Below are 56,328 nucleotides of genomic sequence, written 5' to 3'. Positions count from 1 at the left end.
TGCATGCCAATTTTGCAGCCTCGGGACACGTTCTTCGAGACAGACATGTTTATGAATCTGCAGATCGGAGTAATAGCGGCAAAGCTCCTTCAAATAAGAGCGGATGCTTTCATAATGCCTGCAGCCCCTCAGCATCCCCCGGCAGGCGCCGGCCAATTCTGCGAGATACCCGCCGTCCTCTTTCTCCTGCCGCTCCCGGTAGTAATCACCTGCTCCCGGCTCAAGGGAAAGGGCATCATCCATTGCCTCATGAAGAGCGGAGAAATCAGCAGGGTCCTGGGAAGTGCTTCGGTCACAAAGATTATCCAGATAATCGCTGACCGTCTGATAGGCGACAATGAAACGGACTGCCTCCTTGTACCGGTCCTTGGCCAAAAGGGCCATGATGGCGCCTCCCTCGCAGTGGAAGGCTTTATGGCCGATGCTTGCCAGCGCCTGCTTTCTAAGCTCCGGATCAGGGATGTTTTCTGCTCTTTCCCTCCAGTACGCCAGCTCGCGGTGGACTTCAGGGATTATTTTTTTATATACCTTTGTCATTAAAGGAATCGGCATGGAAGGTACAGTCATTTTAACACCTCTTACACAAGGTAGCCGAGCGTTTTCAGCTGGCTGTCGACAAAGTCCTTGGCATATTCGAAAATTTCTTCCCGTTCCGGTTCATTGAAGATTTCATGATAGCATTTAGGCCATTCCTTGAATCTTTTTTCAGACAAGGGCGCCTGATTGAACCAGTTTTTGACCGTCGCTTTATTGACAATCTTGTCCTCCCCTCCCTGCATGACAAGCATGGGGATATCCTGTGTCTTTTCCTGATTTTCAAAAGCGAGCTTTATGGCATGGACCAGCTCCCTGTACCATCTGACAGACACCTTTGTCACATAAAGGCTGTCATTCAGATCTGCCTCCTGGACATCCTTGTTTCTTGTGGCCATGTCAATCGTCAGCCCGGAACTCATCCTGAGGCTCGGCGCCACTCTATTAAGCCCGTAAGATAAAAGATTCAGCATACCGGATGGCTTTTGGATCAGCCCAAGGCATGGCGAGGATAAGATGATCCCCGCCAGATTCATCCGCTCTTCCTGAAGCAGCCTGATCGAGGCAAGGCCCCCCATGCTGTGCCCGAGCAGAAATACCGGCAGTTCAAACTGATAGGCAGCCTGGATCCAGTCCTTAATTTCAAATATGTATTCATCAAAGGAGTCAATATGGCCTCTTCTTGATCTGGTTGTCATGCCCTGGCCGGGAAGATCGCCCATAATTACATGAAAACCGGATAAGCGCCACATTTCGATAAGCCAGCCGTATCGGCGATGATGCTCCATGGCGCCATGGACCATAACGATAACCGCTTTAGCCTCACCTTCAGCTTCCCATTTCCACATAGTCTTCCTCCTGTTAGTACACAAATTTTCTACTTGCATTATCCTATAACCTGAAGCTATTTGCCAAATGGCAGCTTCGGCTGAAAAAAACAATCTTCTAAAAAAAATGGCGGCCTGCTCTGACAAAAGATGATAAAATCTAACTATTACAACTAGGGAGTGTATAAAATGATATACCCATATAAAGGGAAGACGCCCCGCATTTCGCCGACAGCGTACATCGCTGATTATGCGACCATCACCGGGGATGTTGAAATAGGGGACGAATCCAGCATCTGGTTCAATACGGTTATCCGCGGCGATGTAGCTCCGACAATCATCGGCAAAAAAGTAAATGTGCAGGACAATTCCGTCCTTCACCAAAGCCCTGGCAGCCCGCTTATCATTGAAGATGAAGCGACCATCGGCCACCAGGTCATCCTTCACAGCTGCACCATCCGCAAAAAAGCGCTGGTCGGCATGGGCTCCATCATCCTCGACAACGCCGAAATCGGGGAAGGCGCCTTTATCGGGGCCGGCAGCCTTGTAGCTCAGGGCAAGAAGATCCCGCCCAATACGCTGGCATTCGGAAGGCCAGCCAAGGTAATCAGGGAACTGACAGAAGAGGATATTAAGGATATGGAGCGGATCAGCCGCGAATATGCCGAAAAGGGCCAGTATTATAAGTCGCTCAAAGACTAGAAGGCGGCTGCAGTACGGACAGGCTAGTTACTTTATAGTTACCCTATTGGAAAAAACTTATGCTTATCAGCAAAAAGCGGCTGAATGGGCTGGAACAAGACAACACAGGGTGGTGCAAATGAATTATCTCTTAATTGTTATTCTATTGCTGCTGATCTTTTTTCTTTCTCTTCTTTTTAAAGCGAAGAAAGGGAAACGGCTCGTCAGCCCTTTTATTCTATTTATCTTCATTGCTGTTCTTCTTGCAGGAGCCATGGCCATTGACCATAATCAGCCAGGTTCACCAGGGGGAATTGCGGACCGGGTAAAGTCATGGATCAGGTCTCCTTTGACCTCAGCAAGTTCCTTTTTAGACAAGACGCTTGACCGGCCCATCATAAAAATTAAGGATGAGGTGCTGCTTGACGCCCCTGCCCTGCATCAGCTCCCGGAGCTTCCGCGGGGCTGCGAGGTCACAAGTCTCGGCATGCTGCTGCAGCATGCCGGGGTTCAGGCAGATAAAATGACGCTCGCAAAGGAAATAGAAAAAGAACCGACTCCCTACAAAAAGGAGAATGGCAAAGTATATTACGGCCATCCGAACGACGGCTTCATCGGGGACATGTATTCACTTGATGGGCCCGGTCTTGGTGTGTACCACAAGCCGGTCAAGGATCTGGCCGAAAAGTACCTGCCTGGCGATATAATCGATTTGACCGGTTCTGACTTTACAGAGCTGAAAACGCATCTATCAGATGGACAGCCTGTCTGGGTGATTACGAATACGGCCTATCAGAAACTGTCTCCCGACTATTTCCAGACATGGGAGACGCCAAGCGGGCCGGTTGAGATCACTTATAAAGAACATTCAGTCCTGATCACCGGATATGATTCCGAATATGTATATTTCAACGATCCGCTCACAGGAGAGAAAAATAAAAAAGCACCCATTGATGGCTTTGAAGAAGCCTGGGTGCAGATGGGAAGACAGGCAATTACCTATCTTTCCCGCTAGCCTTTCATTGGCTGAAAGGATGGTTCGCTGATCAGTTCCTTTTCAAATGAGTATTTCTTTTCGACATACACATCATGCCAGAGCATAAACATGAGCACAGTCCATATTTTCCGGCTGTTGTCTGCTTTATCCTGGCAGTGGTCTTCAAGAAGCTTCAGAACATAATCTTTGTTGAGCAAATGATCCGTGCTGCTTTCGCGGATTATTTTTTTTGCCCACCCGTTCATCTCGTCCTTCAGCCAGTGGCGGATCGGGACAGGGAAGCCAAGCTTCTTCCGGGTAAGCACATGATCAGGCACAACGCCTTCCGCTGCTTTTCTCAGGATATATTTTGTCGTTCCATTGGCCGTCTTCAGGCTTGTAGGAATCCTTGATGCCACATTGAATACCTCTTTATCAAGGAATGGCACGCGAAGCTCAAGGGAATGGGCCATGGTCATTTTATCAGCCTTCAGTAAAATATCGCCGCGCATCCAGGTGTGGATGTCGATATACTGCATGCGGTCCACCGGATCATAGCCGCGGCTTTCAGCATATAAAGGCCTCGTGATATCTTTATAATCGATACCGTTCTGATAGACGCCAAGGAGGCTGCGCTTTTCTTCTTCAGTGAACATCTTGGCATTTCCGATATACCTTTCTTCCATCGGCGTCACGCCGCGTTCAATGAAGCTTTTGCCTTTCATGCCCTCCGGCATCATCTTAGCAATCAGCCTCAGGAAGGCTTTCCCAACCTGCGGTATTTTATTGAACATTTCAAGCGACTGAGGCTCGCGGTAAATATTATATCCGCCGAAAAGCTCATCCGCACCTTCGCCTGATAGGACGACCGTTACATGCTTCCTTGCTTCACGGGCAACGAAGTACAAAGGCACACAGGCCGGATCTGCGAGCGGATCGTCCATATGCCACATGATCCTGGGCAATTCGTCCATATACTCCTGCGGTGTGATCACATAGCTGATATTTTCAACACCAAGCTTATCCGCTGTTTCTTTGGCTACATCAATTTCGCTGAACCCGTTCCGCTCAAAACCGACGGAAAAAGTCTTGATATTTGGATGGTACTGTTTTGCAATGGATGCAATGATGGAAGAATCAATGCCTCCGGACAGGAAAGAACCGACCGGTACATCGCTTCGCATATGCATTTTAACAGAATCGAACAGGACGTCTTTAATTTCTTTCACAAATTCAGGCTCAGACTTTTGGACAGGCTGGAAAGATGCTTTCCAATAGCGTTTGATGTCCATCGGAGAACCGATTTTCTTTGTGAAATAATGGCCTGGTTCAAGCTTATGGATGCCCGCGGACATTGTTTCCGGCTCCGGGACAAACTGGTAGGTCAAATAGTGCTGAAGAGACTCATAGTTAAGGACGTCGTTTTCCAGCGCCATCAGGATACTTTTCTTTTCAGAAGCAAAGAATGTTTTCCCATCATTCTCGAGGTAGAAGAAAGGCTTGATCCCGAAATGATCCCTTGCTCCGTACAAGGACTGCTCCTGTTTATCCCAGATGACAAATGAGAACATCCCGCGGAGTTTTTCGACCGATTTTTCCTTCAGGTGGCTGTAAAGCGCAATAATTACTTCTGTATCTGAATTCGTCTCAAACGTAAGGCCTTCTTTTAAAAGTTCTTCCCGAAGCTCCACATAGTTGTAGACTTCGCCGTTGAAAATGATCCAGTATCTTTCATTTTCATAGGTCAGCGGCTGGTGGCCGCATTCGATGTCAATGATGCTCAGGCGGCGGAAGCCGAACTGAATATGCTCATCATTATAATAGCCTGCATCATCAGGCCCCCTGTGGGTAATAATATTATTCATATTTTCAAACTGCTGCTTTTGCGCATCGTTCAGAACTTGCGCATCTTCATGGACACAGCCGATAAAACCGCACATTATGTAGTTCACCTTCTTCAATTTAGTCAAAATCCCATTCCGTCTGAAAAAAAACAGCGGAAGGCACTCATGCCGGTGCAGTGTCTGCCCGGCCAGCCATAATCTGCAATATCACACATTGTTTCCCCAAAAAACATACTCTCTAATACTACCATTAAACCTGAAAAAATGGCACTATCAACATAAAAAACGGGCAGGGGAAAAATTAGGCATTTACATGAATTATGCACAGATTATCAGGCCGGTAAACACTCCTATCCTCTTAGACGAAATATAAAAGCGGGAGTTGCATATTTCAGCACTCCCGCTTTTTCTGTACATTTAAGGATTATTTTCCAGCCTGCTGACGCAGGGCATCTGCTTTGTCAGTGCGCTCCCAAGGAAGATCAACATCTGTACGGCCGAAATGTCCGTAAGCTGCAGTCTGCTTGTAGATAGGGCGGCGCAGGTTCAGCATATTGATGATGCCTGCCGGGCGAAGATCAAAGTTATCGCGGACAAGATCGACAAGCGTATCTTCGCTTACAGTTCCTGTTCCGAATGTATCTACTGAAATGGAAACCGGCTGCGCTACACCGATGGCATAGGCAAGCTGCACTTCAACCTTATCAGCAAGGCCTGCAGCGACGATATTCTTCGCTACATAGCGGGCTGCATAAGCTGCTGAACGGTCAACCTTTGTAGGATCCTTGCCGGAGAAAGCGCCTCCGCCGTGGCGCGCGTATCCGCCGTAGGTATCAACAATGATTTTGCGGCCAGTCAAACCTGCATCCCCTTGAGGTCCGCCAATAACAAAACGGCCAGTAGGGTTGATGAAGTATTTTGTATTTTCATCGATCAGTTCTTTTGGAACGACCGGATTGATGACATGTTCTTTCAGGTTTCGCTGGATTTGCTCCAGGCTGATTTCAGGATGATGCTGTGTAGAGATGACAATAGTATCGATTCGTACCGGCTTGTCGTTCTCATCATACTCAACAGTCACCTGTGTCTTACCATCCGGACGCAGATACGGAAGAATCTCTTCTTTGCGCACTTCTGTCAGGCGGCGTGATAATTTGTGTGCCAGGGAAATCGGAAGAGGCATAAGCTCTTTCGTTTCATTGCAGGCAAAGCCGAACATAAGACCCTGGTCCCCTGCGCCGATCGCTTCGATTTCTTCATCTGACATTTGGCCTTCACGCGCTTCAAGCGCCTGATCGACACCCATTGCAATGTCAGCTGACTGCTCATCAATGGAAGTCAATACGGCACATGTTTCGGAATCAAAGCCGTATTTAGCACGGGTATAGCCGATTTCCTTGATTGTTTCGCGGACAAGCTTTGGAATATCAACATATGTAGATGTTGTAATTTCACCTGCAACAAGGACTAATCCTGTTGTAACAGATGTTTCAGCAGCAACGCGGGCATTTGCGTCTTTTGCTAAGATAGCGTCTAAAATAGCATCAGAAATCTGGTCACAGATTTTATCCGGATGACCTTCAGTAACTGATTCAGAAGTAAACAAACGGCGTTTATTTGACATCTGATTTCCTCCTTATTTATAAGAATAGAGTGAGGTTCTTATCCGGCGCTACACCTTATTCTTCCCCTCGGATTGATACGGTACTCATTCCCTAAGTAGTATTGAATAAACATGGAGTTTTTATCCCGCTCTCGCGTATGCATTGCTTCACAATCTGCATAACCGGCTGGTTCCATTCACAGGGGCCTCCCGTCTCAGGCAAGTGCTGAACAGGCAGGTGCACGCTGATTCAGATAACCGGTCAAAGGCATTATATATAAGCCAGGCTCAATAAGATTGTATGATGTTATCCTGTTAAATGCATAGCCATTGTAAATCAGCTTTATGCAAAAACTACCATAATATGCAATTAAAAGACTTCCCTCAAAATGCAAAATAAAAAACCTTCCCAAAGTGAAAAGGTTGAAAGCAAAATGATTCGCGCCTTTCACTCTTATCGTTCAAGGAATCTTCCTTGCATCAGGTTAGCACCTTTGCTAAAAACAGACCATTGCTGGCTGGTAATTTGAACCGTTATGCTCTTTTCAGCATATATCCGTTTTCAAAAAGCATCATTAGCAGGTTGCTGGGTTTCATCGGGCCTGTCCCTCCACCAGCTCGGGATAAGAGAGTATCCGTTCAAGGTAAAATCATAACGTAATGATGTAGTGGCGTCAATCATTTTCTCCGCTATAAAGAGAAGAAATTCACCCTGGATCAGCTTTATATCTGATATGGGAATTAATCACAGGGAACAGCTGCCATCCTTGCATTTCTTCCTAATCAATTTATGTCTGTTCCGTGCAATCCACCGGTATACCGGAACCCCGGCTGCAGATGCAAAAGGAAGGTGCATAAAGAGCCCGAAAACGGAGGTAAGGGGAAACAGCAGCAGCAGCTTTCTTACCGCATAAAAACCCTTCAGAACCTTCTTTTCAGGAGTAATAATATGAAGCTCTTTCCTCAGCTCCCTGCTGCTGAACTGTGTTTCTCCATGCTCCTGTTCATATTTTTGGAGTGAAACCCAGTCTACCCTGTGAAACAGGTCAAGCTTTTGGAAAGATTTCTTTGTCATCTGGCAAAGCTGGCAAGTATTGTCGTAAAGGGCCATCGTTTTCACATTACCATCTCCCGCCTGTGATATCGCGCATTTTATTAAATTTTACCATACCTTTCAATCATTTTAGAAGCAGTGTAAACTTATATCTATATAATATATGTTTCATTAGAAAAGTGCCCCGCCTGCTTAGCTGCAGAAGTTTTCCCCGCCCTTGGCAAGCCCCTCTAATTTGTGTTGTGCAAATAATATGCCGCAAAGTTCGGAAAGAATTTCTATCTTCTTGAACAATTTGTGACACCTTTCACATTCTATTGAATTACCCTTTAAAATTGCTTATGATGATAACAGATTGTGAACTATGTAACATATACACTATTATTATGTTATTAAACTTTCAGCCATTGAGAAAGGGGCTTATCCATGAAAAAGAAATATTCTTTGCTTTTAGGAATATTTACAATCATTACTATTCTATCAGGCTGTGAGCCGCTGATGGTTCTGGATCCCAAAGGGCCTCAGGCCGCCATCCAGGCAAAGGACATCATCCTGTCAACAGCAATCATGTCTGTCATCGTTCTTGTGGTTTTTGCCATGCTTGCTTACATGCTTTATAAATACCGCTCTTCGAAGCAAAGCAAGGATTATGAACCGCCGCATATTAAAGGAAACCTTCTCGTCGAAGCGGTCTGTGTCGGAATTCCTGTCCTGATCGTTATTTTCCTTTCGGTCGTATCCACACAAAGCAACTATAAAGTGGAATCAGCCCCGACAGGATACGGCGACAAAGAGCCTTTAGTCGTATATGCATCATCTTCTAACTGGAAATGGCATTTCAGCTACCCAGAAGAAGATATCGAAACAGTCAACTATCTATATGTCCCGACTGACCGCCCGCTTGAATTTAAGCTGTATTCATACGGACCAATTACAAGCTTCTGGATTCCGCAGCTTGGCGGACAAAAGTATGCCATGGCCGACATGGTCAATACGCTGCATCTGGCCGCAGATGAACCTGGCGAGTATATGGGGCGCAATGCCAACTTCAATGGAAAAGGGTTTGCTGAAAATACCTTTAATGTAACAGCCATGCCGCAGGAAGAATTTGACCAATGGGTTGATGACGTCAAAGAGACGGCTGAGCCTCTCACAGAAGAAAAATTCGATGAACTGCTTGAACCAGGGCATCTTGGACAATCGACTTATACCGGGACACATCTTGATTTCATGCCTGCTCCTGAAGGCGAGCATGGCGGCCATAACCATGGTTCCAGCTCTGACAGTGATGACGCTGAATCAGATCATGAACATCATGAGAATATGGATATGGAAGAGGACGGGTCTGGCGACAATGGCCACTCAGAACATGAAGGCCATTAATAAGAACAGACCCGCTACCCTAGAAAGGAGTTTTAAATCCTATGGAATTCTTTGAACGTTTTGCCATTCCGCATCCAAGCCCTGTTATCTATGCGTCAATGGTTGCTATAGGTTTAACGGTTATTGCCATTATTGCAGGCTTGACCTATTTCAAAAAATGGGGCTATCTGTGGAGAGAATGGCTGACAACAGTCGACCATAAACGGATTGGGATCATGTATCTGATTTCCGCCCTGCTCATGCTTTTCCGAGGCGGCGCAGATGCCATCATGATGCGCGCCCAGCTGGCTGTGCCGGACAATACACTTCTTGACGCACAGCACTATAATGAAATCTTTACAACACACGGAACAGTAATGATCCTGTTCATGGCAATGCCATTCATCATGGCATTCATGAACTTTGTCGTGCCGCTTCAGATCGGGGCACGGGACGTTGCTTTCCCTAAGCTTAATGCACTCAGCTTCTGGCTCTTCTTCATGGGTGCCATGCTGCTGAACATCTCATTCGTTATCGGCGGTTCGCCTGATGCCGGCTGGACTTCCTATTTCCCGCTTGCAGGCACTGAGTTCAGTGAATCAGTCGGAACGAACTATTATATGTTCTCACTGCAGATCGCAGGTTTGGGTACTTTGATGACAGGTATCAATATGGTAACTACCATCCTCAGGATGCGCGCGCCTGGCATGACATTGATGAAGATGCCAATGTTCACATGGTCTTCTCTTGTTGCCAGCATTATTATCGTATTTGCTTTCCCTGTACTGACTGTTGCTCTTGCAATGGGATCTCTTGACAGATTATTTGCCACTAACTTCTTTACAACCAGCAATGGCGGTATGGATATGCTGTGGGCAAACTTCTTCTGGGTATGGGGACACCCTGAGGTATACATTCTGATACTTCCTGCTTTCGGTATATACAGCGAGATTATCTCAACGTTTGCACGCAGGAATCTATATGGCTATAAATCAATGGTAGGATCCATGGTGATCATTTCACTCTTGTCCTTCCTTGTCTGGACCCACCACTTCTTTACAATGGGCCAGGGAGCTTTGACAAACAGTATTTTCTCTATTACAACCATGGCGATTGCTGTGCCGACCGGAGTTAAGATCTTCAACTGGCTTCTTACGCTCTGGAAAGGGAAAATCACGATTACGACGCCAATGCTGTATTCCCTTCTTTTCATCCCGATTTTCACAATCGGCGGGGTAACAGGCGTCATGCTTGGGATGTCAGCGGCGGATTACCAGTATCATAATACCATGTTCCTGGTTGCCCACTTCCACATGGTTATCATCCCGGGTGTTGTATTCGCGATGCTTGCCGGATTCCATTTCTATTGGCCAAAAATGTTCGGCTATATTCTGAACGAAAAGATCGGAAAGCTGACTGCATGGATCATTTCCATGAGTACACTCCTTGCTTTCATGCCGATGTTCTTCTCAGGCTTGGACGGACAGGCACGCCGTGCGTACACTTATTCCGAAGCTACAGGATACGGCATCTGGAATATGCTTTCCTTTATAGGAGCTGCAGGCCTTGCTGTCGGATTTGCCTTGATTGTTTACAATGTGTACTACAGCACACGCTACGCTTCAAGAGATATCGGTTCAGATCCTTGGGATGCACGTTCTCTTGAGTGGGCGACAAACACACCGGTGCCGGTTTATAACTTCGCCGTGCTGCCTGAGGTGAAGACTTCTGAAGGTCTCTGGGATGCGAAAAAGCACGGGCATAACCTGTTCCCTGGCAAGTACGAAGAAATTCATATGCCGAATAACAGCGGTTTGCCATTTATCTTAAGCTGCATCTTCTTTGTATGGGGCTTCTCCTTCATCTTTGCTATGTGGATCCCAGTCATCATTGCAACGATCGGCATCTTTGCCTGCATGGCAGTATGGTCGTTCCAAAAAGATTATGGCTACCATATACCGGTTAAGGAAATCGAAAAAACTGAAAATGAAACTAATATGCGGGGTGCTAACTAATGAAAATAGATCACTCGCTGCCGCTTGAATTCAGTACTGAAGAAAATAAAACGAAGATATTAGGATTCTGGATTTTCCTTGGTGCGGAAATCATGCTTTTCGCAACACTCTTTGCCGGATATTTTACCTTGGTGGACAGGACCGGAAACGGTCCGTCTGCTGGTGAAATCTTTGAGATCTCACCAGTATTGATTGAGACATTTGTTCTATTAACGAGCAGCTTTACGATCGGGCTGGCCATTCACGCCATGAGGCTCGGCAATAAAAAAGCGATGCTTGCATTCTTTGGTATTACCATCCTTCTTGGACTTGGATTCCTGAGTGTAGAAATTTACGAGTTCATACACTATGTCCATATCGGTGCAGGACTTCAGACAAGCGCCTTTACAGCAATCCTGCTTACAACGCTGGGGACTCACGGACTCCACGTCACGTTCGGGATTTTCTGGGGACTGGCAATCATGCTGCAGGTGAAAAAACGCGGATTAAATCCCCACACTGCCAATAAGTCATTCATCTTTTCACTGTATTGGCACTTCCTTGATGTTGTGTGGATCTTCATCTTCAGCTTCATTTACCTGAAAGGACTGATGTAAACAATGAGCGAATTATTTCCCCGCAAACAAGTGATGGGCTTTGTATTCTCACTAATCCTGACTGCAGTGGCCCTCATGGTTTACTTCTTTGACATGTCCTATGCGGTCGGGCTGACGATTCTTGTCATTACGGCATTCATCCAGGCTGCACTGCAGCTGGTCGTATTCATGCACGCAGGCGAATCGGAGGATAAAGGAACGATTTTTACCAATATTTATTATTCGATCTTTATTGCCCTGGTGACTGTGTTTGGTACATTGCTCACTATGATTTGGGGTTATATGTAGGATTAAAAGGGGGAGCGCCTTGGTTAGCCCCGACAAGCTTAGACCTCGAGGGCTAGGCGTTGCAGCAAGAGTAATAGGAGTGCCTTTTGTGGCGCTCCTATTTTTTTTGGCTTATAAATGTGGGCTGCTGATTTGCGTTCCCGGCACTTCGCTTTCCGCGGGGCGACGCTGAGCCTCCTCGGAGCAAGCTTCTGTGGGGTCTCAGCATTGCCGCTGAAATCCCGCAGGACGTTGAATCCTCTTCCTCGATGTTTCTTCGCACGAGAAAAATGCGCATGCATTTTATGAGGAGTCTACGTGCCTTGCACTCCAATCAACAGACTTTCTAAATTTTTTGCGTTTTGGGTTCCGGCATTTTATTAGTCATCCCTGTATCTAAGAGAGATAAGAAAACATTAAACTAATTACTACACAAGATCTGAAGTCACATCCAGAAATCAAAAAGATACTGAAAAGCTTTTTCGGTACCCTTTTTCCTGCAAAACAAAAGGAGCGTCATCCGACGCTCCTATTTTTTATGTTGTACTGTCAGTCTGCCGCCTTCTGTTTTTTCGAGCATTTCTTCGGTTGCTTTAAAGAAGATGCCCATGAGGAAGATGAAAACTGCTCCGATGACCATACCGATTCCGACAGGAGTCAGTAAGCTGGAACCGTTTGCAAAAAATCCAGCCAGAAAAGTGAGAATTCCTGCTGCCAGGATGGCTCCGCCGATATTTTTGGTGAAGATAATGATCTTTTGATTGCTGTTCATGCTTATCGCTCCCCTTTTTTCCTTATTATCCCTCTTCGTTCACCATATTGTCAATATCTTTTCACATAATATCCCTTGACTTTATTATTTCTTACCCTTAGGAATAGGTAATCATGCAGTTTTTCTTTGGAAATAGGTGAAATGTTACAATTTCTTGTGAACACAAGGAAAAAAGTTAAATAGTATAGATTAATAATTTAAATGTGTTATACTATTTTTGAGATGTAATCACTTTCAAAAACAAATTGGCAAAGGAAGGTATTCATCAGATGAATTCTGTAAGCATCCCAAACGAACTCAGCACCCTATTGCAAGGCCAGAATATTCAAATGCAATTGTCTGTACCCCAGCTTGTGGAAAAAGTACTGAATAAACAGGAAGGCATCCTGACGGCAACGGGTGCAGTCTGCGCAACAACCGGAAAGTATACCGGCCGGTCGCCAAAGGATAAATATATTGTTGAAGAAGCATCCGTGAAGGATAAGATTGACTGGGGCCCAGTGAACCAGTCTATTTCCGAAGAGATTTTCTCAAGCCTTTATTCTAAAGTAATCGATCATTTAAAAGATAAAGAAGAAGTTTATGTGTTTAAAGGTTTTGCAGGAGCGGACACAAAGCACAGGCTTCCTATTCAAGTAATCAATGAATATGCATGGCACAATCTTTTTGCCCATCAGCTTTTCATACGCCCTTCTGAGGAGGAGCTGCTCGACCATGAAGCTGCCTTCACAGTCATTTCAGCCCCTGATTTTAAAGCAGATCCGGCTATTGACGGGACACAGTCCGAAACGTTCATCATTGTCTCCTTCGAGCGCAGGACTATATTGATTGGCGGTACAGAATATGCCGGGGAAATCAAGAAGTCGATATTCTCTATCATGAATTATGTCCTTCCGGAAAACGGCATCCTGTCTATGCACTGTTCCGCAAATGTCGGCACAGAAGGAGATGTGGCCCTTTTCTTCGGTCTGTCCGGAACAGGAAAAACCACACTCTCTGCTGATCCAAACCGCCGCCTGATCGGAGATGATGAGCACGGCTGGTCATCAACAGGAGTTTTCAATGTCGAGGGTGGATGCTATGCAAAATGCATCGGCCTGACACGCGAGAAGGAGCCGCAGATTTTTGACGCCATCCGCTTCGGATCTGTCCTGGAAAATGTCATCGTCAACCAGGAGTCACGCCTTCCGGATTATGACGATAATACATTGACTGAAAATACCCGTGCGGCCTATCCGCTCCAGGCTGTCGACAATATCGTCGATCCGAGCGTCGCCGGCCATCCGAATACGATTATTTTCCTGACGGCGGATGCGTTTGGGGTACTGCCTCCAATCTCCAAGCTTTCTAAAGAGCAGGCTATGTACCATTTCTTAAGCGGCTATACGTCAAAGCTTGCCGGAACTGAGCGCGGCATCACTTCCCCGCAGGCTACATTCTCAACCTGCTTCGGGTCACCGTTCCTGCCTTTGCCGGCAATGAGGTATGCCCAAATGCTCGGCGAGAAAATCAGCGAGCATAATGCCAACGTCTTCCTTGTCAATACAGGCTGGACAGGCGGGGAGTACGGAACAGGCAGCCGCATGAAGCTTGCCTACACACGCGCAATGGTTCAATCTGCTTTGATCGGTGAACTGAATCATGCTGAGACAGCAAAGGATGAAATCTTTGGCCTTGAGATTCCGCTTCACGTGCCTGGTGTTCCTGATGATGTCCTTCAGCCAGTAAAAACATGGGCAGATCCGGAAGCATATGCCGAAAAAGCAAAAGAGCTTGCCGCCCAATTCAGGGCCAATTTCAAAAAATTCACAGACGTACCGGCTGAAATCGAGGAAAAAGGCGGTCCTTCAGAGGCCTGACTATTGATTAAAGCTGAGATTCTTTTAACAGTGAATAGGTAAAAGCAGCAAGCCGTGCCCGGAATCCTGGCACGGCTTGCTGTTCTATCCATATTTCTTTTGATGGGCTTTTTTTAGTTCCAGGTACTCCTGGTCCTCTCTGATCAGGTTCCATTTTTCCTTAAAAATACGGGCCGACTCCGCTTTTTCATGATCAATGGTCCTTTCCTTTACATCTCCATCTTCATCATACTTGCGGCCGCCTTTATAATTCGCATACCGCCTTGCACGCGTATATCCCATCTGAATGAATTTCCGGCTCATATCCATGCCGGGAAAATCTCCTTTTTTCTTATAATCCAAATACAGCTGATAAATCTTTTCCGATGACTCCTTTGCAATCTCCGGCGTCCGGAACCGCCAGTGGGGAAGAATTTCACTTTTATACGGCTCGACCAGCAGCACCCCCTGCTCCCCTCTCCCAACCCTGTATTTCTCCGGATTTTTGCGGAAATCGATCTGTTCAAAGTCCATTTTATAATCAAATGCCACTGTTATCATCTCCCTGCTTATCCATTCCTTTTCAGGCAGGCTTCAAAACAACATGCAGCAGTTTGCTCTCTTTTAGATTCTGTAATTGGATAGAAAGCTTAAAAATTCCCGCTGCTTTGAATGGCTGTACCGCATGATTGCATAGGCAGCTGCTTCGGGCAGCTGTATATTCCTGCACTCTACCTCCAAAAGCCGTCCTTCCAGAAGCTCCCGCCTCACAGTCGACTCAGGCAGGAAAGATACACCAAGGCCTTCGGCTATAAAGCGCTTGGTTATATGCGTCTGCGACACCCGCATCATTTTCACGCGGGGATAACGAATCTTTACCGCCCTGCAAAGCTCGTCCCAATAGCCTGGGTGGTTATGTGTCAGAAGATAGGCAGACAAAAGAACCTCTTCTTCATCAAGTGGCGGGGCACTTTCCGAATCTCTCCCGTCATGTCCGGCGACAAGCATAACCCTGTCATTGTATAGTAGCTCTGATATCATTTGCGGTCCAGCAGCCGGAAGACATGACAGGCCGATATCCACTTCCCCCTTGCTGACAGCTCCTTCTATATCGGAAGAATCAGCTATCATGACTGAAATCTCGACTTGAGGATGCTGTTTTATATAGCTTTTCAGTACATATGGAAGGATAGTATCAGCTATCAGCGGGGAAATGGCAATATTCAATGATAAAGTGAATCCCTGTGAAAAGGACTGCAAATCCTCAAGGCTTTCCTGGTGGACAGCCAGCAGCTTCCGGCAGTGTTCCAGATATCTTCTGCCTTCTTCGGTCAGTTCCACCTTTCTGCCTCCCCGTTCAAAAAGAGATGCCCCCGTCTCTTTTTCCAGCTGCCTTATATGAACTGTAACTGTAGGCTGCGAGATATAAAGCAGGTCTGCCGCTCTCCGGAAGCTCCCAGTCTCTGCCGCTGCAATAAATGTTGTCACCCAGCTTAAATCCATAGCTCCACCTTTCCTGATTAGTTTTCTTAATCGTTTTGATTAAAAATAATTAATTTTCTTAATAATTAATATTTTATACAATGAAAGCAGATAAGGAAAGGAGAATGAGAATGATTGCTAAAGGATTAAAAGGAATCATTGCTGCTGAAACTTCCGTCGGCCATGTGGATGGATTAAAGGGTAAGCTGATTTACCGGGGCTATGAAATCGGGGATCTGACCAGGAAGTGCTCCTTTGAAGAAGCAGCTTTCCTGCTTTGGAATGGCCGCCTGCCCGCCCGCGGGGAACTGGACGACTTGAAGACTGAACTCCTCTCCTTCAGGGCGCTTCCTCCGCATGTGGCCAGCATCATAACAGCCATGCCCGTGTCTTTCGACGTGATGGACGTTTTAAGAACCGCTGTATCCTCTCTTGGAGGAAGCCTCGAAAAGCCTGCGGTAAGGCAGGCTGTTCAGCTGACCGCCCTCATTCCAGTGATGATTGCCTTCAGGACCCGGCTGCTGGAAGGAAAGCAGCCGGTAGATCCTGAACCTTCTTTGGGCCATGCCGCGAATTATCTTTATATGCTGAAGGGAGAAATCCCTGAAAAAGCCCATTCAGAGGCTTTAGAAACGTATCTGCTTCTTACAATGGAACATGGGATGAATGCCTCTACTTTTTCAGCAAGAGTGACTGCATCCACGGAATCAGACCTTATTTCAGCCATTACTTCAGCAATCGGCACAATGAAAGGCCCGCTTCACGGAGGGGCTCCATCAGGGGTGATAGAGCTGCTGGATGAAATAATGGAGCGGGGAGATGCAGAAGATGTCATCAGGGAGAAATTGGAGCGGGGAGAAAAGCTGATGGGGTTTGGTCATCGCATCTATAAAACGCTGGATCCGCGGGCAGCGGCATTAAAGGAGAAGCTTCAGCAGTTTGCCGGCCATGATACATGGCTTGATATGGCGATGGAGACAGAAAGAACAGCATTGAGGCTGCTGGCCGAATATAAGCCGGGCCGATCATTATACACAAATGTGGAATATTACGCAGCAGCCATCATGAAAGCCCTCCAGATGGACCCTTCCCTCTTTACCCCCACATTCACTGCTGCCCGGATAGCAGGCTGGACAGCCCACGTCATCGAACAGGCTGACGACAATGCGATCTTTCGTCCAGAGTCGCTGTATATCGGTCCGCTTCACTAATAATGATCTGTTCTCTTCCATGTTAACAAAAAATGAACAGGCCCCCTTCACAGGGGCCTGCGTTTTTAGTTAGTCGAATTCAATGCTACCAGCTGATAGGTGATGCGTGTTTTTCCCTCTTCCATTTCAAGCTTCCTGATCAGGGCGGTTCCGCTTAGATCAGCCTCTTTTGTTTTGCGGACTTCTACGGGGATGTCCAGCGGATAGATCCTGTAGCCTTCTTTTTCAAGTGTAAAATAATTGTCTTCAAGCCTGGTTTCCCTGCCTTTTGTCACAATCATCGTATTTAATTCCAAAGGCATGCCCATAGGATATCTCTCCTTCATTCTCTAATCTACTCTTATAGTACCGTATTCAGCCTGTTTTTTCATCCATGCTGTTAAATCGTAAACCACCCTGCGGTTGACTGCCGGCGGGAAGTAATGGGTATATTCATTGAAATACCAGCTTTCGACCGGCTTTCCTAATGCCTTCAGCCTCTTTTCAAGCCTGTAGGCGTGCTCGACAGAAACATTTTGGTCCTTAACTCCATGAATGATCAGGACAGGTGGCCCCATGTCCTCAAGCTGGTAGAGGGGGGTCCTGCTTTCATACCGTTCAGGATATTTAACCGGTGTTCCCCCGATGACCCGCTTCATCATTCTCCGCAAGTCATTCCTCTCTACATACGTTAATGCCATATCGCTGACTCCGCCCCATGTAACGACAGATGCCGCTTCAGGAAAATGGATGGCTGCAAGGAGCGCCATGACTCCTCCCCTGGAAAAGCCAAAAATATGGACTTTGTCTACACGGGGATGCTCTTGAAGCAGGCGGAAGCCTGAAAATGCATCTTCCCTGTCTTCGCCTGCAAAGTCTTCATTGCCTTCTCCTCCCTGGTTTCCCCGGTAAAATGGCGCGAATACAATGAAACCTTCTGATGCAAATTGGACAATCCGCCCTGGCCTGACTTTCCCCACATTTTTGATTCCGCCCCTCAGATAAAGGAAACCGTCATATATCTTTCCATCCTTCGGCTCTGCCAGCAGGCCTTTTACCTTCAATCCCCCGGCTGTATAAGTGATAAGGCTTAATTCAATGGCAGGGTTTGGGGAAGGATAGCGCTGCCTGTCTATAATCATTTCTTCCATCAATTCTCATCTCCTTGGACCCTGCAGAATAATAGGCACAAAGCCTTCCATTAAGTTTCCGTTCCTGGGCATTCACACATTTTTTGCCCAAATCATACGATAGCTTAGATAAGAACACACACCTTTACACACAGGAGGCAATAGCATGAAAAGAGCTTTAAAAATAAGTTTTTCTTTGCTGGCTGTATTTGTATTGCTGGTGCCGCTGGCGGCTTGCGGCAAAGATGAAGTCCAGACCGTCCGGATTGCGGAAGTTACCCGTTCCATCTTCTATGCTCCCCAATATGTTGCCATTGAAAAGGGATTTTTTAAAGAAGAAGGCCTTGATGTCAAACTGACAACCACCCCTGGCGGAGATAAAACGATGACAGCCCTTCTTTCGGATGGAGCTGATGTGGCGCTTGTCGGATCTGAAACCTCCATCTATGTATACGGCCAGGGTACAAATGATCCTGTCATCAATTTTGCGCAGCTGACACAGACAGATGGAACCTTCCTCGTATCCCGGGAAAAGATCGACGACTTTTCCTGGGATCAGCTGAAGGGTAAAACTTTCCTTGGCCAGCGCAAAGGCGGAATGCCGCAGATGGTAGGGGAGTTTGTATTAAAGAAGCATGGAATCGATCCCCAGGAAGATTTAAACCTTATCCAGAATGTGGATTATGCCAATATTGCTCCAGCCTTTGCTTCTGGCACCGGTGAATTCGTCCAGCTTTTCGAACCGACTGCCAGCGTGTTTGAAAAAGAAGGCAAAGGGCATATTGTTGCCTCCTTTGGCACAGAATCCGGTCATGTACCTTATACCACTTTTATGGCAAAAGAAAGCTATATGAAAGAAAACAGTGAAACGGTTGAGAAATTTGCCCGAGCAGTCTATAAAGCTCAGCAGTGGGTTGACTCTCATGAACCAAAAGAAACAGCTGAAACAATCCAAAAATATTTCGAGGATACTGACCTTGATATCATTGAAATGGTAGTGGACCGCTACAGAAGCCAAGGCTCGTTTGCAGCTGATCCAATATTGGATGAAGAGGAATGGAAAAACCTCCAGGATATTATGGATGAGGCCGGCGAGCTTCCAAAACGGATTGATCATAAAACATTAGTAAATACAGAGATTGCCGAAAAAGTGATGAAGTAGGCAAGGCTCTGAGCTTAAAGAAACGGAGGGTGAAAAATGGACTTTCTCGAGATTGAACAGATCAATCATACTTATTTCACTAAAAATACTGCAAATACGGCCCTCTCTGATATTACCTTAAGCATCAGGGAAGGAGAGTTTGTCTCCTTCCTTGGCCCAAGCGGCTGCGGAAAGACTACGCTTTTGTCCATTATCGCCGGCCTTATAGAGCCCTCAGAGGGCAAGGTTTCCCTTGAGGGGCGTCCAGTCAATATTTCTGAACGGAATATCGGTTATATGCTCCAGCAGGACTATCTATTCCCCTGGAAAACAATCGAGGAGAACATCTTGATCGGCTTAAAGCTTGCAGGAGAAGACACTGGCAGCAAAAGGGATTATGCCTTCAGCCTGCTTGCTGAGATGGGGCTCTCCGGCGTGGAAAAACAGTTTCCAAAAGAGCTGTCGGGAGGCATGCGCCAGCGGGTGGCCCTGGTGCGCACCCTTGCCGCTGAGCCAAAGCTGCTGATGCTCGACGAGCCCTTTTCCGCCCTTGATTATCAGACTAAACTGAAGCTTGAAGACCTTGTCTCAGGCACGCTTAAGGCATTCGGAAAAACGGCCATCCTTGTGACGCATGATATCGGCGAGGCCATCGCCATGAGCGATAGGATATTCATGTTTTCCCCTCGCCCCGGAAGGCTGCACAAAACCTTCCACATCCCGGATGAGCTGCGGAATCTGAACCCTTTTCAGGCCAGAAGCCATTCTTTATATTCTACATTGTTCCAGACTGTATGGAAGGAGATGGAGTCCCTTGAGTCAGAATAACAGGATTGAAGCCCTGCATCTTGAATACAAGAAGGGACTGAGAAGCGAGAAAAGGCGGGTCCGCTTTTTTCAGCTGGTCATATTCGCTTTCTTTTTTGCCGGCTGGGAGATATTCAGCAGGAACGAATGGATCAATCCGCTGATTTTCAGCTCGCCATCAAAGGTATGGGACCTGCTCCTGTCCAAGCTGAGCGACGGCTCTCTCCTGGCCAACCTCGGAATCACCCTTTCGGAAACTGTGTTCGGCTTTGTCCTGGGAACCTTCCTTGGCACATTGCTGGCTGCCATTCTCTGGTGGTCTCCCATCATCCAGAAAATACTGGATCCGTATCTTGTCATACTGAATGCCATGCCCAAGGTTGCTCTCGGGCCCATCCTGATTGTTGCCCTCGGTCCGAGCTTTACATCCATCGTCGCCATGGGCGCCATCATATCAGTCATCATTACAACCATTGTCGTTTATACATCCTTTAAGGAAGTGGATCCCAACTATCTGAAGGTGCTGCAGACCTTCGGCGCCACGAGGGCCCAATGCTTTAAGGAAGCCATCCTTCCAGCCTCATTCCCTGTCATCATCTCAACATTGAAGGTCAATGTCGGCCTGTCCTGGGTCGGAGTGATTGTCGGAGAATTCCTGGTATCCTCAAAGGGGCTTGGCTATATGATCATTTACGGTTTCCAGGTGTTCAACTTTACGCTTGTCATGCTGTCGCTCCTGGTCATCGCTGTCTTTGCCACTATTATGTACCAGCTTGTGGATCTGCTGGAGAAAAAGCTGATTAAAAGCTGAATGCCGGCAGATTTTTTATTAAGGGTTTCTGCTTTTTAAATTTGCTGTTAATTTCCGTTCCAGGCACTCGGTTCCCCATGGCGGTGCTGAGCCTCCTCAGAGCATGATCCTGCGGGGTCTCAGCTTTGCCGCTGTCTCCCGCAGGACATTGAATAACCATCCTGGAATCTGCTTCGCACGAGAAAAATTCTATGAGGAGTCTGCGTACTTTTACTCCAATTTACAGGTTGATAAAATTTATTGGGCAAAGCTGCAGTCCGTCTATATTTTTCATTGAAACCTATGTATAAAAAAGGTTTGGGAAATCCCTCTGGCCCTCTTTTTGATGGACTTGACCCGGAATGGCTGTTGCTATTAGAGCTTTCCTTCCAGTATTTCAATGCTCCTTTTTACCACATCATCCTTCATGATGAAGCTGAAACGGCTGTCCATCCTCTCCGCCATTAAATCCCCATTAAAAAGAACCGGTCCATCCGTCTCCATATAAGAGTCCTTATTCTCCAGCTCTGCTGCATGTCCCCAGTAAATGGCCTTAACAAAGGACAGGCCATCCAGCTTTACCTCATATTCTCCAATAAACTGCAGGTCATCAATCAGGGCTCCTGTCTCTTCCCGGACCTCTCTCCTTGCTGCCTCTTCGATCGTCTCTCCCGCTTCACATTTCCCCCCAGGGAACTCCCAGCCTCTTTCCCGGTGATCTGTAAGAAGCCAGCTATCTTCATACCGGCAGATGACAAGGACATGCTTTGCTTTTTCAAGGAAGGATCCCCTCCGGAAAGACAGCCTTACATCCCCCCCATTATAATCTTTGAAAACTTCCATTCAAGTCCACTCCTGTTTTCTTTTTTCTCTATTATAGAAGAAGCATCCGGCAGGAAACCACTTTTGCGGCGCACTCAGGTAAATTTTTCATATAAAAACAGCTTAACCTCTTCCTAAACAGGGAAAGGACCTGTGAATCCGTTCGGTTTTTCTATGAAACCCGCAAAAGATACATAAAAAGCCGAGGATAAGGCGTGGCATTAAGGGAGGGAGCTTACTCACGATTATTCTATTTAGGCTTAAAGAACCATTTTAGGGCATATTCGAAACCTTTCGGCAAACAGCCCGTAAAAAAGATAACAAATACTAACAGAGGAGTGTATACTTTGAAAAAAATTCTATCATTAGCAGCAAGCCTTATCCTTCTATTCATGCTGGCGGCATGCAACCAGACGGCTGCCCCTGTCAGTGAGGACAATAACAAAGGAGAAAATGGCACAGCTCCGGAAAATGGCGAAGCGGCAGAGAATGAATCTGACCTGACTCTTGAGGAAGTCTTGAATAAAACGACAGAAGCCTCAGAGAACCTAAATAGCTTTTCGGTCGATATGACAATGGATCAGATGATCAGCGCCGGCCAGGAGGAGGAAAACATGAATATCAGCTCTGATATTCAGATGGATGTCGTTACAGAGCCAATGGCCTTTTACCAAAAAACGACCATGTCCCAGGACCAGTCCGGAGAAACTTATGACACTGAAAGCTATTTTACTGAAGAAGGCATGTTCATCTATGACCCTGCCGGAGAAACATGGATGAAGTTCCCGAAAGAAATGTCAGATCAGCTGATTCAAATGTCCGGACAGCAGACAAATCCTGCTGAAGAATTAAAAAAGCTGCAGGAGTTCACAGATGACTTCACATTTGAACAGGACAACAATCATTTCATTCTCAAACTGAAAGCATCAGGGGAAAAATTCACGGAACTCATGAAAGAAACAATGGCTGACACACTGCCGCCAGAGATGGCTGCCGATGAAGAAGTATTCAACAACATGAACATTGAAAACGTCGAGTACACCATCCTGGTTGATAAGGAAACTTTTCATCCTTCATCACTGAATATGGATATGACCATGGAAATGGCAGTTGAAGGCCAGACCGTTACACTTAACCAAAAAATCGAGGGCAACTATTCTAACTACAACGAAGTAAAAGAAATCGCAATCCCTCAAGAGGTTTTGGACACAGCAGTTGAAATGGAGATGTAAAATAACAGATTGGGGCGGGAAAGTTTCCTTGCCCCTTTTTTATACTCTTGATGCAAGGATAGATATGTCTGGAACAAGTCAACAGCTTATCTAATAAATTGATTAGGGGTACGAATGACATAATGTTCTGCCTAGATCCTATCGGTGTAGAAGTCGAGATACGCCTGTTGATTGGAGTGGAAGGCACGCAGACTCCTGCGGGATTGCAGCGGCAATGCTGAGACCCCACAGCGCGCAGGAGGCTCAGCGTCGCCCCGCGGAAAGCGGAGTGCCTGGAACGCAAATCAACAGCCCGAATAGTGGCAGAAACCCCGCTTTTTTAACTTCTTTTGCCCAGAATACCCATCCCACCAATATGCTTCCTGGCTTCTTCATCCCCAAGCTCATAAATCATTTTGTATGCCCCGGCCAGGCCTTCATCATAGGCATCGTTCTCCCGGTCATAATGATACTGGACATATGGAACATGAGCACGGAAGAAATTCTGCCAGTCAGTTGAATGGTTCTGGTCAAAATACTCCCTAAGCCTGGTGATTTCTTCGTCATTGGCCTCTATTTTAAAATTCCAGGGCGAACTGTCCGGACTCTGGGATATTTCTCCGCTTGCAACGCTTATATAATACACTTTCCTATTTTCCATCCTGGTCATCCCCTTTTTATTTCCTTCTTATCTTTGTTTCCCTCAAGGAAGGCAATTTTATTCTCGGGGAATACTTTTCATGATGGAGGGTATTTACTAAATATAATATAGAAAGACTGGCGGGCAGGATTTTTCCTGGCCGCCGCGAATATACATTAGCAATCCATCACGAGGAGGTGTACCATATGAAAATTGTTGACGAGCTCTATGAATTGTACCGCGGAAAGCTGACAGGGGATGAGGAAGACATTGATATGCTTGCATTCGCTTTTCTTGAGGAAATGAGCTATGATGACCTTCTTTCCCTCCTGAAGGAAATGGATAAACAGGAGCTATACAGCCTGATGGGCCTTTATTTAATCGAAAGCCTGAAGGGCAAATTTGCCAATGAGGACTACGGCCAGGAAAGGCATCCGATTTTCCCTCAGCGGAATATTCATTAAACTGATACATAAATGGAGAAAGGAAAAGCCGGTATCACTTATCCAGGCTGCTCCTTTCTCTCCTTTTTTTGCATACCAAAAAAGCATCCGGAAGCTGAACTGAACCCAAAAAGTTAGACACAAATTTAGGCTGCCTCTAGGGCATGAGTCCGGTACTCAACCGGGCTCATGCCTTTTAATTTTGCCTTAATTCGTTTGTGATTGTATTAATCTATGTATTTGACTAATTCCTTCTTAAAATTAAAATGATCCATGCTTTTAAATTCATGTAGGTAAAGCAGTTCACTTTTCAATAAGCCAAAAAAGTTTTCCATGACGGCGTTATCCAGGCAATTTCCCTTACGGGACATACTCTGTACAATTCCGTAATGTTTTAACGAAACTTGATACTTTGGCATCTGATAGTGCCAGCCCTGATCTGAGTGGAGGATGGGAGTATCTCCATCTTTTAGTTTCTTAAAGGCGTTATCAAGCATTTTTGACACAAGCGGATAAATAGGTCGGTGTTCAAGCTGATAAGCAATGATTTCCCCATTGTAAAGGTCAAGAATCGGAGACAAATATAGTCCTTCCCCATGTAAATGGAATTCTGTAACATCTGTAACCCATTTCTGGTTAGGCTTGTCCGCCTTGAAATTACGCTCCAGGATATTGGGGGAGACTTTGCCTGCTTCTCCTCTATAGGATCGGTACTTCTTCATTCGCACCAAGCACTTCAATCCCATTTCATTCATTAGCCTACGGACAGTCTTATGGTTGAGTGCCACTCCTTTGTTTCGCAACTCCAAAGTGATCCGTCTATAGCCCTACCTGCCTCGATGTTCATCGAAAATGGCCTTTATTACATCTTTTATTTCAGAATATTTGTCAGGACGGTTCATTTGTTTGACCCAATAATAGTAGGTACTCCGTGGAAGGCCTGCGACCTTCACCAGCGCCACCACTTTAAACTGATGCCTTAATTCATAAATTATTTTCGCTTTGTCCTGTTCTGTAACTTTTCTTTTTTTTGAATGAAGGCATGTAACTTTTTTAAATAAGCAATCTCCATTCGTAACTGTTCATTTCAGCCCGAAGGGATTCTTCCGACCCCACAATTTGTTTATCCTTTGCCCGTTTATTCTTCATGGATTGACGCCCCTTTTTCTTTGGTTGGAGAGCGTCAATCCCCTGGGTAACAAATAATTGTCGCCATTTACGCACTATCACTGATGAAGGTATATTGAATACCGCGGCTGATTCAACGGTAGACGCTCCCGTTTCGTTCATATAGGTAAGTACGTCCATTTTAAACTCGATTGGATAGTTTGTATAGGATACTTCAAAAGCTGATAGCCCTAGTTTTTCAAATCTTCTAACCCACCCTTTTAAAAGGGTCATATCTACATTGTGTTTGTCCGCCACTGTTTTATATGACTCAGTCCCATTTAAATAGTCATGAACGGCATTTAATTTAGTTTTTAATGAATATTTGGCCATAGAAAAACTGCACCTCCAATTGTTAATGGTGTCTAACAATCGGGGTGCAGTTCACAGCTGCCGGATGCTTTTTTATACTTATCCTAAGAATGCTTTGAACATCCAAATATGCTTTTTCAAGCCCTGCTTCACAGACAGCAGCATATCCGCCGTGCCTTCATCATTTGCCTCTTCAGCAATTTCAATGGCACTTTGCAATTCATCTTCCATTTTGATGAAGTCATTGCAGATGCTCCTGACCATATCTTCTTCTTTTTCAGAGCCTGATGCTTCTTCAACAGAAGCCATTTCAAGGCATTCCCTCATTGTAGCAACAGGGCTGCCTTCCAGGGCCAGCACCCTTTCAGCAAGAACATCGATATGCTCATTTGCCTCGTTGTACAGCTCCTCGAATTTTTCATGAAGGGTAAAGAAGTGGCGCCCCTTTATGTACCAGTGGTAATTATGGAGCTTTACATATAATACCGTCCAATTGGCCACCTGTTTATTAACTGCTTGTACTAATTGATTTGACATACTATCAACCTCCCTTCTTTATAGTACCCACCCTCGGTTTTTTAAAAACATGCTGCTGCTTTTTTTCTGATAACCCACCAAGCCATTGTTTCATGATAAAATACGAATATTGGAAAACCCGCGATTACCAGGTAATTTAAAGGGAAAAATACAGAAACATGCCTTGATGGCAACTGTTCTTTCCGCCTGTTTAAAAAGGAGGGAAATCATGTATATCATTTTAATCATCAGCATCATTATTGTTTTAGTCGTACTGCTCCTGAGCGTGGTCACAACCTCCAAGGCATATACGTATAAACATACCGTCGATCCAATCGAAAACAATCCCCATCTGAAAAATCAAGAAGGGGAAAATACAGAAGAAGAGCAAACAGAGACAGAAAACAAGGCTTAAAACACCTATACTGCAATCATCATACGCAACGGTGCTTAAGCGGCCGGCAATATCCTATTCATCCGAATAGGGAGCAGCTGGCCGTTAGACTGCTGGATACAAGCGGTTTTGCCTTAGCAGGGAGAGTGTTTTTCATGGATGTTTATTCGATTTTCATCAGTTTGATTTTTGTATTAAATGTGATTTTTGCAGTCATTGTTATTTTCCTGGAGCGGAGGGACGCAGGAGGGACCTGGGCGTGGCTGATGGTTTTATTTTTCATACCAATCCTTGGTTTCATCATGTATTTCCTGTTTGGCCAGAATCTTGCGAGAAGGAAGATGTTTCAATGGGAGGACCGGGAAAAGGTCGGCATAGATGAAATGATCAGACAGCAGATCCATTCAATCAAAAATCAATTGTTTTCCTTCCGGAATGAAACCATCAGGGAGAGCTATGATCTGATTTATATGCATTTGATCAATAATGAAGCCGTCCTTACCCAGGATAACGAGGTTGAGATATTTACCGACGGAAGGAAGAAATTCGATTCTTTAATCGGCGATATAAAATCGGCAAAAGATCATATCCACCTGCAGTATTATATTTTTAAAAAGGACAACCTCGGCAAAGGGCTTGTGTCCCTTTTAACCGAAAAAGCAAAAGAAGGGGTAAAGGTCAGGGTCCTGTATGATGAATTGGGCTCAAGAGGCGTGACAAAACGTTTCTTCAGGGAGCTGCGTGCAGCCGGAGGGGAAGTGGAGGCTTTCTTCCCGTCAAGGCTCCCTTTTATCAATATCAGGGTCAATTACCGCAACCACCGGAAGCTTGCCATCATAGACGGCAAGATAGGCTATGTGGGAGGCTTTAATGTCGGAGATGAATATCTGGGACTGGATCCTTCCTTCGGATATTGGAGGGATACCCACCTGAGGATTTCCGGAGAAGCAGTCCACGCCATCCAGACAAGATTCATTCTTGACTGGAACCAGGCGTCACACCGCCACGATATCCATTATCATACCCGCTATTTTCCGGAAAGCACCGGCAGCGGGAATATCGGGATACAGATCGTCAACAGCGGGCCAGACTCAGAATGGGAACAGATTAAAAATGGCTATATCAAGATGATCAGCTCGGCAAAGGAGAGCATTATGATCCAGACGCCGTACTTCATCCCTGATGCGAGCCTCCTTGATGCACTTCGGATTGCTTCGCTTTCAGGGGTAAAAGTAAAAATCATGATTCCGAACAAGCCGGACCATATGTTTGTCTATTGGGCCACATACTCATATATTGGAGAAATGCTGAAAACCGGTGCAGAGATCTATATTTATGATAATGGTTTTATCCACGCCAAAACCATTGTCGTAGATGAAAAGATTGCCTCCGTCGGTACAGCCAACATAGATGTAAGAAGCTTCCGGCTGAATTTTGAGGTCAATGCCTTCATATATGATAAAGAGGTATCCGGCCAGCTTGCCGGAAAGTTCCGGGATGATATCGAATTGTCCAGCCTGATGGATGCAGAGCGCTACAGCAAAAGAAGTTTTTACATCCGCCTTAAAGAATCCATCTCGCGGCTGCTGTCGCCCATTTTATAGAAATGAGATCTTAAATAAGCAGCAGCTCTTCAATTAGTTACGGAGCAACTGTATTAGCATTGAAAAATAAATGGACCTTATACAGGCTTCAATACTCAAACTTGTAACTATCGGGTGTGACAAGATTTGTTTATAATTTATATCTAAATCAGCCATGAAAAGAGGTTAGCCAATGCCTAGAAGAGAGCTTCTGATAACAAACTCGGTTTTGTTAATAATAATTGTTTTCATCTTTGCATGGGCTATTTTTGAAAAAAACGATCAAAACTCCTTTTTCACCTTGTTTGGAGTTAACTTTATAATCATCGGTGCAATAAACATCCTATTTTGTGTTACGCACTATAAAGAGAAGAAAAAAAGAGCAGCCAGTGTATATTTAATAATAGCTTTATCTTTTTGGGTACTATCCATTGTTTATTTTAGTCTGTAGTTAAAGTTACACAATATGCAGGTTAGGGAAAGGTGAATTTGAGCCAGCTCAAATTCACCTTTTTTTACTGCAAAATAAAAAGGGCTGTCGAGAGTTTCTCGACAGCCTGACTGGCATTATGCCACTTTTTGGTGTACTGCGTTCTATTAAGCAAATACTTGCTTTAGATCTTCCTTGCTTTGATCGAGCCAGAAGCGCATCAGACGCTTTGCCCCTTCAAGATCATGAAGCTTGGCCTGGCCGCACTGTTTTTCGTTTGCAGCCGGAATCTCCGTGATCTCAAGAGCATCCTTTAATGTGTCTTCAAGCAGATCAATGATTTCTTCCACTGTCGGCTCGCCGCTGACAACAAGGTAATAGCCAGTCTGGCATCCCATTGGGGAAATATCAATAATATCGAAATGGTCATATTTCTCTGAATGGGTGCGGATATTAAAAGCAAGCAGATGTTCAAGCGTATGAATGGTGTCCGGCTTCATCGCCTGCTTGTTAGGCTGGCAGAAGCGGATATCGAATTTATTAACAACTCCGTCACTTCCCACTTTGTGGACACCGCAATGTCTTACATATGGAGCTTTAACGGCATTATGATCTAATTCAAAGCTTTCTACTGAAGGCATATAATCACTCCTTATAAGTCTTAATTCCATTATAACGTAAAAGCCGACTATTTTCATCAAATTAATATAGAATAAGTTTTCCAGTTCATTACCAGCATAACTATGCATGCAGATGGACTCTTATGACTCAAAAACAGTATAATCAATAATGATTCCAGTACATGTTGAAAGGATGAGGCAGAACATGCTCCAAAAGATGATGATCGGACTGATCCGGTTTTATCAGATTGCCATTTCACCCCTTAAGCCGCCGTCCTGCCGTTTTTACCCGACCTGCTCCCATTATGGCCTGGAGGCCGTCAAAAGATTTGGGCCCTTTAAAGGAGGCTGGCTTGCGGTCCGCAGAATAACAAAGTGCCACCCATTCCATCCTGGAGGCTTTGATCCGGTTCCTGAGAAAAAAGAGAAATGACTACTGCCCGTACCCGTCAACCACCAGGTCCAGCTTTCCTGTTTCCGGATTGATGACAAGGCCATGGACCGGCACATCCTTCGGCATCAGCGGATGCTTTTTGATCATATCGGCGCTGTGGGCGACACTCTCGCTGACACTGCTGAAGCCCTTAAGGAACTCCTCCACATTGATCCCTGAATATGCAAGTGTTTCAAATGCCTGCTCGTCCACGCCTCTCTTCTTCATCTCATCAATCACAAGCTCCGGCTTGATGGCGCTCATTCCGCAGTCATGATGGCCGATGACGAAAACTTCATCCGCCTGCAGCTGATAAACAGCCACCAGGATGCTTCGCATGATGCTTCCAAACGGATGGGCTACAAGCGCACCTGCATTCTTGATGATCTTAACATCCCCATTCGCAACATTGATGGCTTTTGGCAAGAGCTCAAGCAGCCTTGTGTCCATACATGTCAGGATCACCATCCGTTTATCGGGAAATTTTGTTGTTGTAAACTCCTCGTAGCGCTTATTTTCAACGAAATCCTTGTTATGGTCTAGAATTTGCTGTAACAGTTTCATAATACCCTCCTGTAAACTTTAGAATGATTCACTACCTTCTAGCATACATAATCCCGTTCCCTTAGACAAAATTTTTCCCTTGCTTTTCAGATAAAAATTTTGTAAGATTACTTAGTAAAATCGTAACGATTACGTATTATATGATCAACATTATAAACATATGATAATGTATCTTAACCAAATCGGAATAAATACGGTTTAATAAGAAAGGCGGTTATTATGAGAAAGTTAATCATGCTCCTCACTCTATTGATGCCCGTGAGCCTTTTTCTGGCAGGCTGCGGGGACGGCAATGCAGACCAGGCGGAGAAAAAAACAAAAGACCAGCTGAATGTGTATACAACGGTATATCCGCTCCAATATTTTGCGGAAAGAATCGGCGGCAGCTATGTGGACGCTCATACCATCTATCCTCCGGGAGCTGACGAGCACACATTCGAACCCTCGCAAAAGGATATGATGACACTTGCCGATTCAGATCTGTTCATTTACATCGGCCTTGGCCTTGAAGGATTTGTCAGCAAAGCCGAAGGCACCCTGGAGAATGAGAATGTAACATTGCTTGCTGCAGGAGAAAATATTGATATGACCGGTACAGAAAATGGGCACTCCCATGAGGAAGGAACAGAAGAGGAAGGCCATGAAGAAGATGGACACAGCCATGAAGAAGACGGGCACAGCCATGAAGAAGACGGGCACAGCCATGAAGAAGACGGGCACAGCCATGAAGAAGACGGGCACAGCCATGAAGAAGACGGGGACAGCCATGAGGAAGATGGACACAATCATGGTGATGTCGATCCTCACGTCTGGCTTGACCCTCTTTATGCTGCCGATTTGGCTGAAGCCGTTAAAGACGCGCTGGCAGAGAAAATGCCGCAGCACCAAAAGGAATTCGAAGAGAATTACCAAAAGCTTGCCGCTGAACTGGATTCCCTCCACCATGAGTTTGAGCAAACTATAGATTCTGCGAAACATAAACAAATCTTAGTCTCTCATGCGGCATACGGATACTGGGAGAAAAGATATGGTCTTGAGCAAATCAGTGTATCAGGTCTTTCAACATCCAATGAACCAACCCAGAAGGAATTGGAGAACATTATCAAGACAGCCAGGGAAAACGGCTTGAACTATCTCTTTTTTGAACAGAATGTAAGCTCAAAACTGGCGGAAATCGTCCAGAATGAAGTCGGCGCCAAGCCGCTGCAGCTTCATAATTTGTCTGTGCTGACAGATGAAAATATCGATAATGAAGAAACCTACTTTACCCTGATGGAAAACAACCTGAAAGGGATTGAGAAAGCCTTGAATAATTAAGAAGTACAGCAGCAGGAAATTTCCTGCTGCTTTTTTATATGAGCGGATTTGCCTGTCATTTTCTTTCCGTTTTCAAGGAAATGTTTACATATTCCAGAATGAATCGCAGACACTATGTAAATGGAAGAATTGGCGAAAGGAAGATAAATATGAATGACTTGGTAATTGCGCGCTCTCTGTTTGGCACAACAATGGGTTTCCATATTATTTTCGCGACCATCGGCGTTGGGCTTCCGCTGATGATGCTGACAGCAGAGCTTATTTATCAGAAAACAAAGGACCACGACTATGTCATCATGGCAAAGCGGTGGACAAAAGCCTTTGCTGTCCTCCTGGGAGTCGGCATTCCGACAGGAACCATTGCGGGCGTTCAGCTTTCCCTGCTTTGGCCGGGCTTTATGGAAGTGATTGGACGGGTTATGGCCCTCCCGTTCCAGATTGAAATTTATGCCTTTTTCATAGAAGCGCTATTCATGTCCATTTATGTCTATGCCGCGGAAAGGATCCCGCCGTGGATGAGGATCTCGAGCCTAGTCCTCGTTGCCCTCGGCGCATTCGCTTCCGCTGTCCTGATTACAAATGTCCACGCCTTTGAAGGGACACCTCAGGGCTTCAGGATTGAAAACGGAGAAATTGTGGACATTGATCCCTGGGCAGCCTTCTTCAATCCTAGCTTTCTTGTGACAGCCGGCCATGTGGCTGTTTCTGCCTATACAACAGGAGCCTTTGTCGTCGCGTCTGTTGCTGCCTTTAAGATGCTGCGCAATAAATTCGGGACGAGGGTATATGACTTCCATAAAAAGGCACTGATGCTGAGCCTGATTGTCGGCGGTATTTTCTCATTGCTGACTGCCTTGAACGGGCATGCATCCGCCCAGTATCTCCATGAGTACCAGCCGGAAAAACTCGCTGCCGCCGAGGGGCTTTTTGAGACCCAGTCGCATGCCCCGCTGGCAGTCGGAGGATTTACCGACCGGGAGACACAAGAAGTAAAATGGGGCATTGAAATTCCTTGGGCGCTCAGCTTTCTGGCAGGAAACAGCTTTGACACAGTAGTCATCGGCCTGAACGATTTTCCGGAAGAACTGTGGCCGCCGCTTTTCGTCCATACACTCTTCAATGGAATGGTGGCCATAGGCAGCCTGTTGATTCTCCTTTCCTTTGTAGCATTTGTCTGGAATAAATTCTTAAAAAAGGACCAGTTCCCTAAAATATTTATGTGGGCGTTTGTGCTGTCAGGCCCTGCCGCTGTCCTGGGCATTGAATTCGGCTGGATTTTCGCCTGCACAGGCAGGCAGCCCTGGACAATTTACCGCGTCCTGTCAACGGAAGATTCGGTAACAACGGCCGGGAACCTTGGTATCTTATTTGTCCTTTTTGCGGCCGTTTATGTCATTCTCGGACTGACAGTTGTTCTGGTGCTTCTGTATTATTTTAAAAGAAATACGGTACTCGACGATATCAACCGGACCAAGGAAAAGGGAGTCCCGCTGTATGGCTCCAATACATAAGGGGTGAGAAAGCATGTCAGATGCTCTATTAGCCATCACAATCCTGTGGGGGTTTGTATTCATCTATGCTGTCATGGCAACGATGGATTTCGGCGCCGGCTTTTGGTCGATGGTCTACATGAAGAGGACCAAAACGAAGGCGACTAATATCGCCAACCGCTATCTTTCCCCGACATGGGAAGTGACGAACACTTTCATTGTGGCACTTGTCGTTGCAATCTACAGCCTGTTTCCAGGAGCAGCATACACATTGGGCACCGTGCTGCTCGTTCCAGGCAGCATGATTCTTTTATTGCTTGCCATACGAAGCGCGTTCCTTGTGTTCTCAAACATTGCGAGCGACTATAAAAAGCCGCTCACCATCATATCCGGCATATCGGGTATTCTGATCCCCGGCCTTTTGATCAGTGTGCTGCCGATCACACACGGCGATTATATAGACTTTTCAGATGGCGGCCAGTCACTCAACCTGGCCAAGCTTTTCACCAGCCAAAACGAGTATGCCTTTTTTGGCTTTGCCGTCAGCAGCACTCTGTTCCTTTCTTCTCTTCTCCTGGCCGATTATTCCAAGGCAGCAGATGAAATGGATGCTTACTATGTTTACCGCCGGGATGCCCTGATGATCGGGCCAGTATCGCTTTTGATGGGTGTAGTCATTATGCATACCCTCAGCCTTGAAGCTGCCTGGCTTTATAATAAAATGATCAATGATATGCCGATTCTGATGCTGTCGGCAGGGTTATTCCTCCTGGGAATCGCGGCGCTGCTCCTGCCCTCTTTTACAAAAAAAGGGACTAAAGGCATCCCAAGGCTTGCTGTCATCGCCGTAACACTGCAGTATTTGGCAGCCAGCTTTGTTTACGGGAAAGCACACCTCCCCTACATGGTCTACCCTGAGGTCACCATTGAATCAGGGTTTACAGACCCCAATTCATTCAGGGCCGTGTTTGCCACCTATATTGCAGGCTTTGCCATTCTTTTCCCGGGTTTCGTCTACTTCTGGAGCCTGTTCATGAAAGACAAACGCTACCTGAGGCAAAAGGGCAGCAAACAGCCTAATTAAGGCTTCCCTTTTTCTGTCACGTATTCCCGCTCACCAGGCAGCGAAAGCTAATGCTGTATCAAATACTTTAAGGAGTGGATACAGATGGCACAGGATGTACTATGTGAAGTAAACAACTGCACCTACTGGAAAAAAGGGAATAACTGCGGTGCCGACCGGATTTATGTTGTCAGCCATCATGGCGAGCAGGCCGAAAACAGCCATGAAACGGACTGCAAAACCTTCAAGCCGCATGAATAGGAAATGTAAAACGCCAAGCCGGGAAATTTGTCCTGGCCTGGCTTTTAAATAGTCCATTCTCCTGTAACCAGCGCAGACAATTTCAGCTTGCCTTCTGCATCTTGCTGAAATACCAAGTACAGACTCCTCCAATCCATCCCTCCATATTTATCTGTACCATTCTGATAAAACTCTACTGTTTTTGAATCAGGAAAGACTTCTTTTATATTATTCTTCGTGCTGCCTCTCTGCTGCACATCATCCAATATGATCTGATCCGGCTCTGTAAATCCTTTATACCGGTCAAAATAAGCCTGCGGCACCGACCGGATGGGCTTGCCGCTTCCATCATGGTATCCCCACAAATATTTTTTTTGAATGCTGCTTAGATTCTCCATCTCTTCCTTAGACAAGACGACTGCATCGCTTTCAATAAATTCGTATGGTGAAATCAACAGACCCTTCTCTTTAGAGACGTATTCTGAGATTGCGCCGTAATTTTCATTTTCCAGCGCCTTCACAATGCTCTTTGCCATTTCTTCTGCTGATTGTTCAAATGGCTCATCGTTTTTTTCAAGCTCTTCTACCTGACCTTCCTTTCCGCCTTCTGGCTGCTGTCCATTTACATTCTCAGGACTGGCTGTTTCTTCCACGGCACCTGCTTCTTCCTTTGTACCATCCCCGGACCCGCCTTCTGAACATCCGGCTAAAAGGGCAGCAAGAAGAACAGCAGCAGTTAGTTTATGCACCATAGATTAACCTCCTTTCTGTTATCTATATTATTCTCATTCACTATGCCGGGTTATGGTAAACATGAGTTGTTTGAGGATAAGATGAGGAGCAGACTAAAGGAATTGGGGACTGTATTAATATATAATCCTGCGGTGAAAGTCCTTTATATTCAAAGTTCACTTCCTGATTTGCGGGAGTTCTATTTTTTAATATTTGCGTTAAACTGACCCGCCCTATAATCAAAATCTATAAAAGAGCAATCCCCGCCCAGCCAAAATAGGGCGACTTCCCGGACCTGAATGAGGGAACCGGTGACAGGTTGAAAAATAAGCGGAAGACCCCCCCTGAATTCAAAAAATTAAAAAATAGCTCAAATAGACGGAAAAATTACGGCTATCGAATCAAAAAACAGGAAAGTGGGCAACTTCGCTCACCATAACCGGAAATTCTCCGGTTATTTACACCCACCCGTGCCATATTAAGCATCCTAACCGGAGAATCTCCGCTTATTTTAAGGCTCTATGGTCACTCAAATAAGGATAAGACTTCCTTTTTTATCTTTCCATCCAATCAAAAAATCAACAACAGACCTTAACAGAGCCTTATATTTAAAACAGACACTGCTATTAGGCAAGTGCCTGTTTTTTGAGGTTTAAACGAGTGACACAGCTTCTTTCTTCAATGTCACTTCCGCCAGCCTGCGCCTGTTTATTTCAAAGCCTATTCCCGGCCACTCAGGAACATTTATAAAACCATCCTCCACAGTGACCCCGGGAGAAATGATATCTTCTTCCCAATAGCGCTCAGAGCCAGATATATCCCCTGGTATCTCAAACCCCGGCAGTGAAGCGAGAGCGATATTATGGGCCCTTGAAATGCCGAATTCAATCATGCCGCCGCACCATACCTGAATTCCATTCTGCAGGCAATAATCATGGATCTTTTTTGACTCTGATAATCCGCCGACCCGTCCGGCTTTAATATTGATCACTTTACAGCTGCCAAGCTCTGCTGCCTTCCTTGCATCACTGAAAGAGACAATGCTTTCATCCAGGCAGATCGGGGTGCTGATGCTTTTCTGGAGGACACTATGGTCGATAATATCATCATGGGCAAGCGGCTGTTCAATCATCAGCAGCCTGAATTCATCAAGTGCCTTCAGCCTGTCTTTATCCTTGAGCGTATAAGCGGAATTGGCATCGGCCATCAGGTCGATATCCGGATATTCTTTCCGGATAGCTGATAACAGCTGCAGATCATTTTCCGGACTGATTTTCACCTTGATGCGCCTGTAGCCTTGCTGAAGAAATCCTTCGATCTGCAGGAGACTTTCCTTTACGGTTTTTGCACCCACAGCGACACCGGATCCTATCTTGCCTCTCGTCCCTCCAAGCAAAGAATGAAGCGGCTTTCCGGCCTGTTTGGCCTGCAAGTCCCATAGCGCAGCTTCCAGGCCTGCCTTTGCCATCTGGTTTCGCCTGACAGAGCTGAACAGGGAGTGAGCATCTTCCGCCTTCAGGCCGGGACTCTCCTTCAACAATGGCAGGAGAAAGTCCTTAATGACATGATAGCATGTCCTGACAGTCTCTTCCGTGTACCAGGGGGAAGAAAAAGCAACCGCTTCTCCAAATCCGCTCAAACCGTCCCTGTCAATCAGCTCGACAATTATGGCTTCCCTGCTGCTGACAGTGCCAAGATGGGTGGAAAAAGGCTTCTTCAGCGGCATGCTGATTACATGCAATACAGTCTTTTTTACATTCATAACTTTTCTCCGCCTTTCCCCAGCATGGCACGCAGCTCTCTTCGCAATATTTTTCGTGATGCATTCCTCGGAATTTCTTCAACGAAATAGCAGGTTTTCGGCACTTTATATTTTGCAAGCTTACCGAGGCAGAATTTCTCGATTTCTTCTGATGAAAGTTTTGTACCCCCAATGGTCTGGATGAATGCAGCTGGCACTTCTCCCCACTTCGGGTCTTTCAGCCCGATGACACCCGCATCAGCAATTGCAGGATGTGAAGTGAGCACCCCCTCAATTTCTGCCGGGTATATATTTTCCCCGCCGGAAATGATCAAGTCAGATCTCCTGTCAAGTACATAAAGAAAACCCTCCTCATCAAGCATGCCGATATCTCCTGTGTAAAACCAGCCGCCCCTCATCGCCTTGGCTGTCGCCGCTTCCCTGCTCAAATATCCAGGTGTAACATTAGGTCCCTTAACGGCAATTTCACCAGCCTGCCCTTTATCTGCTTCCCTGTCTCCCTCCATGATTCTCAGCTGGGAAGGAAATAGCGGCTTCCCGGCCGAACCGAGCTTTGAGAAGCTGTATTCAGGAGCAAGTGTCACGATTTGGGATGAAGTTTCAGTCATGCCATAGCTTTGATAGACTGGCAGACCTTTTGCCGTGCATTTTTCGAGCAGATCGCGCGCAGCGGGTCCGCCGCCAAGAAGCATGCAGCGAAAATGAGATGGCAGTCCGTTATCTTCAATTGCAGCGGCAAGCCTTGAAAGCATTGTGCTGACGACAGACATGATTGTCACCTTTTTCTCCCGGATGTCCCTGATCGCCTGCTCTTCGCTGAAAGATCCGTGCAGAACGATGGGGATGCCATAGATCAGGCTTCTCATCAGGATGGAGTACCCGCTTATATGGAACAAAGGGACAGCACATAGCCAGCAGTCATCTTCCCTGACGCCAAGATTGAAGGCCGATCCCGATGCGCTCCACCAGTGGTTTCCGTATGTCTGAAGAACTCCTTTCGGATGTCCTGTTGTACCGGAGGTGTACATGATGGTGCATACCTCATCCAGCGAAACTTCCTCCTCTGCCATAAAGGCAGCTGAAGGCTGGTCAGCGAGAGCTTCCTTCGTCACCATGGTGCAGCCGTCCAGTGACAGCTCTCGGGTTTTATCTGTAAATGCTGCCTCTGTAATCAGAATCGAAGCATTGGAATCCGCCAGCTGCCAGCCGATCTCCTCAGCAGTCAGCCGATTATTCAGGATAACCGCTGTGGCTCCCAACAGCTGAAGGGCAAGCAGGATAAAGACAGAATCAGAATGGTTTTTCAGGAGCACCCCGGCATAGGAGCCCCTGCCTGCCCCTGCACCCGACAGCTTTCCGGCCATATGGGAGGATGCTTCGTATAATTGTTTGAAAGTATAGGCACTGCCTTCAAAATAGAGGGCGTGCCTGTCCGGTGTTAAATCGGCTCTTTTCTTTAAAAATTGAGGGAGAAATTCACCCATTGGCTCCACCTTCCTTGCATATCCAGGATTTAAAATACCATAGAAAAACAGCCTGATGGTTTACCATCAAGCTGTTTTTATTTTCATATAAAATCAAGGGAAACGCGGGAATTGTCCAAAGTCCGGCTTGCGCTTTTCTTTGAACGCATCGCGGCCTTCCTTGGCTTCATCTGTTGTATAGTAAAGAAGCGTAGCATCCCCTGCGAACTGCTGGATTCCAGCCAGTCCGTCAGTGTCGGCATTGAACGCTGCTTTCAGGAAGCGGATGGCAGTCGGACTCTTCTCAAGGATTTCCTCGCACCACTGAATTGTTTCCTCTTCCACTTTTTCAAGCGGCACAACTGTGTTGACGAGCCCCATATCAAGAGCTTCCTGTGCGCCGTATTGGCGGCATAGGAACCAGATTTCGCGGGCTTTCTTATGGCCGACGATCCTTGCCAGATAGCCTGACCCGTAACCTGCATCAAAGCTTCCGACTTTAGGGCCTGTCTGTCCGAAGACAGCATTATCGGCAGCGATAGTCAGGTCACATACGACATGAAGGACATGGCCTCCACCGATAGCATAGCCTTTTACCATGGCAATGACCGGCTTTGGAATAACACGGATAAGGCGCTGCAGATCCAGCACATTCAAACGGGGGATCTCGTCTTCGCCCACATATCCGCCGTGTCCGCGGACCTTTTGGTCGCCGCCGGAACAGAATGCTTTCTCTCCTGCCCCAGTCAGAATGATAACGCCTACGCTTGCATCATCGCGCGCATAAGCAAAAGCATCAATCAGCTCCATTACCGTTTTCGGACGGAAGGCATTATGTACTTCTGGCCTGTTAATTGTAATTTTAGCAATTCCGTTGTAAGTTTCGTATAAAATATCTTCATAATTGCGTCCAGCAATCCATTCTACAGTCATAACGGAATCCTCCTTTTTATAATTTCTGCAAAAACTCACTTACTATTGTACCAAACTTTTCTGGTTCTTCCACATGTATTGCATGCCCGGCCCCAAATACAGTCTCCCATTGGCATAAGGGAATCAGCTTGGACATCCTTTCAGCCAGGGCGCAAAATTTTATATCCTCAGAGCCAGTGACCAGAAGGGTGTCCGCCTTTATATCCGGGAGCTTGCCCCACCACGATGGCTGGGCCCCGGTCCCCATCCCCCTCAGGCTGAATCTAAGGCCTTCCGGGCTGTTTTGAAGCCGCTGCTCCCTGATCTGCTTCTGAACATCTGCCGGCAGCAATTTCTGCGTTTTGAACAGCGGGATGTTTTCCCAGTAATCTACGAATGCTTCGATTCCGTTCTCTTTTATGTATTCCCCAAGCCGCTCATCCTGATTACGTCTATTCTTTCTTTCTTCAGCAGTCTCTAATCCAGGCGATGCACTCTCAAGAATCAGCTTTCTGACATTGCCGGGATATAGGGCCGCAAAAGACAAAGCCAGGCGCCCGCCCATTGAGTAGCCCAATAGATCGGCTTTGGGAATCTGCAGCGATTCCATCAGCTCATGGATCATCCGGGCAGCTGCAGTGACAGTGTAGCTTTCGTCTGAAGCAGGCACATCAGTTTCTCCGTGTCCGGCAATATCGATGGATATGGCCATGGATCCTGATTTCCAGCGGGGAATGAAGGGGTCCCAGGTGGAACGGTCACCTGTAAATCCGTGAAGCAGGATAAGGGGAAAACCGCTGCCCTCTATTTCGACATGGTAGGACCCTCCGCCGCTTACAAATTTCATTCTTATTCTCCTTTTAGGAACAGGGTTATTTCCCGGGAAACACGATTCCACAATTCTCGATGCTCAGCAAGGTTTTTGTCCCGGTTTGTCATTATTTCGGTTACCTTTAGGCCGCGTTCACCATAGCCCTCTTTAATGGCACCCTCAAAGTCTTCCCAAGTTTCAGCGCGGATGAATTTCGCCCCGTAAAGCCTGGCCGCATGTTCAAAATCCAGATCCAAAGGCGTTCCAAAAAGGAGCTCAAAGTTCTTTTTCTCGCCTGCCTGCGGCAGGAATGAAAATATACCGCCGCCATTGTTATTGATGAGCAGGATATGGATATTGATATTGTGGAGTTTTGAAACAATCAGGCCATTAAGGTCATGGAAAAATGTCAAATCCCCCAGCACCAGATAAAGGGGCTGAGAATATAAGCCTGCTCCAAGTGCTGTGGAAACGATCCCATCAATTCCATTTGCACCCCTGTTGCCCATCACCCGAATGCTTTTGCCATTATTGTGGAAGAAGGTATCGAGATCACGGATTGGCATGCTGTTTCCGACAAACAGTGTACTCTCATCAGGCAGAAGCTCTGCAAGCTGGAGAAACAGCTTTCCCTCACTCATTTCTACAGCCGAGCCGGCCTCTGCAAGCACCAGCTTCGTTTTTTCATTGACCGCTATCCATAGCGCACTATACTCGCCGCCAGGCTCCCTGTGTTCAGCAAAGCTCCGTATCTTCTCACAGAAGAGGGCTTCACTGCAATAGACCATTTCTGAAGAAAGCAGGGATGGGTCACGCCAGCCTGCACCGCCATCGACAACAACTTGCCTGCTATCCTTGTTTTCTTTTAAGAATATGGTGAGTGCCTTTGAAACAGGCATTGAACCAAAGCGGATCACCACATCGGGCTTCAGGGCTTCTTTTGCCGCATCGGTCCTCAGGAAGCTGTCATATCCGTCAATGACAAGCGCTTTTCCATGCTTTCCGCTTCTCAGCTGTGAAAGCGGATCTGCCAATATTGGATAATCAAGCGTCTCTGCCAGCTTGACCACTTCAGATACAAACCGGCTGTCATCATTTGGCCCGCAAATGAGGATGCCTTTTTGGAAGGATGAAAGGACGTCTGCCATCTCTCTAAAAACAGAATCTGGAAGAGCAAGCTCCCCCTGCTGGATGGAGACAAAACCTTCAGGCCTTTCCTGGCTTTCGAACAGATTTTCATCGAGCTTAGGTATAAGGGGCTCACGAAAAGGAAAGTTGAGGTGAACAGGACCGGCAGGGGCCTTAACTGACTCTGCGCAGGCCCTGGCACATACTGTCCTGGCATATCTGATCATTTCATCCGAATTCTCGGGCGGCGCCATTTCTGCAAACCATTTTACATGCCCGCCGTAAAGGTGGATCTGATCGATTGCCTGTGGAGCCCCTACATCCCTCAGCTCATGGGGCCGGTCTGCCGTCAGGACAACAAGCGGGACTCTTGAGATCTTTGCCTCAACAACGGCCGGAAAATAATTCGCCGCAGCTGTCCCTGAGGTACAAAGCAGGGCAGCCGGCATGCCTGATGCTTTGGCGATCCCAAGGGCAAAAAAGCCTGCTGAGCGCTCATCCACATGAATATGCACATTGAGGTCCGGATGCTCCGCCATGACCATGGCCATCGGCGTAGAACGGGATCCCGGGCTGACAACAACGTCCCGGACACCGGTTTTGGCCAGCTCCGAGACAAATGCAGCGATATAAGTTGTTAATGCTTCTTGATGATTCATTCTGATAGTCCTCCCAGAGCTGACCGCATAGGACGGAATTTGATCTTGGTTTCCATGAATTCGCTCTCAGCGTTTGAATTCTCCACGATTCCGCATCCGGCAAACAAGGAAGCTTCATCTCCCTGAAGAAGGCCGGAACGGATCGATACAGCAAATTCTCCATTTCCGCTGTAGTCAATCCAGCCCAGCGGCCCTGCATAATAGCCCCGGTCTAATTCCTCAATCTCTCTAATCATAGCTACAGCTTCCTGCTTTGGCAGCCCGCCGAGCGCAGGGGTCGGATGAAGTTTCTCAACCAGCAGGAGCAATGAAGCTTCCTCCTTTGTCGTACCCTCCACTGGTGTGTACAAATGCTGGATATGCTTCATTTTCAACAGCTGGGGCTTTGAAGGAATCTTAATCTCCTCGCAGGCTTCGTCCATGGCTGTTTTTATCATATCAACCACATACTGATGCTCGATGAGATTCTTTTCGTCCGATAATAAGGCCTCGCCAAGTGCCTGGTCATCCTCGGGAGTCTTTCCCCTCGGGATGCTCCCGGCCAGGCAGGTCGAATAAAGACTTTTTCCTTTCTTTTTAACAAGCCGTTCGGGAGTGGCCCCGATAAAACAGTCTCCTTGGGATTCAAAAGCAAAGATAAAGCTTTCATTCTGTTCATTGTGAAGATTGCCTAATACCTGTTCCGCTTCTATATGCCCGGAAAAAGAAAGCCGCAGTTCCCTTGCAAGGACCACTTTCTTAAGCTTTCCAGCCTTGAGCTCTTCGACCGCTGAAGTGACTGAATCCATCCATTCCTGCGGATGAATTTCCTCTTCAGAGATAAGCCTGCCTTCATTCTCCTGAACAGGTGCCCCAATCCCTTCAAGCAGGAGGCGTCTTTCTTCCCTGACTTTTTCAGCAAGCGATACATCATCATGTTTCGTGCAGACAATATTGGTCGTCAGGAATGTTTGTCCTTCTGTCTGCGTCAGCAAATACCTCGGAACATGAAAAAGAGAATCCGGATATTTGGACCATAATGCGGTCTTTTCCTTTTCCGGATCAAAAGAGAATCCCCCGAACAGGGCAGGGCCTGCAGCGGCGGCAGAGTATTCATTATATATGACTGCATTGCGGATAAAGCGCTTCCACTCTTTTTCTACATGAGAAAAACGGCCGGAAGCCTGATCCGACTGAATAAGTTTGCATATTCCCAAACCAGCTAGGATGGTTTCATTTGAAGGATCTTTCCAGTAAAAGCGTTCACCAAAAAACGCCTGTCTTCCTGAAGCAAAGAATGATAATGGGTCAATATAGTCCAATTTATGGACTTCACTGACAAGGATAGGCTCCGAAAAAGCCCCGGCCTTTTTAATTGCTTCCAGGATTCCTTCCTTAAGTTCCGTATCCTGTATCGTAACCAAGAAAATCCCTCCAATAACAGCTTTACCGCTGTTATTCTTTCGTTTTTCAGCTTATTTTAAGATACACCTCATGATTATATGATGTCAACAACATCGGCCTGATGATGCATGTATCCTCATTATTATAATAGGCTGCTCTTCACGTTTTCCTTCCATATTCTTTGTTTGGCTGCAGGCGGCAGAAAAAAGGCGGAAAGTCAGAGAATTCCCGCCTCGGCAGTATGCAAAAATCCATTGACACCCCATTGATCTTTGCTAAACTTGAATATGTCAGGATATTTTTGACCTGGAGCTTATTTTAAGCTAAAATATAAAGGTTTGTTATACAAAGAATACATTAAGGGGAGAGTCAAAAATGCAACCACAAACGCATCCCGATCCTTCGCCTGCCATGAAATCGGGCGGATGGAGAGTCTGGTGGCAATTAACCAGGCCGCACACCTTGACGGCAGCTTTTGTGCCCGTCCTGCTGGGCACTGCTTTAGCAATAGATAAAACAGAAATCAGCTTCAGCCTTTTCCTGGCCATGCTAATGGCCAGCCTCCTGATTCAGGCGGCTACAAATATGTTCAATGAATATTTTGATTTCAAGCGGGGCCTTGATACAGCTGAATCAATCGGGATCGGCGGCGCCATCGTCCGTGAAGGGATAAAACCGAAGACAGTTATTCAGCTTGCCTTTACACTTTACTTCATTGCGCTGCTCCTTGGCGTCTATATCTGCATGAACAGCAGCTGGTGGCTTGCAGCTGTAGGCCTTGTCTGTATGGCAGCCGGCTATTTGTATACTGGCGGCCCTTTCCCTATTGCCTATACGCCATTTGGGGAAATTGTAGCAGGATTTTTCATGGGGATGATGATTATCCTCATATCCTTCTTTATCCAGACAGGCACAGTTACGATGCTTAGTGTCATGATTTCAGTTCCGATTTTTATCCTTGTCGGACTGATCCTGATGGCCAACAATATCAGGGATCTGGATGGAGACAAGGAATTTGGAAGGAAGACCCTGGCTATTCTGCTCGGCAGGGACAAGGCGATATACTTCCTGGGAATCATGTTCACCATTTCCTATATATGGATATTTGTGATGATAGCTGCAGGTTATATCTCTCCATGGCTGGCCATTGTCGCTCTGAGTATTCCAAAGGCTGTAAAGGCCACAAAGGGCTTCATCGGCAAAACAAAGCCGGCCCAAATGATGCCTGCCATGGTTGCTACTGCACAGACGAATACCATTTTCGGTTTTCTGCTGTCTGTCGGCCTGTTTCTGGGATATTTATTGTAAAGTTTGATGCAAAAGCCCTCTGCTACTCTGCAGAGGGCTTTTTTGCGGTCGTCTTACCATGTTTCATTGGCTGAATAAAGGGTAATTTCTAAGCAAGGCAAATGGGCCTGCATGAACTGTCAGCTTAGCCGGGAACGGCCTTTTATTCTAATAAATACTACTAATGGAACAGGATGTGGAATAATGATTACCAAGGATCAAATCAACGAACTGAAGGCTCAGCTGGAAGAAGATAAGAAAACCATTAAAGAACAGCTGGATAGTGACACGAACAGCCGCTTTGACAATGAAAGCGCAAGAGATACAGTCGGTGAGCTTTCAATGTACGATAACCACCCCGGCGATGCGGGCACTGAGCTTTTTGAAAGAGAGAAGGACCAGGCAATTGAAGAGCATCAGAACGAGGAATTAGATAAAGTGAACACAGCCCTCCAGGCAATTGAGGACGGCACTTACGGAAAATGCAAGGAGTGCGGAAAGGACCTGCCCTTTGAAAGGCTCGAGGCAGTCCCAACGGCTTTATATTGTGTTGATCATGCTCCTTCACAGCATCCTGCATCAGACCGGCCTGCAGAAGAAGATGTGCTGAGTCCCAATCATGATAACCATTTTAATTTTGATGACTACAAAGACATTAATGATGAACAGGACAGCTTTGTACAGGCTGCCAGCTATGGCACTTCCGAAACACCGTCCGATTTCAATGGACAGCATGAGGATTATAACAGCCTCTATGATACAGATCATAATGATGAAGGATTCACTGAAGAATATGAGACCTTCAGTGCGACAGACATAGACGGGAAAAATCGAAGGGTTGTCCGCTCCGATACAGAGGAGCAATATCAGCAGGAATTAGAAGAAGAAAACCTCGATGCGCCGTTTGGCAAAGTCCCTTATAAAAAAGGGGACAGCTATCTGGAGGATAAGGAAAACGAATGACAGCTGAAAAAGCGGCAAACAAAAGGCCTGGGGGAAACCAGGCCTTTTGTTTGCTTCTGAAAATTCATTTAGAAGAATGGCTTGCTGCCGGCTGGATATGCCAAATTTCCTCTGCATATTCACGGATGGTCCGGTCGCTGGAGAAATGACCTGATGCAGCAATGTTCATCAGGCTTTTCCGCTGCCACCCAAGCCGGTCTCCATAGGCAATAGCTGCCTGTTTCTGTATGGCTGCATAGGAATCGAAATCCCGGAGGACAAAATATTGATCATTATGCATCAACAGCGAATCCGCGATGCTTTCAAACTCATCTCCGGCATAGGGGAAAAATCCATTGGTAAGCTGATTGATGATGGTGCTGATCCTTTTATCAAGATGATAATAGTCCATTGAACGGTATTCTCCATTCTGCTGAAAGCGGAGAACCTCTTCAGCAGCCAGCCCGAAAATGAAAATATTCTCTTCCCCCACCCTTTCCAGTATCTCTACATTGGCGCCGTCCAGAGTACCGACGGTAAGAGCCCCATTCATCATGAACTTCATATTGCCCGTTCCTGATGCCTCCTTGCTGGCAGTGGAAATCTGTTCACTGATGTCTGCAGCAGGGAAAATTTCCTCAGCAAGGGATACCCGGTAATTTTCAAGAAATACGACTTTAATCAGCTTATTCGCAGCAGAATCATTGTTCACTTTTTCAGCAACTGTATTGATAAGTTTGATGATCTTTTTCGCATAATAATAGCCCGGAGACGCCTTAGCACCAAATATGAAAGTCCGGGGCTGAATGTGGGAATCCCCCTCTTTGATCCGATTATACATATGCATGATATGAAGCACGTTCAACAGCTGCCTTTTATAGGCATGAAGCCTTTTTACCTGAATATCAAAAATAGATGACGCATCAATGGAAAGGCCTGTCTGCTGCTTGATCCGGCGGGCAAGCCGTTGTTTATTTTCCTCTTTGATCAGCTCAAGCTCCAGCAGCATACTGCTGTCTTCCGCAAATTTGGCCATTTCTCCCAAGCGGTGGGGCTCCTTTATCCAGCCGGGACCGATTGCTTCTGAAATCAGGCCCGCCAGGCGGGGATTGGAATTCAGCAGCCACCGCCTGTGTGTAATGCCATTGGTTTTATTATTGAATTTTTCAGGGAATAATTCGTAAAACTGTTTCATTTCCCTATGTTTCAGTATTTCTGTGTGAAGAGCTGCCACACCATTGACACTGTGGCTTCCGGCAAGGGCCAGATGAGCCATTTTCACTTCTCCATCGGAAATGATGGCCATAGACTGGATCCGCTCCCAATCACCGGGGTACTTTTCCTCCAGTTTCAGGCAGAAACGCTTGTTGATTTCTTCTGCAATCATATAAATCCTTGGAAGAAGAGGCTGAAACAGGCGGATCGGCCATTTTTCCAATGCTTCAGAAAGCGTCGTATGATTTGTATAGGAAATCGTTGAAACCGTAATCTCCCATGCTTCTTCCCAGGCCATCTCTTCTTCATCTACAAGAATTCTCATCAATTCAGGAATCGCAAGGACCGGATGGGTATCATTTATATGGATGCTGATGAACTGATCGAAATCCTTCATATTTCCATGCTGCTTTTTAAAGGACTCTATAATTGACCGGATACTTGCTGATACAAGAAAATACTGCTGTTTAAGACGCAGGATCTTGCCTTCATCATGTGTGTCATCCGGATACAGGAATTCCGAAATCAGCTCTGTTTCCCTTTTATATTGCATGATGTTATTATACTGGGGAAAAGGAGAAGGCTCCGCACTCCAGAGCCTTAATGTATTGACTGTCTCAGTTTGGTACCCTGCAACCGGCATATCGTACGGAACAGCAGTAACCGTCTCGCCAGGCAGATGCCTGAAAACCAGCCTGCCTTCTTCCTCACTGCATTCCACTCTTCCCCAAAAAGGGATCTCCACTGCAGAATCAGCCTTTCTTATTTCCCAGACGTTTCCATGCCTCAGCCACTGTTCCGGCAGCTCGACCTGATATCCGTCGACAATCTTCTGCTCAAAAAGCCCATGCTTATAGCGTATACCGCACCCATGCCCTGGCAGATCGAGCGATGCAAGGGAATCAAGGAAACAGGCTGCAAGCCTGCCAAGCCCCCCGTTCCCCAGGCCCCCATCGGGCTCTGACTCTTCAAGACCGCCCAGTTCAATGCCAAGGTCCTGCAGCCCCTCCTCAACGACTTTATGAATGCCGAGATTAAGCAGATTATTGCGCAGCAGCCGCCCAAGAAGGAATTCAATGGATAAATAATAGACCTGTTTTTGCTTGATCATCCTGCTGCGCTCATTTGTGTAGATCCAGTTCATACTGACATATTCCCTTACCATATGTCCAAGGGTCTGGTATTGATCGCGCTTTGTGCTGTCAGGAAAGCTTTTTCCACTGGTCATTTCAAGCCTTGTCAAAAAGACCTCCTTGAACTCTTCCTTATCCGAAAACATCCTCTCACTCCCCTGAAACAAGCCCTTCGTAAAGCTTGCTGTACTTGAACGCAGACTGGGCCCAGCTGTAATCCAGGCTCATCGTCCTCTTGACCAGCTCTTTCCACTCTTCTTTCCGGCTATAAAAGTAAATGGCCCGATTGATGGTATAGAGCATATCGTGGGCATTAAAGTTAGTAAAAGAGAAGCCGTTTCCTTCTCCTGCCTCCCCATTATATGAATGGACTGTATCGTTTAATCCCCCCGTCTCCCTGACGATCGGAATCGTTCCGTACCTCATGGCGATCAGCTGTCCGAGGCCGCATGGCTCAAACTTCGAAGGCATCAGGAATAAATCAGCGCCTGCATATATTTTATGAGCCAGCTCCTCATTAAAGCGTATGTACGCTCTTACTTTTTCCGGATAAACCCGCTCCATCCCGGCAAAGAATTGTTCAAATTCCTCTTCTCCGGTGCCAAGGACAACGAATTGTACCTCCTCTGACAATAGCTCCTGAAAGACACACTTTACAAGATCAAGCCCTTTTTGGCTCGTCAGCCTGGTAATCATCGCAATAATAGGCACTTCAGGCTGTTCCGGGAGGCCCGCCAGCTTTTGAAGGCTGCGCTTATTCTTGCCTTTATTTGTTAATAGATTCACATTATATGGCGCAGCAATCATCTGATCATTTTCAGGATCATAAAAATCAGCATCAATTCCATTAAGGATGCCGGTCAGGTCCTCGTCCCGCAGCCTCAGCAGCCCCTCAAGCTTCTCTCCGTAATATTTATTCTGAATTTCAGCCTTATAGGTAGGACTGACGGTTGTTATCTTATCGGCAGATGTAAGGGCCGCCTTCATAAAATTGATGCAGCCGTAAAATTCAAGCTGCTCTGCATTAAAACAAAGCTCGTCAAGGCCAAATAAGTCAGTAAGCGCCTCTTTTGGCATAATGCCCTGGAATTGAAGATTATGAATGGTAAACACGCTTTTTATAGAAGCATATTCCTTTGCATCTCTGTATTGAACATTCAGCAAGAAGGGGACCATCCCCGTATGCCAGTCATGGCAATGGATGATATCAGGATAGAAATCCAGCTCTCTCATGCTTTCCAGGACCGCCCTGCTGAAGTAAGCAAATCTTTCCCCATCATCAAAATATCCGTATAGCTGATCCCGTAAAAAATAATACTCGTTATCGACAAAATAAAAAATGACACCATCATGGACAAGCTCTTCGATTCCGCAATACTGGTTCCGCCACCCAACAGAAATGCTGAACTCCCTGATCTTTTTCATTTTCTTTTTATAGGTGTCCGGTATGCTCCCATACTTAGGCAGCACAATTCTAACGTCCGTCCCCAGCTTTTTCAATTCTTTCGGCAGGGAGCCTGCCACATCGGCAAGCCCTCCAGATTTAACGAATGGTACACACTCAGATACAGCGAATAAGACTTTCATGAATTCATCAGCGCCCCTTGTATAGTTCCTTTCCGGATTACGATCGGCTGGACAGGGGAACCTTCCATTAGAGTCCCTGATTCAATTCTGACATCTTTGTCGATGATGACTGAATCCAATATACAATTTTCACCTATCTGGCATTTTTGCATAATGATGCAATTTCTCACAACTGACCCTTTCCCGATTCTGACTGCCCTGGAGATGATGCTGTTTTCGACCGTTCCCTCTATAAGGCATCCGTTTGCCACCATGCTGTTATTGACCCCTGCGCCTTTCAGATACCTTGCAGGCGGCTCATCCTTTACCTTAGTATAGACTGGCTGATCTTTGCGGAACAGCTTGTGGAATGTTTCGGGCTCGAGCATGCTCATGCTTGCCAGGTAGTAGTTTTCAATCGAGTCGATTCTTGCAATATGTCCGGTATATTCGTAAGTGCAGACTTTATACACATGATTCAGGTCGGCTGCAATATCACTCATGCAGGAGTAGCCCGTTTCATTTCTGTTTTCGATGAATTCGATTAGCTGGGAGGTTTTTACAAGGTACATTTCAAGAGATCTTCCGTTATGCCTGAGTTCCGTAATATCACATCCGGACTGGATATGCCTTTCAAGGGCCGGCCGAAAATCCATATTAAGAACCGTATAGCAATTTGCTATTAAAGAATATACCTGATTGCTGCGGTAGAAATAATCAAGGTTGGCTGCAAAATGATTGAAGGAACCTACCCCCTGCCGAGGCCCATCAAGGAGAGGCGATGGAAAGAAAAAGAGGCCGTCTCTTTTTCTGTTCAAATCCCAATTCTTTCCTGAACCAAGATGGTCCATCAGTGACCTGTATTGAAATTTCGGGAAAATGGCCACACTGGCAATCCCTGAGTTGACCATGCTCGAGAGAACAAAATCAATCAACCGGTAGCGGCCTGCAAAGGGCACTGCCGCAAGAGAGCGGTGGACTATCAGTTCCTCCAGTCCTTCATGATAGGTTGTTGCATCTATAACACCCAGCAATCTCTTATTCAACTATATCCCCTCCTGATTTATATTCTTATGAATGGATTTCCTTAATCATTTCTTCTGTCACCAGGATTATTTCACCCTCATTCTTATCATCCCTGATAACTGTTCCGTCCGGTATATACATTTCAGAAGGAACAATTGCTCTTTCAATAAAGACATTCTTCCCGATGACAGCATTCGGCATAATGACCGATTCTTTTATGATCGAGCCTGCTTTGACCTCAACTCCCTGAAACAGGACCGTTTTATAAATCTCTCCTTCTATTACACAGCCTTCATTGATCATCGACTCATCCACTTCCGCCATCGGCGCGATATATTGCGGCGGATGGTTGGGATTCACAGAATAGATCCTCCAGGAATAATCATTCAGATCCAGCTGGCAATCATCATCCAGCAAGTCCATATTGGCTTCCCAAAGGCTTTGGACAGTTCCCACATCCTTCCAGTAACCGCTGAAAGGATAGGCATAGAGCCTTTTGCGGTCATTTAGAAGCTTTGGAATGATATCCTTTCCGAAGTCATGCGAGGAATCCTTATCCAGATCGTCCAGTTCCAGATATTCCTTAAGCACATCCCATTTAAATATATAAATTCCCATCGAGGCCATATTATTTCTCGGATTCTCCGGCTTCTCATCAAATTCTGAAATGCTCAGATCATCGTTCGTATTCATGATTCCGAAGCGGCTGGCTTCCTCCCAGGGAACTTCTTTGACGGAAATAGTGGCATCAGCATTCTTCTCAATATGATAATCAAGCATCAGGTCATAATTCATCTTGTAGATATGATCGCCTGACAGGATGAGCACATATTCTGGTTCATGCTGCTTAAGATAGTTGATATTTTGAAAGATCGCACTCGCCGTGCCTGTATACCACTTCACTTCTGAAGATTCGGCATATGGCGGCAAAACGGTTACCCCGCCATTCATTCTGTCCAGATCCCAGGCGCTTCCTATCCCGATATAGGAGTTAAGTACAAGAGGCTGATACTGGGTCAGAACACCGACTGTATCAATCCCTGAATTAGTACAATTGCTCAAGGTGAAATCAATGATCCGGTATTTGCCTCCAAATGGTACAGCTGGCTTTGCAAGATTTTCTGTCAGAGCGTTAAGCCTTGACCCTTTTCCCCCTGCCAGCAGCATTGCCACACATTTTGTCTTTGCCATTTCCTTTCCTCTCCTTTCGGTGTTTAACAGGACGCAAGATAGTAATGCCAAACGGCGGGATAGCCATTTGAATTGAATAAGGCCGGCCATGATATTCCAGTTCTTCTGTTTTGACGACCTTCTTGTTGATCCAGCCGGATCCCCCATATTCCTCCTTATCGCTGTTGAAGATTTCCCTGTAGCTTCCGGCATGCGGGACTCCGATCCTGAAGTTTCGATAAGGCTCGGCTGTAAAGTTGCATACTGCAATAAGATGTTCACCCTCCGCAGCACTGAAGCGGACAAAAGAGAAAATCGATTGTTCCCGGTTATCTGCATCAATCCACTCAAAGCCTTCATGGAGATGATCCAGTTCAAACAGGGGCTTGGATCTCCTGTAAAGCCGTATCAAATCCTTGGTATACCTGTTTGCTTTCTGGTGCATCTCATATTCCAGAAGAGTCCAGTCAAGCTCTTCCGAATCCTTCCATTCAGAAAATTGAGCGATTTCAAAGCCCATGAACAGCAGTTTCTTTCCGGGATGTGCCATCATATAGCCCAGGAGCAGCCGGAACTGGGCAAACTTTCTCCAATAATCCCCCGGCATTTTATCGAGGAGAGACTTCTTTCCATGTACAACTTCATCATGAGAAAGAGGTAATATATAGTTCTCCTTGAACGCGTATAAGAGTGAAAATGTAATATTGCCATGCTTTCCGGATCTCGCCTCTGGACTGGTTTCCATATATGCCAGTACATCATTCATCCAGCCCATATTCCATTTGTAATGAAAGCCAAGGCCCCCATAATGGGCAGGAGAGGTCACCTGGGGGAGATTTGATGAATCTTCAGCTGCTAAAAAAATGGAGGGATCATATTGCCTGATTGTGCTGTTGAGCTTGCGGAGGAACTCAATCCCAAACGGATTCTGATGGTGCTCATGGGAATTGGGCCAATAAATGATATTAGATACAGCATCCATCCTGAATCCATCTATATGATAGGTTTCAAGCCAGAATAAAGCATTGGAGATTAAAAAGCTCTGCACTTCATTGCGGCCCAGGTCAAAGTTTGAAGTGCCCCATACATAATTCTCCCTATCCTTCTCGTTCTTATATTCAAAAAGATGGGTTCCGTCAAAATTATAGAGCCCATGGGCATCTTTGCAGAAATGGCCGGGAACCCAGTCGAGGATGACACCGATGTTATGCTGATGGCATTGATCAACAAAGTACATCAAATCCTGGGGCTCTCCATACCTGCTGGTCGGAGAAAAATACCCTGTCCCCTGATAGCCCCAGGAGGCGTCGAGCGGATGCTCGACAAGAGGGAGCAATTCCACATGTGTGAAACCATGTTCAAGAACATAGGGCACAATTTCATCCGCCAGCTCCCTGTAATTCATCAGCCTCTTATCGATTTTTCGTTTCCACGTTCCGGCATGCATTTCATAGATGACTGCCGGTTCTGCGAAGGTATTTTTCTTCATCCTGCTTTTTAGCCATGATTGATCATTCCATTTATAGCCTTCAAGCGGCCAAACAACTGAAGCAGTGCCTGGCCTCTTCTCAGAATAGAAGGCATATGGATCAGCTTTGTGCAGCCTGGTTCCTCCATGTGTCAATATTTCATACTTATAAAGGCAGCCTGCCAAATCATTCTCAATTACTATGTGCCATACCCCTTCATTATTCATTCTATGTAATTTAAAATTTTCCCCGTTCCAGCTGTTAAAGTCCCCAACAACCCTGACCTCCTTAGCATTAGGAGCCCATACAGCAAACCTTGTGAAAGTATTGCCATCTTCATATATCAAGTGGGCACCAAATAGGCGGTGGCTGTCAAAAAGGGTGCCTTCATGAAATAAATGCATTTGATAGTCGGTGGGAAACATCGTTTTCACTGCCATCCTTCTCTCCAACAGATTTAAATTCATTAACTTTCTCTTTATATTCGTTCTCTATAGAAAAATACCTTGCGATATTTTTTTAAATTTTTCGATATTTTCTTTTATAATTCGATTATTTTTTAAAACTTGAGATGGTTTTAACGGAAAATGCCTATAATAAGCTTATGAATGTATGAAGGGAGGATTGAAGATGGCAAATCAAGAAGAAGAATTTCTCCTCCGGGAAAAACATGATGCCGGAGGAAAGCTGCCGCTGTTCGGTCCTGCAGATGGAAAAATCCTGGCAACGGGGGATATGTTCCGGGGCCCTTATACAGGGGTCGCATCAGATATAGATTTAAACAATCCGGGAAACCGGCTGCAAAATAAAGTAGACATTCCAGATTAAGGATCAGGCATACTGGTGGAAGAAAAAATGCATACAAAAAAGCTGCCAGCATGTGCTGACAGCTTTTTTGTATGACCCCTACGGGATTCGAACCCGTGTTACCGCCGTGAAAGGGCGGTGTCTTAACCGCTTGACCAAGGGGCCTTATGGCGGAGAAGGAGGGATTTGAACCCTCGCGCCGGTTGCCCGACCTACACCCTTAGCAGGGGCGCCTCTTCAGCCACTTGAGTACTTCCCCATATTGGCTCCGCAGGCAGGACTCGAACCTGCGACCGTTCGGTTAACAGCCGAATGCTCTACCACTGAGCTACTGCGGAATGGTGGGCCTAAATGGACTCGAACCATCGACCTCACGCTTATCAGGCGTGCGCTCTAACCAGCTGAGCTATAGGCCCACTTTGGAGCGGGTGATGGGAATCGAACCCACGACATCAGCTTGGAAGGCTGAGGTTTTACCATTAAACTACACCCGCAATATTATGGGGCGACTGATGGGAATCGAACCCACGAATGTCGGAACCACAATCCGATGCGTTAACCACTTCGCCACAATCGCCACTATTCAATGCTATTTGATAAAATAATAAATGGTGGCTCAGGACGGAATCGAACCGCCGACACAAGGATTTTCAGTCCTTTGCTCTACCGACTGAGCTACTGAGCCATAATGGATATTGATTTTTCAAGTAAATAATGGCGGTCCCGACGGGAATCGAACCCGCGATCTCCTGCGTGACAGGCAGGCATGTTAACCGCTACACCACGGGACCAGTATAATAAATAAGGCCTGAATTATGCCCGAGCAGTCTGCAGGACTGTCTCTTCCTCTTACAGATGACTCAAGGAAGAAATCCATTGAGACAGCTCGCAGCATATTCATTGGAGTGTTGCTTGTCGCTACACCACCGGACCAGGTATTGCGGGGGCAGGATTTGAACCTGCGACCTTCGGGTTATGAGCCCGACGAGCTACCGGACTGCTCCACCCCGCGACGATAAAAGTATAATTTTTCTTCGTTCCTGAATCTTTTTTGCATAAGACTGTCCCGGTCTCAGGAAGTGAACCAAGCAGCGGCTCGACCGGTACAACTCGCAGTTTTTTCAGTGGAGAATTGCTCGTTGCTCCACCCCGCGTCGATAAGAGTTATTAAAAAATATAATGGAGGAGGTAGAGGGATTCGAACCCCCGCGCGGTGTTACCCGCCTGTCGGTTTTCAAGACCGATCCCTTCAGCCAGACTTGGGTATACCTCCATAATTCAAGTAAGTGGTGGACCTTGTAGGACTCGAACCTACGACCGGACGGTTATGAGCCGTCTGCTCTAACCAGCTGAGCTAAAGGTCCTTAATTTGGTAGCGGCGGAGGGGATCGAACCCCCGACCTCACGGGTATGAACCGTACGCTCTAGCCAGCTGAGCTACACCGCCAAATCAAGTATTCTCATAAGGTTATATGGTGGAGCCTAGCGGGATCGAACCGCTGACCTCCTGCGTGCAAAGCAGGCGCTCTCCCAGCTGAGCTAAGGCCCCATATCAAATTTCAAATGGTCGGGAAGACAGGATTCGAACCTGCGACCCCTTGGTCCCAAACCAAGTGCTCTACCAAGCTGAGCTACTCCCCGTCATGTAAATGATAAGCGTCGAATTGCTTCAGTGCTTCCTTATTCACATCATCCTGCACATGGCAGTCAGGTGTTCACTCGTTGGCTTATATTCTTGCTTTCATTACATTAATAGTATGGCGCGCCCGAAAGGAGTCGAACCCATAACCTTCTGATCCGTAGTCAGACGCTCTATCCAATTGAGCTACGGGCGCATATTTAAAATGAATTGAATGGTGCCGAGGACCGGAATCGAACCGGTACGGTAGTCACCTACCGCAGGATTTTAAGTCCTGTGCGTCTGCCAGTTCCGCCACCCCGGCAATCTCTGGAGCGGAAGACGGGATTCGAACCCGCGACCCCCACCTTGGCAAGGTGATGTTCTACCACTGAACTACTTCCGCATATAAAATTGGTGCGGGTGAAGGGAGTCGAACCCCCACGCCTTGCGGCGCCAGATCCTAAGTCTGGTGCGTCTGCCAATTCCGCCACACCCGCATAATTCATTGCTAGAGATTGAATGGTGAGCCATGAAGGACTCGAACCTTCGACCCTCTGATTAAAAGTCAGATGCTCTACCGACTGAGCTAATGGCTCATTTGAAACTGGTGCCGGCTAGAGGACTTGAACCCCCAACCTACTGATTACAAGTCAGTTGCTCTACCAATTGAGCTAAACCGGCAAATATGGTGGAGGATGACGGGATCGAACCGCCGACCCTCTGCTTGTAAGGCAGATGCTCTCCCAGCTGAGCTAATCCTCCATATTAAAGCCCGGCAGCGTCCTACTCTCACAGGAGGAGAACCTCCAACTACCCTTGGCGCTGAGAAGCTTAACTTCCGTGTTCGGTATGGGAACGGGTGTGACCTTCTCGCTATCGCCACCAGACTATTTTTTCAAGACAAGTATTATTATATCATCTTGTTTTTGTTTTGCAAGGGATTTTTTAATTTTTTATTCCCTCAAAACTAGATAATGCAGAAGAAGAATTACAAAGCAATCAAATGTGGTTAAGTCCTCGATCTATTAGTATCTGTCAGCTCCACGTGTCACCACGCTTCCACCTCAGACCTATCAACCTGATCATCT

Annotated in this window: 50 protein-coding genes, 21 tRNA genes, 2 rRNA genes, 1 pseudogene and 1 riboswitch (1 of these 75 only partly in view); of the genes and pseudogenes, 23 read left to right on the top strand and 51 right to left on the bottom strand. The window is 46.3% G+C overall.

Annotated features, from left to right (window positions below; translation table 11 throughout):
- Both ACQCVH_RS00370 and ACQCVH_RS00365 read right to left on the bottom strand, forming a co-directional pair.
- Window positions 1-567 carry the 5' portion of a tetraprenyl-beta-curcumene synthase family protein gene (locus ACQCVH_RS00370; RefSeq protein ID WP_426833971.1) on the bottom strand. It extends 525 nt beyond the left edge of the window, so the window shows 567 of its 1,092 coding nt (coding positions 1-567); the start codon lies at window positions 565-567; its stop codon lies beyond the left edge, outside the window.
- 11 nt (window positions 568-578) lie between these two features.
- Window positions 579-1,382, bottom strand: a complete 804-nt coding sequence (locus tag ACQCVH_RS00365; protein ID WP_426833970.1) for an alpha/beta hydrolase — start codon at window positions 1,380-1,382, stop codon at window positions 579-581.
- Between the two features lie 168 nt (window positions 1,383-1,550).
- On the opposite strand from ACQCVH_RS00365, the gene ACQCVH_RS00360 reads away from it, so the two are divergent.
- Both ACQCVH_RS00360 and ACQCVH_RS00355 read left to right on the top strand, forming a co-directional pair.
- Complete coding sequence (locus tag ACQCVH_RS00360) at window positions 1,551-2,063, top strand: gamma carbonic anhydrase (protein ID WP_426833969.1); 513 nt, start codon at window positions 1,551-1,553, stop codon at window positions 2,061-2,063.
- A gap of 118 nt (window positions 2,064-2,181) precedes the next feature.
- The gene (locus tag ACQCVH_RS00355; protein ID WP_426833968.1) at window positions 2,182-3,057 is read left to right on the top strand and encodes a C39 family peptidase; all 876 of its coding nucleotides are present in this window, start codon (window positions 2,182-2,184) and stop codon (window positions 3,055-3,057) included.
- Here ACQCVH_RS00355 and asnB read toward each other — a convergent pair.
- The 3 genes from asnB to ACQCVH_RS00340 form a co-directional block, all read right to left on the bottom strand.
- Entirely contained in the window at window positions 3,054-4,958 is a 1,905-nt protein-coding gene (gene asnB, locus ACQCVH_RS00350; protein ID WP_426833967.1) for an asparagine synthase (glutamine-hydrolyzing), read from the bottom strand. The two genes, ACQCVH_RS00355 and asnB, sit on opposite strands and share 4 nt — an antisense overlap.
- 328 nt (window positions 4,959-5,286) lie before the next feature.
- Complete coding sequence (gene metK, locus ACQCVH_RS00345; RefSeq protein WP_426833966.1) at window positions 5,287-6,486, bottom strand: methionine adenosyltransferase; 1,200 nt, start codon at window positions 6,484-6,486, stop codon at window positions 5,287-5,289.
- A gap of 430 nt (window positions 6,487-6,916) precedes the next feature.
- Window positions 6,917-7,095, bottom strand: a riboswitch (SAM riboswitch).
- Between the two features lie 115 nt (window positions 7,096-7,210).
- On the bottom strand, window positions 7,211-7,576 hold the full coding sequence (locus tag ACQCVH_RS00340) for a thiol-disulfide oxidoreductase DCC family protein (protein WP_426834425.1): 366 nt from the start codon (window positions 7,574-7,576) through the stop codon (window positions 7,211-7,213).
- 369 nt (window positions 7,577-7,945) lie between these two features.
- Between ACQCVH_RS00340 and qoxA the strand changes: the two genes are divergently transcribed.
- Genes qoxA through qoxD form a run of 4 tightly spaced genes read left to right on the top strand, consistent with a single transcriptional unit; the run spans window position 7,946 to window position 11,780 of the window.
- On the top strand, window positions 7,946-8,902 hold the full coding sequence (qoxA, locus tag ACQCVH_RS00335; protein ID WP_426833965.1) for a cytochrome aa3 quinol oxidase subunit II: 957 nt from the start codon (window positions 7,946-7,948) through the stop codon (window positions 8,900-8,902).
- A 41-nt stretch (window positions 8,903-8,943) separates the two neighbouring features.
- A complete protein-coding gene (gene qoxB, locus ACQCVH_RS00330) occupies window positions 8,944-10,896 on the top strand; it encodes a cytochrome aa3 quinol oxidase subunit I (protein WP_224898249.1) in 1,953 nt (650 codons plus the stop codon).
- Window positions 10,896-11,492 carry a cytochrome aa3 quinol oxidase subunit III gene (gene qoxC, locus ACQCVH_RS00325; RefSeq protein WP_426833964.1) on the top strand — a complete coding sequence of 199 codons (597 nt, stop codon included), beginning with the start codon at window positions 10,896-10,898 and terminating at the stop codon, window positions 11,490-11,492. Before qoxB ends, qoxC begins: the two co-directional genes overlap by 1 nt.
- 3 nt (window positions 11,493-11,495) lie before the next feature.
- Window positions 11,496-11,780, top strand: a complete 285-nt coding sequence (gene qoxD / locus ACQCVH_RS00320) for a cytochrome aa3 quinol oxidase subunit IV (RefSeq protein ID WP_257992122.1) — start codon at window positions 11,496-11,498, stop codon at window positions 11,778-11,780.
- Window positions 11,781-12,288: 508 nt separating this feature from the next.
- On the opposite strand, the gene ACQCVH_RS00315 is transcribed toward qoxD, so the two are convergent.
- Window positions 12,289-12,531, bottom strand: a complete 243-nt coding sequence (locus tag ACQCVH_RS00315; protein ID WP_426833963.1) for a hypothetical protein — start codon at window positions 12,529-12,531, stop codon at window positions 12,289-12,291.
- Between the two features lie 269 nt (window positions 12,532-12,800).
- Between ACQCVH_RS00315 and pckA the strand changes: the two genes are divergently transcribed.
- Window positions 12,801-14,390, top strand: coding sequence for a phosphoenolpyruvate carboxykinase (ATP) (gene pckA / locus ACQCVH_RS00310; RefSeq protein WP_426833962.1), 1,590 nt, complete (start codon window positions 12,801-12,803; stop codon window positions 14,388-14,390).
- A gap of 84 nt (window positions 14,391-14,474) precedes the next feature.
- Here the strand turns inward: pckA and ACQCVH_RS00305 are convergent, their stop codons facing one another.
- Both ACQCVH_RS00305 and ACQCVH_RS00300 read right to left on the bottom strand, forming a co-directional pair.
- A complete protein-coding gene (locus tag ACQCVH_RS00305; protein ID WP_426833961.1) occupies window positions 14,475-14,921 on the bottom strand; it encodes a DUF4385 domain-containing protein in 447 nt (148 codons plus the stop codon).
- Window positions 14,922-14,993: 72 nt separating this feature from the next.
- Complete coding sequence (locus ACQCVH_RS00300) at window positions 14,994-15,872, bottom strand: LysR family transcriptional regulator (protein ID WP_426833960.1); 879 nt, start codon at window positions 15,870-15,872, stop codon at window positions 14,994-14,996.
- Window positions 15,873-15,982: 110 nt separating this feature from the next.
- Here ACQCVH_RS00300 and ACQCVH_RS00295 point away from each other — a divergent pair, with 110 nt between their 5' ends.
- A complete protein-coding gene (locus ACQCVH_RS00295; RefSeq protein WP_426833959.1) occupies window positions 15,983-17,062 on the top strand; it encodes a citrate synthase/methylcitrate synthase in 1,080 nt (359 codons plus the stop codon).
- A 65-nt stretch (window positions 17,063-17,127) separates the two neighbouring features.
- Here the strand turns inward: ACQCVH_RS00295 and ACQCVH_RS00290 are convergent, their stop codons facing one another.
- Together ACQCVH_RS00290 and ACQCVH_RS00285 are read right to left on the bottom strand one after the other, a co-directional pair.
- A complete protein-coding gene (locus tag ACQCVH_RS00290) occupies window positions 17,128-17,370 on the bottom strand; it encodes a DUF2584 domain-containing protein (RefSeq protein WP_426833958.1) in 243 nt (80 codons plus the stop codon).
- A gap of 21 nt (window positions 17,371-17,391) precedes the next feature.
- Complete coding sequence (locus ACQCVH_RS00285) at window positions 17,392-18,192, bottom strand: alpha/beta hydrolase family protein (RefSeq protein WP_426833957.1); 801 nt, start codon at window positions 18,190-18,192, stop codon at window positions 17,392-17,394.
- 145 nt (window positions 18,193-18,337) lie between these two features.
- Here ACQCVH_RS00285 and ACQCVH_RS00280 point away from each other — a divergent pair, with 145 nt between their 5' ends.
- The 3 genes from ACQCVH_RS00280 to ACQCVH_RS00270 are packed head-to-tail and all read left to right on the top strand — an operon-like array spanning window position 18,338 to window position 20,930.
- Window positions 18,338-19,333: an ABC transporter substrate-binding protein gene (locus ACQCVH_RS00280; protein WP_426833956.1), complete on the top strand. Its 996-nt coding sequence runs from the start codon at window positions 18,338-18,340 to the stop codon at window positions 19,331-19,333.
- A 36-nt stretch (window positions 19,334-19,369) separates the two neighbouring features.
- Window positions 19,370-20,140 (top strand): ABC transporter ATP-binding protein, encoded by a 771-nt coding sequence (locus ACQCVH_RS00275; RefSeq protein WP_426833955.1) that lies wholly within the window; start codon window positions 19,370-19,372, stop codon window positions 20,138-20,140.
- A complete protein-coding gene (locus ACQCVH_RS00270; RefSeq protein ID WP_426833954.1) occupies window positions 20,127-20,930 on the top strand; it encodes an ABC transporter permease in 804 nt (267 codons plus the stop codon). Before ACQCVH_RS00275 ends, ACQCVH_RS00270 begins: the two co-directional genes overlap by 14 nt.
- Before the next feature lie 354 nt (window positions 20,931-21,284).
- Here the strand turns inward: ACQCVH_RS00270 and ytkD are convergent, their stop codons facing one another.
- Window positions 21,285-21,752 (bottom strand): RNA deprotection pyrophosphohydrolase, encoded by a 468-nt coding sequence (gene ytkD / locus ACQCVH_RS00265; RefSeq protein ID WP_426833953.1) that lies wholly within the window; start codon window positions 21,750-21,752, stop codon window positions 21,285-21,287.
- A 326-nt stretch (window positions 21,753-22,078) separates the two neighbouring features.
- On the opposite strand from ytkD, the gene ACQCVH_RS00260 reads away from it, so the two are divergent.
- Window positions 22,079-22,963, top strand: a complete 885-nt coding sequence (locus ACQCVH_RS00260) for a DUF6612 family protein (RefSeq protein WP_426833952.1) — start codon at window positions 22,079-22,081, stop codon at window positions 22,961-22,963.
- A gap of 319 nt (window positions 22,964-23,282) precedes the next feature.
- Here ACQCVH_RS00260 and ACQCVH_RS00255 read toward each other — a convergent pair whose 3' ends face one another.
- Window positions 23,283-23,612 carry a hydrolase gene (locus tag ACQCVH_RS00255; protein WP_426833951.1) on the bottom strand — a complete coding sequence of 110 codons (330 nt, stop codon included), beginning with the start codon at window positions 23,610-23,612 and terminating at the stop codon, window positions 23,283-23,285.
- 176 nt (window positions 23,613-23,788) lie between these two features.
- On the opposite strand from ACQCVH_RS00255, the gene ACQCVH_RS00250 reads away from it, so the two are divergent.
- Complete coding sequence (locus tag ACQCVH_RS00250) at window positions 23,789-24,046, top strand: DUF6154 family protein (RefSeq protein WP_009795296.1); 258 nt, start codon at window positions 23,789-23,791, stop codon at window positions 24,044-24,046.
- 125 nt (window positions 24,047-24,171) lie between these two features.
- Here ACQCVH_RS00250 and ACQCVH_RS00245 read toward each other — a convergent pair.
- Window positions 24,172-25,525, bottom strand: a pseudogene (locus ACQCVH_RS00245) (IS3 family transposase).
- A gap of 78 nt (window positions 25,526-25,603) precedes the next feature.
- Window positions 25,604-26,041: a Dps family protein gene (locus tag ACQCVH_RS00240; protein ID WP_224898215.1), complete on the bottom strand. Its 438-nt coding sequence runs from the start codon at window positions 26,039-26,041 to the stop codon at window positions 25,604-25,606.
- Window positions 26,042-26,249: 208 nt separating this feature from the next.
- Here ACQCVH_RS00240 and ytzI point away from each other — a divergent pair, with 208 nt between their 5' ends.
- Both ytzI and cls read left to right on the top strand, forming a co-directional pair.
- On the top strand, window positions 26,250-26,435 hold the full coding sequence (gene ytzI, locus ACQCVH_RS00235) for a YtzI protein (RefSeq protein ID WP_426833950.1): 186 nt from the start codon (window positions 26,250-26,252) through the stop codon (window positions 26,433-26,435).
- 134 nt (window positions 26,436-26,569) lie between these two features.
- Window positions 26,570-28,018, top strand: a complete 1,449-nt coding sequence (gene cls / locus ACQCVH_RS00230; RefSeq protein ID WP_426833949.1) for a cardiolipin synthase — start codon at window positions 26,570-26,572, stop codon at window positions 28,016-28,018.
- 576 nt (window positions 28,019-28,594) lie between these two features.
- Here the strand turns inward: cls and ACQCVH_RS00225 are convergent.
- Entirely contained in the window at window positions 28,595-29,068 is a 474-nt protein-coding gene (locus ACQCVH_RS00225; RefSeq protein ID WP_426833948.1) for an S-ribosylhomocysteine lyase, read from the bottom strand.
- 184 nt (window positions 29,069-29,252) lie between these two features.
- On the opposite strand from ACQCVH_RS00225, the gene yidD reads away from it, so the two are divergent.
- Window positions 29,253-29,480 carry a membrane protein insertion efficiency factor YidD gene (yidD, locus tag ACQCVH_RS00220; RefSeq protein WP_224899286.1) on the top strand — a complete coding sequence of 76 codons (228 nt, stop codon included), beginning with the start codon at window positions 29,253-29,255 and terminating at the stop codon, window positions 29,478-29,480.
- On the opposite strand, the gene ACQCVH_RS00215 is transcribed toward yidD, so the two are convergent.
- Window positions 29,481-30,044, bottom strand: coding sequence for a beta-class carbonic anhydrase (locus ACQCVH_RS00215; protein WP_224898209.1), 564 nt, complete (start codon window positions 30,042-30,044; stop codon window positions 29,481-29,483).
- Between the two features lie 219 nt (window positions 30,045-30,263).
- Here ACQCVH_RS00215 and ACQCVH_RS00210 point away from each other — a divergent pair, with 219 nt between their 5' ends.
- The 4 genes from ACQCVH_RS00210 to ACQCVH_RS00195 all read left to right on the top strand — a co-directional run bounded on the left by ACQCVH_RS00210 (window position 30,264) and on the right by ACQCVH_RS00195 (window position 34,175).
- Window positions 30,264-31,361, top strand: coding sequence for a metal ABC transporter solute-binding protein, Zn/Mn family (locus tag ACQCVH_RS00210; RefSeq protein WP_426833947.1), 1,098 nt, complete (start codon window positions 30,264-30,266; stop codon window positions 31,359-31,361).
- A 149-nt stretch (window positions 31,362-31,510) separates the two neighbouring features.
- Entirely contained in the window at window positions 31,511-32,872 is a 1,362-nt protein-coding gene (locus ACQCVH_RS00205; RefSeq protein ID WP_224898205.1) for a cytochrome ubiquinol oxidase subunit I, read from the top strand.
- A gap of 13 nt (window positions 32,873-32,885) precedes the next feature.
- Window positions 32,886-33,935, top strand: coding sequence for a cytochrome d ubiquinol oxidase subunit II (locus ACQCVH_RS00200; protein WP_426833946.1), 1,050 nt, complete (start codon window positions 32,886-32,888; stop codon window positions 33,933-33,935).
- Window positions 33,936-34,019: 84 nt separating this feature from the next.
- Complete coding sequence (locus tag ACQCVH_RS00195) at window positions 34,020-34,175, top strand: DUF1540 domain-containing protein (protein WP_224898201.1); 156 nt, start codon at window positions 34,020-34,022, stop codon at window positions 34,173-34,175.
- Between the two features lie 44 nt (window positions 34,176-34,219).
- Here the strand turns inward: ACQCVH_RS00195 and ACQCVH_RS00190 are convergent, their stop codons facing one another.
- From ACQCVH_RS00190 to ACQCVH_RS00160, 7 genes are all read right to left on the bottom strand, one after another.
- Complete coding sequence (locus ACQCVH_RS00190; RefSeq protein ID WP_426833945.1) at window positions 34,220-34,906, bottom strand: hypothetical protein; 687 nt, start codon at window positions 34,904-34,906, stop codon at window positions 34,220-34,222.
- Window positions 34,907-35,538: 632 nt separating this feature from the next.
- A complete protein-coding gene (gene menC, locus ACQCVH_RS00185) occupies window positions 35,539-36,648 on the bottom strand; it encodes an o-succinylbenzoate synthase (RefSeq protein ID WP_426833944.1) in 1,110 nt (369 codons plus the stop codon).
- Window positions 36,645-38,132: an o-succinylbenzoate--CoA ligase gene (locus tag ACQCVH_RS00180; RefSeq protein ID WP_426833943.1), complete on the bottom strand. Its 1,488-nt coding sequence runs from the start codon at window positions 38,130-38,132 to the stop codon at window positions 36,645-36,647. Before ACQCVH_RS00180 ends, menC begins: the two co-directional genes overlap by 4 nt.
- A 93-nt stretch (window positions 38,133-38,225) precedes the next feature.
- On the bottom strand, window positions 38,226-39,044 hold the full coding sequence (menB, locus tag ACQCVH_RS00175; RefSeq protein ID WP_426833942.1) for a 1,4-dihydroxy-2-naphthoyl-CoA synthase: 819 nt from the start codon (window positions 39,042-39,044) through the stop codon (window positions 38,226-38,228).
- A gap of 16 nt (window positions 39,045-39,060) precedes the next feature.
- Window positions 39,061-39,870: a 2-succinyl-6-hydroxy-2,4-cyclohexadiene-1-carboxylate synthase gene (menH, locus tag ACQCVH_RS00170; protein ID WP_426833941.1), complete on the bottom strand. Its 810-nt coding sequence runs from the start codon at window positions 39,868-39,870 to the stop codon at window positions 39,061-39,063.
- A 2-nt stretch (window positions 39,871-39,872) separates the two neighbouring features.
- A complete protein-coding gene (menD, locus tag ACQCVH_RS00165) occupies window positions 39,873-41,621 on the bottom strand; it encodes a 2-succinyl-5-enolpyruvyl-6-hydroxy-3-cyclohexene-1-carboxylic-acid synthase (RefSeq protein ID WP_426833940.1) in 1,749 nt (582 codons plus the stop codon).
- A complete protein-coding gene (locus tag ACQCVH_RS00160) occupies window positions 41,618-43,024 on the bottom strand; it encodes an isochorismate synthase (protein WP_426833939.1) in 1,407 nt (468 codons plus the stop codon). Before ACQCVH_RS00160 ends, menD begins: the two co-directional genes overlap by 4 nt.
- A 355-nt stretch (window positions 43,025-43,379) precedes the next feature.
- Between ACQCVH_RS00160 and ACQCVH_RS00155 the strand changes: the two genes are divergently transcribed.
- Window positions 43,380-44,312, top strand: coding sequence for a 1,4-dihydroxy-2-naphthoate polyprenyltransferase (locus ACQCVH_RS00155; protein ID WP_426833938.1), 933 nt, complete (start codon window positions 43,380-43,382; stop codon window positions 44,310-44,312).
- Between the two features lie 183 nt (window positions 44,313-44,495).
- Entirely contained in the window at window positions 44,496-45,254 is a 759-nt protein-coding gene (locus tag ACQCVH_RS00150; RefSeq protein ID WP_426833937.1) for a TraR/DksA C4-type zinc finger protein, read from the top strand.
- A gap of 64 nt (window positions 45,255-45,318) precedes the next feature.
- On the opposite strand, the gene ACQCVH_RS00145 is transcribed toward ACQCVH_RS00150, so the two are convergent.
- From ACQCVH_RS00145 to glgB, 5 genes are read right to left on the bottom strand one after another with little or no spacing between them, the layout of a single operon-like run.
- The gene (locus ACQCVH_RS00145; protein ID WP_426833936.1) at window positions 45,319-47,727 is read right to left on the bottom strand and encodes a glycogen/starch/alpha-glucan phosphorylase; all 2,409 of its coding nucleotides are present in this window, start codon (window positions 47,725-47,727) and stop codon (window positions 45,319-45,321) included.
- Between the two features lie 4 nt (window positions 47,728-47,731).
- Complete coding sequence (glgA, locus tag ACQCVH_RS00140; RefSeq protein ID WP_426833935.1) at window positions 47,732-49,168, bottom strand: glycogen synthase GlgA; 1,437 nt, start codon at window positions 49,166-49,168, stop codon at window positions 47,732-47,734.
- Window positions 49,165-50,193: a GlgC family sugar phosphate nucleotidyltransferase gene (locus ACQCVH_RS00135; RefSeq protein WP_426833934.1), complete on the bottom strand. Its 1,029-nt coding sequence runs from the start codon at window positions 50,191-50,193 to the stop codon at window positions 49,165-49,167. The genes glgA and ACQCVH_RS00135 overlap by 4 nt, the downstream gene beginning before the upstream one ends.
- Window positions 50,194-50,218: 25 nt before the next feature.
- Window positions 50,219-51,364 carry a glucose-1-phosphate adenylyltransferase gene (locus tag ACQCVH_RS00130; RefSeq protein WP_426833933.1) on the bottom strand — a complete coding sequence of 382 codons (1,146 nt, stop codon included), beginning with the start codon at window positions 51,362-51,364 and terminating at the stop codon, window positions 50,219-50,221.
- Complete coding sequence (glgB, locus tag ACQCVH_RS00125; protein WP_426834424.1) at window positions 51,306-53,252, bottom strand: 1,4-alpha-glucan branching protein GlgB; 1,947 nt, start codon at window positions 53,250-53,252, stop codon at window positions 51,306-51,308. The genes ACQCVH_RS00130 and glgB overlap by 59 nt, the downstream gene beginning before the upstream one ends.
- A 190-nt stretch (window positions 53,253-53,442) precedes the next feature.
- Between glgB and ACQCVH_RS00120 the strand changes: the two genes are divergently transcribed.
- Complete coding sequence (locus ACQCVH_RS00120; protein ID WP_426833932.1) at window positions 53,443-53,640, top strand: hypothetical protein; 198 nt, start codon at window positions 53,443-53,445, stop codon at window positions 53,638-53,640.
- Between the two features lie 72 nt (window positions 53,641-53,712).
- Here ACQCVH_RS00120 and ACQCVH_RS00115 read toward each other — a convergent pair.
- From ACQCVH_RS00115 to ACQCVH_RS00005, 23 genes are all read right to left on the bottom strand, one after another.
- Window positions 53,713-53,784, bottom strand: a tRNA-Glu gene (locus tag ACQCVH_RS00115).
- A 3-nt stretch (window positions 53,785-53,787) separates the two neighbouring features.
- Window positions 53,788-53,878, bottom strand: a tRNA-Ser gene (locus tag ACQCVH_RS00110).
- Window positions 53,879-53,882: 4 nt separating this feature from the next.
- Window positions 53,883-53,957 (bottom strand) — tRNA-Asn (locus tag ACQCVH_RS00105).
- 1 nt (window position 53,958) lies between these two features.
- Window positions 53,959-54,035 (bottom strand) — tRNA-Ile (locus tag ACQCVH_RS00100).
- 4 nt (window positions 54,036-54,039) lie between these two features.
- A tRNA-Gly gene (locus ACQCVH_RS00095) sits at window positions 54,040-54,113 on the bottom strand.
- A 7-nt stretch (window positions 54,114-54,120) separates the two neighbouring features.
- Window positions 54,121-54,196, bottom strand: a tRNA-His gene (locus ACQCVH_RS00090).
- A 32-nt stretch (window positions 54,197-54,228) separates the two neighbouring features.
- A tRNA-Phe gene (locus tag ACQCVH_RS00085) sits at window positions 54,229-54,304 on the bottom strand.
- Between the two features lie 30 nt (window positions 54,305-54,334).
- Window positions 54,335-54,410, bottom strand: a tRNA-Asp gene (locus ACQCVH_RS00080).
- A gap of 147 nt (window positions 54,411-54,557) precedes the next feature.
- A tRNA-Met gene (locus ACQCVH_RS00075) sits at window positions 54,558-54,631 on the bottom strand.
- 168 nt (window positions 54,632-54,799) lie between these two features.
- Window positions 54,800-54,892, bottom strand: a tRNA-Ser gene (locus ACQCVH_RS00070).
- Window positions 54,893-54,906: 14 nt separating this feature from the next.
- Window positions 54,907-54,983 (bottom strand) — tRNA-Ile (locus ACQCVH_RS00065).
- A 6-nt stretch (window positions 54,984-54,989) separates the two neighbouring features.
- Window positions 54,990-55,066, bottom strand: a tRNA-Met gene (locus ACQCVH_RS00060).
- A gap of 26 nt (window positions 55,067-55,092) precedes the next feature.
- Window positions 55,093-55,168 (bottom strand) — tRNA-Ala (locus ACQCVH_RS00055).
- A 15-nt stretch (window positions 55,169-55,183) separates the two neighbouring features.
- Window positions 55,184-55,260: transfer RNA gene (locus ACQCVH_RS00050), tRNA-Pro, on the bottom strand.
- A gap of 117 nt (window positions 55,261-55,377) precedes the next feature.
- A tRNA-Arg gene (locus tag ACQCVH_RS00045) sits at window positions 55,378-55,454 on the bottom strand.
- Window positions 55,455-55,473: 19 nt separating this feature from the next.
- Window positions 55,474-55,562: transfer RNA gene (locus ACQCVH_RS00040), tRNA-Leu, on the bottom strand.
- Between the two features lie 6 nt (window positions 55,563-55,568).
- Window positions 55,569-55,643 (bottom strand) — tRNA-Gly (locus ACQCVH_RS00035).
- Window positions 55,644-55,652: 9 nt separating this feature from the next.
- A tRNA-Leu gene (locus ACQCVH_RS00030) sits at window positions 55,653-55,737 on the bottom strand.
- 23 nt (window positions 55,738-55,760) lie between these two features.
- Window positions 55,761-55,836 (bottom strand) — tRNA-Lys (locus ACQCVH_RS00025).
- A 9-nt stretch (window positions 55,837-55,845) separates the two neighbouring features.
- Window positions 55,846-55,921, bottom strand: a tRNA-Thr gene (locus tag ACQCVH_RS00020).
- Window positions 55,922-55,926: 5 nt separating this feature from the next.
- A tRNA-Val gene (locus tag ACQCVH_RS00015) sits at window positions 55,927-56,002 on the bottom strand.
- Window positions 56,003-56,010: 8 nt separating this feature from the next.
- Window positions 56,011-56,127, bottom strand: a 5S ribosomal RNA gene (gene rrf / locus ACQCVH_RS00010).
- A gap of 118 nt (window positions 56,128-56,245) precedes the next feature.
- Window positions 56,246-56,328 (bottom strand): 23S ribosomal RNA (locus ACQCVH_RS00005); the annotation flags it as partial.

The sequence above is a fragment of the Bacillus infantis genome (assembly GCF_050107595.1).
Taxonomy (GTDB): domain Bacteria; phylum Bacillota; class Bacilli; order Bacillales; family Cytobacillaceae; genus Bacillus_AB; species Bacillus_AB infantis_C.
Note: the sequence above shows the minus strand (reverse complement) of the source record. Positions and strands in the feature narration are given on the sequence as shown.

Excerpts from the sequence above, each read along its gene's own strand:
- glgA (WP_426833935.1), bottom strand. The coding sequence starts at position 49,168 with ATGAAAGTCTTATTCGCTGTATCTGAGTGTGTACCATTCGTTAAATCT.
- ACQCVH_RS00200 (WP_426833946.1), top strand. The coding sequence starts at position 32,886 with ATGTCAGATGCTCTATTAGCCATCACAATCCTGTGGGGGTTTGTATTC.
- qoxD (WP_257992122.1), top strand. The coding sequence starts at position 11,496 with ATGAGCGAATTATTTCCCCGCAAACAAGTGATGGGCTTTGTATTCTCA.
- ACQCVH_RS00180 (WP_426833943.1), bottom strand. The coding sequence starts at position 38,132 with ATGGGTGAATTTCTCCCTCAATTTTTAAAGAAAAGAGCCGATTTAACA.
- ACQCVH_RS00275 (WP_426833955.1), top strand. The coding sequence starts at position 19,370 with ATGGACTTTCTCGAGATTGAACAGATCAATCATACTTATTTCACTAAA.
- ACQCVH_RS00240 (WP_224898215.1), bottom strand. The coding sequence starts at position 26,041 with ATGTCAAATCAATTAGTACAAGCAGTTAATAAACAGGTGGCCAATTGG.
- ACQCVH_RS00290 (WP_426833958.1), bottom strand. The coding sequence starts at position 17,370 with ATGGGCATGCCTTTGGAATTAAATACGATGATTGTGACAAAAGGCAGG.
- ACQCVH_RS00255 (WP_426833951.1), bottom strand. The coding sequence starts at position 23,612 with ATGACCAGGATGGAAAATAGGAAAGTGTATTATATAAGCGTTGCAAGC.
- ACQCVH_RS00340 (WP_426834425.1), bottom strand. The coding sequence starts at position 7,576 with ATGGCCCTTTACGACAATACTTGCCAGCTTTGCCAGATGACAAAGAAA.
- menC (WP_426833944.1), bottom strand. The coding sequence starts at position 36,648 with ATGAATGTAAAAAAGACTGTATTGCATGTAATCAGCATGCCGCTGAAG.
- ACQCVH_RS00280 (WP_426833956.1), top strand. The coding sequence starts at position 18,338 with ATGAAAAGAGCTTTAAAAATAAGTTTTTCTTTGCTGGCTGTATTTGTA.
- cls (WP_426833949.1), top strand. The coding sequence starts at position 26,570 with ATGGATGTTTATTCGATTTTCATCAGTTTGATTTTTGTATTAAATGTG.
- asnB (WP_426833967.1), bottom strand. The coding sequence starts at position 4,958 with ATGTGCGGTTTTATCGGCTGTGTCCATGAAGATGCGCAAGTTCTGAAC.
- ACQCVH_RS00130 (WP_426833933.1), bottom strand. The coding sequence starts at position 51,364 with ATGGCAAAGACAAAATGTGTGGCAATGCTGCTGGCAGGGGGAAAAGGG.
- ACQCVH_RS00195 (WP_224898201.1), top strand. The coding sequence starts at position 34,020 with ATGGCACAGGATGTACTATGTGAAGTAAACAACTGCACCTACTGGAAA.
- ACQCVH_RS00225 (WP_426833948.1), bottom strand. The coding sequence starts at position 29,068 with ATGCCTTCAGTAGAAAGCTTTGAATTAGATCATAATGCCGTTAAAGCT.
- ACQCVH_RS00150 (WP_426833937.1), top strand. The coding sequence starts at position 44,496 with ATGATTACCAAGGATCAAATCAACGAACTGAAGGCTCAGCTGGAAGAA.
- qoxA (WP_426833965.1), top strand. The coding sequence starts at position 7,946 with ATGAAAAAGAAATATTCTTTGCTTTTAGGAATATTTACAATCATTACT.
- menB (WP_426833942.1), bottom strand. The coding sequence starts at position 39,044 with ATGACTGTAGAATGGATTGCTGGACGCAATTATGAAGATATTTTATAC.
- ACQCVH_RS00315 (WP_426833963.1), bottom strand. The coding sequence starts at position 12,531 with ATGAACAGCAATCAAAAGATCATTATCTTCACCAAAAATATCGGCGGA.
- qoxB (WP_224898249.1), top strand. The coding sequence starts at position 8,944 with ATGGAATTCTTTGAACGTTTTGCCATTCCGCATCCAAGCCCTGTTATC.
- menD (WP_426833940.1), bottom strand. The coding sequence starts at position 41,621 with ATGAATCATCAAGAAGCATTAACAACTTATATCGCTGCATTTGTCTCG.
- ACQCVH_RS00155 (WP_426833938.1), top strand. The coding sequence starts at position 43,380 with ATGCAACCACAAACGCATCCCGATCCTTCGCCTGCCATGAAATCGGGC.
- ACQCVH_RS00145 (WP_426833936.1), bottom strand. The coding sequence starts at position 47,727 with ATGTTTTCGGATAAGGAAGAGTTCAAGGAGGTCTTTTTGACAAGGCTT.
- metK (WP_426833966.1), bottom strand. The coding sequence starts at position 6,486 with ATGTCAAATAAACGCCGTTTGTTTACTTCTGAATCAGTTACTGAAGGT.
- ytkD (WP_426833953.1), bottom strand. The coding sequence starts at position 21,752 with ATGGAAGTTTTCAAAGATTATAATGGGGGGGATGTAAGGCTGTCTTTC.
- ACQCVH_RS00190 (WP_426833945.1), bottom strand. The coding sequence starts at position 34,906 with ATGGTGCATAAACTAACTGCTGCTGTTCTTCTTGCTGCCCTTTTAGCC.
- glgB (WP_426834424.1), bottom strand. The coding sequence starts at position 53,252 with ATGGCAGTGAAAACGATGTTTCCCACCGACTATCAAATGCATTTATTT.
- ACQCVH_RS00365 (WP_426833970.1), bottom strand. The coding sequence starts at position 1,382 with ATGTGGAAATGGGAAGCTGAAGGTGAGGCTAAAGCGGTTATCGTTATG.
- ytzI (WP_426833950.1), top strand. The coding sequence starts at position 26,250 with ATGTATATCATTTTAATCATCAGCATCATTATTGTTTTAGTCGTACTG.
- ACQCVH_RS00215 (WP_224898209.1), bottom strand. The coding sequence starts at position 30,044 with ATGAAACTGTTACAGCAAATTCTAGACCATAACAAGGATTTCGTTGAA.
- ACQCVH_RS00120 (WP_426833932.1), top strand. The coding sequence starts at position 53,443 with ATGGCAAATCAAGAAGAAGAATTTCTCCTCCGGGAAAAACATGATGCC.
- ACQCVH_RS00210 (WP_426833947.1), top strand. The coding sequence starts at position 30,264 with ATGAGAAAGTTAATCATGCTCCTCACTCTATTGATGCCCGTGAGCCTT.
- ACQCVH_RS00355 (WP_426833968.1), top strand. The coding sequence starts at position 2,182 with ATGAATTATCTCTTAATTGTTATTCTATTGCTGCTGATCTTTTTTCTT.
- ACQCVH_RS00250 (WP_009795296.1), top strand. The coding sequence starts at position 23,789 with ATGAAAATTGTTGACGAGCTCTATGAATTGTACCGCGGAAAGCTGACA.
- pckA (WP_426833962.1), top strand. The coding sequence starts at position 12,801 with ATGAATTCTGTAAGCATCCCAAACGAACTCAGCACCCTATTGCAAGGC.
- ACQCVH_RS00360 (WP_426833969.1), top strand. The coding sequence starts at position 1,551 with ATGATATACCCATATAAAGGGAAGACGCCCCGCATTTCGCCGACAGCG.
- ACQCVH_RS00285 (WP_426833957.1), bottom strand. The coding sequence starts at position 18,192 with ATGGAAGAAATGATTATAGACAGGCAGCGCTATCCTTCCCCAAACCCT.
- qoxC (WP_426833964.1), top strand. The coding sequence starts at position 10,896 with ATGAAAATAGATCACTCGCTGCCGCTTGAATTCAGTACTGAAGAAAAT.
- ACQCVH_RS00295 (WP_426833959.1), top strand. The coding sequence starts at position 15,983 with ATGATTGCTAAAGGATTAAAAGGAATCATTGCTGCTGAAACTTCCGTC.
- ACQCVH_RS00300 (WP_426833960.1), bottom strand. The coding sequence starts at position 15,872 with ATGGATTTAAGCTGGGTGACAACATTTATTGCAGCGGCAGAGACTGGG.
- yidD (WP_224899286.1), top strand. The coding sequence starts at position 29,253 with ATGCTCCAAAAGATGATGATCGGACTGATCCGGTTTTATCAGATTGCC.
- menH (WP_426833941.1), bottom strand. The coding sequence starts at position 39,870 with ATGAAATTTGTAAGCGGCGGAGGGTCCTACCATGTCGAAATAGAGGGC.
- ACQCVH_RS00205 (WP_224898205.1), top strand. The coding sequence starts at position 31,511 with ATGAATGACTTGGTAATTGCGCGCTCTCTGTTTGGCACAACAATGGGT.